The following is a 52,444-nucleotide window of genomic DNA, read 5'->3' as shown; positions in this document are numbered from 1 at the left end:
AAGTAAGATCCCTCAAAGATGATGAGGTGGATAGGTCTGGGGTGGAAGCACGGCGACGTGTGCAGCTGACAGATACTAATCGATCGAGGACTTAACCTATTTTAAGAAGCACTACTTGATGTACACAATGTCTTTTATTCAGTTTTGAGTGAACAAGCTTTACTCATCTGTCTAGTAACGATGGCGAAGAGGTCACACCCGTTCCCATACCGAACACGGAAGTTAAGCTCTTCAGCGCCGATGGTAGTCGGGGGCTTCCCCCTGTGAGAGTAGGACGTTGCTAGGCATGCGAAGCCATTCACTATGGTCATCATAGTGAGTGGCTTTTTTGTGTTCTCGAAAGATGAAGAGGAAAGTAGAAAGTTTTGATATACTAAGTAGAAGAAAAGGAGTGCGTGATAGATGAATTATGAAGATCGACCGCTTATTCAGGCGCTAGAAAACTTTCGTAAACAGCAGCCTATTTCATTCCACGTGCCTGGACATAAACATGGAGCATTGTCTGGTTTACCGCAGAATTTGCGACAGGCATTAGCCTATGACGTTACCGAACTTGCTGGTTTGGATGATCTGCATAGCCCAACAGGCGTAATTCAGCGAGCGGAAGAGAAACTGACACGTTTACATGGAAGTACTCGTAGCTTTCTCTTAGTCAACGGCTCTACTGTTGGTAATTTGGCTATGCTGTATGCAACAGTGGGGAAAGGCGATGCAGTATTGGTTCAACGAAATGCGCATAAGTCCGTGTTTCATGCGCTCGAGTTAACAGGGGCGCGGGCAGTTTTTTTATCCCCCCAGTGGGATGAAGATACGCGGACTGCAGGAGGTGTGTCGGTTGCAAATGTTAAGGAAGCGTTTAAGCAATTTTCCAACGTAAAAGCTGCCGTTTTTACAAATCCTACTTACTATGGAGTAGCAAACAGAGAGCTAGGTAAAATAATTAAAGAGTGTCATGCGTATAGAGTGCCTGTTTTAGTAGATGAAGCGCATGGTGCTCACTTCAAAGCTCATCAATCATTTCCGGAAAGTGCGCTTAGCCTAGGTGCGGATGTAGTGGTTCAATCTGCACATAAGACATTGCCGGCAATGACAATGGCTTCATTTTTACATGTACGTTCAAATTTCGTTAAAACAGAACGAGTAGCGCATTTTTTACATATGTTGCAGTCGAGTAGTCCATCCTACTTGTTGATGGCTTCATTGGATGATGCTAGGCATTATGTAGAGTCTTATAATGAAACGGATTATGCAAGCTTACAATCATACAGGCGAGAGTTACTACGAGAGCTTCAATGCATTTCCGATGTGAAAGTGGTTGAAGTAGATGATCCATTAAAGCTGCTAGTACGCGTAGAGGGTAATACAGGCTTCGCTTTGCAAGACGCACTAGAAAAACAAGGCGTTTATTCGGAACTCGCAGATCTTTATCAAGTCCTTTTAGTGTTGCCTTTAGTGAAAGCCGATCATGCAGGTATTGTGAACGATGTGGTAAAGAAATTTAGAGATGCAGTAGAGTTGCTACGTGCAACGGAAAGTGATAAGCCATCGGTTAAGCTTAAAATGCCGCACTTGCCAATAACGACAGCGGTCTATACAACAGATCGGCTACGAGAAATGAAAGCCGAGTGGATGCATATTGAGGAGGCAAAGGGTAAAATTGCTTTTGAATCAATTGTCCCTTATCCGCCTGGTATCCCATTGTTATGCGCTGGCGAGAGAGTTGCAGAAGCGCATATACGGCAACTGCTTGTGTTAGCGGAAGCAGGCTCTCGTTTTCAAGGAGCTTTTGATGTAGAGTCGAATCAAATTAAAGTGGTCAGTGAATAGATAGGAGACGTTTTTTTTGAGAGGTTTATTTATTAGTTTTGAAGGACCGGAAGGCGCAGGAAAGACGACAGTATTGCATAAGATTGCTGCAAGATTGAAGGAACAAGGGCGCGCGGTTACAATGACACGTGAACCAGGCGGAATTCCTATTGCCGAGAAAATACGTGAAGTGATTTTAGACGCAAATCATCAAGAGATGGATGGAAAGACAGAGGCCTTATTGTATGCAGCTGCACGCCGGCAGCACTTAGTTGAAAAAGTTTTGCCGGCTCTTGAAGAAGGCAGCATCGTACTCTGTGACCGCTTTATTGATAGTTCACTGGCATATCAAGGCTTTGCACGAGGTCTAGGGATGGACGATGTGTTAGCAATCAATTTATTTGCGATAGAAGACCATATGCCTGACTGTACGATCTTTTTCGATGTACCGCCGGAAGTGGGATTGGAGCGAATCTGGAAAGATACAGAACGGGAGCAAAACCGTTTAGACTTGGAAGAACTGGAATTTCATAAGCGGGTCTATAAAGGGTATCAAGAAGTGATAACGCGAGCCGAAGGACGGATACAAGTAGTGGATGCACAGAAGTCAGAGTTGCAAGTAGTCGAAAATGTATGGGAAATTGTAAATTCAGAAGTCAACTTAAAATGGAATTCGTGATATAATAGAAAGGAACCTTCTTTAGAAGTAGACACGGACCGGATGAGAGAGCCGTGTAGATATAAGAAATCGGAAAAGGGGAGAGTACATTGAAACTGATTGTAGCAGTGGTACAGGACCAAGATAGTAACCGATTATCTTCCGCGTTAACTAAAAGTGATTTTCGGAATACGAAGTTAGCTAGTACAGGCGGATTTCTTCGTGCAGGAAACACTACATTCTTAATGGGTGTGGAGGACGAGTTAGTTTCAAAAGCTTTGGATTTAATTCGTGATAATTGTCGTTCCCGGGATCAGATGGTTGCACCTGTTTCACCTATGGGAGGCAATGCGGATTCCTATATTCCGTACCCAATCGAGGTAGAAGTAGGCGGAGCCACCGTATTTGTCTTGCCAATTGAACAGTTCCACCATTTTTAATATTGAGGTGAACTCTGATGAAAGTCAATGGTGACTATCGTACAGGGATGGATAAATTACCGAAAGACCCGCTTCGTCAGTTGCAAGGAAATGCTCGTTTTGGACAAATGGTGGAGAAGCAGGAAGCACGCCTGCAAAGTGAACAGATCACCCGCCTATTTGGAGATATTACAAGTGCAGGTGATCGGCTCGCGCGGTCACGGAATTTGCGTGATATGGCAAAGTATAAAATGCTGATTAAACGCTTTCTGAAGGAGTCAGTAGAGTCCGGTATTGAATTAAAGCAATCCCATACTTGGAATCAATTTGGTGAAGGACGCCGTTTAAAGATTGTCCGAACGATTGATGAGAAACTAATTGCACTGACAGAAGCCCTATTGGATGAAGAAGAATCGTCCATTGATTTGCTAGCGAAAATCGGCGAAATCAAAGGACTTTTGATTAACTTATATACGTAATCCCGTGCTGCATTTTACTGGTAGCACGGGGTTTTTTGCAACAACTATGAAGAACTACCAAGGAGGAGATTGCATGTTGGAAAACGACAATAATCATGCATTGCAGTCTCAACAACAGGTAATCAAGCGCTTACAAACAATTCACCAACGTCAGCGTGTTGGACATGCCTATATATTCGACGGTTCTAATGGGTCAGGCAAGGAACTTATTGCAAGTTATTTTACAAAGTTACTGCTATGTATGGATCCAAAAGAAAATGTTCCATGTGAAACATGTCATTCCTGCAAAAGGATACAATCAGGCAATCATCCAAATGTTGTGACCATCAGACCGGACGGACAGGATATTAAAAAAGATCAAATGGCAGAATTAATTATGAAAATGACGAAGAAGGGTTATGAGGAAGGGCGTAAGGTATATATCATTGCCAACGCTGAGCGAATGAATAGTTCAGCCTCCAATACCCTATTAAAGTTTCTTGAAGAACCTGAAGGCAATGTGACAGCAATCTTGCTGACTGACTCTTACACATCTGTTTTACCGACCATTCAATCACGTTGTCAGCGAATACCTTTACAGCCCATGAATCGAGAGGCCATCATAGAGGCCCTTATACAGCAAGGAGTAACGACATCGTTGGCCGCAACCGTTACCATGATGACCGCCAATGCCAATGAAGCGTATGAAATGACGCAGGAAGATTCCTTTGTACAGAAACGGAAATTAGTGTTAAAATTAGTAGAGGCAATTGAACAGCGATCGCCGGGTGAGGCTTTGTTGTTCATTCAGACAGATTGGATGCCTTTAATGAAGGAAAAAAGTGATTGTGAACAAGGGATAGACTTGCTTCTCTTTGCATACCGTGATATTGTAGCGGTGAAAGCGGGACTGCAATCGACTATTGCGTATCCCGATCAACTGGAAACCTTCACTAAACATTCTGTTAAAAATGCGTATAGCAGTTTAACTGTAAAAATAGATGCCATCTTGCAGGCAAAAAAACGATTGCATCAAAATATGAATCGTACGCTTTTACTAGAACAATTGGTGCTTACTATGCAGGAGGGGTTATTGTTTGTATAAAGTCGTAGGCGTCCGTTTTAAAAAAGCGGGTAAATTATATTATTTCGATCCATTGGATATGCCGGTTGAAGTCGGTAACTATGTCATTGTAGAAACCGCAAGAGGCATAGAATACGGCAAAGTTGCTAGTCGAAGTAATGAAATAGATGATGAAGACGTAGTCTTGCCATTGAAGAAGATCATTCGCCTTGCCGATGAGAATGATCGAGAGCTTGTTAGAGAAAATCAGCAGGAAGCAGAGCAGGCATTTGATGTTTGTGCTGAAAAGATTATAGAGCATCGGTTGGATATGCGTTTAGTCGATGTTGAGTATACATTTGACCGCAATAAAATTGTCTTCTATTTTACTGCTGAAGGTCGAGTTGACTTTCGCAGCTTGGTAAAGGATCTTGCATCGATTTTTCGAACAAGAATTGAGTTGCGCCAAATTGGCGTACGCGATGAAGCCAAGATGCTAGGTGGAATCGGACCGTGTGGAAGGATGCTGTGCTGTTCCACATTTTTAGGAGATTTTGAGCCTGTATCCATTAAGATGGCTAAGGATCAAAACCTTTCGTTGAATCCATCTAAGATTTCAGGGCTTTGTGGGCGCCTTATGTGTTGTCTAAAGTATGAAAATGATGAATACGAGGAAGCAAAAGCACAAATGCCTGATATTGGCACTCAAGTGGCAACGCCAGACGGGATTGGAAAAGTGGTTGGCTTAAATTTATTGGAACGCGTGCTGCAAGTGAATATGCCAGCTTTTGAAAGGGTACTCGAATATGCGTGGAGTGAGATTGAGGATTTACAGAAGGAAATGGCTCAATTGACGAAATGACGAGGTGGAACAGTTGAAAGAAGTGAACTTTCTTGACAGGGTGATGGAGTTTGAACAACAGTTGGACTCTATGCAAAAACATTTCAGGGAACTTATTGGGTTTGTCGCAGAGATGACTGAAGAAAACCACTCGCTTCGTCTGGAAAACCATCATCTGCGAACGCGACTGGATGAAATCGATAAGATTACACAAAATATAGAAGAGACCGCGCGAGATGAACGTCCGAAGAAGCTAGATGTTGGCGAGGGTGTAGACAATTTAGCTCGGCTGTACAATGAAGGGTTTCATGTGTGCAATGTACATTATGGCAGCAGCCGTAAAGGCGAAGATTGTTTGTTTTGTCTGTCATTTTTAAATAAACAGAACGGTTGAAAGGGTCAATTCCTATTTTTAGGTATTGGCTTTTTCTTTTGATTAAGGAGTGTACGGCATGAATTTACAAGACGATGAAAGACTTGATTACTTATTAGCAGAGGATTTACGCATTATTCAAAGTCCTTCTGTTTTTTCATTTTCATTGGATGCGGTATTGTTGGCAAGGTTCGCTTATGTACCGATTCGAAGTGGGAAGGTAGTGGACTTGTGTACTGGAAATGGGGCCATTCCTTTATTTTTGAGTGCACGAACGAAAGCGAGAATTGTTGGGGTTGAGTTGCAAGAGCGGCTGGCAGATATGGCGAAAAGAAGTGTGGCTCATAACGGACTTGATGAACAGTTGTCGATTTTACAGGATAATGTGATTGGGATTGCCAAGAAGATTGGATACGATACCTATGATACTGTTACGTGCAATCCCCCTTATTTTCCCGCAAATGAGGCTAGTGCAAGAAACAAAAGCGAGCATTATACGATCGCAAGACATGAAGTTGAATTGAAGCTGGATCAAGCAGTACAATCTGCCAGTGAATTATTAAAACAAGGTGGCAAGGCAGCATTTGTTCATCGACCGGGTCGCCTGTTGGATATGATCACTTCTATGAGACAGCATCGACTAGAGCCAAAGCGCATTCGCTTTGTCTATCCAAAAGAAGGAAAAGAAGCGAATACGTTATTGATCGAAGCCATAAAGGATGGGAAACCAGATTTAAAAATCCTGCCTCCTTTATATGTATATCAGGCCAATGGAAATTATACAGAGGAAGTGAGGCACCTACTGTATGGCGACGAGTGAGCACTTTTTTTATGTGTTGGAATGTATAGATGGCTCGTATTACGCAGGATATACGAATGATTTAGAACGGCGCTTGCGTGTACATAATGAAGGAAAAGGGGCTAAGTATACGAGAGGTCGCTTGCCAGTCAGGTATGTTTACCGTGAAATGTATGAGACGAAACGAGAGGCGATGCAAGCAGAGTATCAATTCAAGACATTGAATCGTTCGCAAAAAGAGCAGTATATTCGAAAGGAGCGGACAGAATGATTGTTTCTCAAAAAAGTGCCGAAACGACAGAGGCAGGGAAGTTGTTTATTGTCGGAACCCCAATTGGAAATTTAGAAGATATGACATACCGTGCTATACGTATTTTGCAGGAAGTCGATTTTATAGCAGCAGAAGATACGCGAAACACGATCAAACTGTGTAATCATTTCGATATTCACACGCCGTTAATCAGTTATCATGAACATAATACGCGAGTTGCCGGAGAAAAAATTATAGAATACCTCAAAACTGGGAAGGATATAGCTATTGTAAGTGATGCGGGTATGCCGTGTATTTCAGATCCAGGAACGGATCTCGTCAAACTTGCGATTGAACAAGAAATTGCAGTCGTTCCAGTTCCCGGACCTAACGCGGCCGTGACAGCCCTCGTAGCTTCAGGGATTACGCCGCAACCCTTTCTATTTTGGGGATTCTTGGCCAGGCAGAAAAAAGAACAAAAGGAACAGCTGAAAAAATTGCAACGTTATGAGGAGACGTTGTTATTCTACGAAGCACCTCATCGTTTAAAGCAGACCTTGCGAAATCTGACGGAGCAATTTGGTGAGGAACGCAAAATTGTCATGGCACGAGAGCTGACGAAACGCTTTGAAGAATTATTGAGGGGTACTCTAGCAGAAGCTGTGGAATGGGCGGACACTCATGAAATCAGAGGAGAGTTTTGCTTAGTGGTAGAGGGCAATTGCAATGTGCAAGAAGAGGTAATTGAAGAATGGTGGACGGAACTGTCTATAAAAGATCATGTTGAACAGGTGATAGAGCAAAAAGAAATACGTTCAAAAGATGCAATTCGGGAAGTGGCGGAAGCAAGAGGTCTTGGGAAGCGGGATGTCTACCAGGCGTATCATGTGGATTAATTAAGTTAAGGAAAATCTTTCTGAAATAAAAAAGAATCCAGAACGAGTGAATGTCCGGGATTCTTTTTCATTAATTAATTTTACCTTCGATTTCTTGAATTAGTTGTTTAGCGCCTTCAGGACTTAAAATCAACTTACCATCAATTAGACGAAGATTGTCGTCTGAGACTTCTCCGGTGATAGAGCATGTCATATTTGGCATGTACTTCTTCAAGATAATCTTGTCATCGTCCACGTATATTTCTAACGCATCTTTTTGCTCAATACCGAGCGTGCGACGTAATTCGATTGGGATAACAACACGGCCTAACTCATCAACTTTTCTCACGATTCCAGTAGATTTCATGACAAGGATTCCTCCTACACTCTAAATTTCTATTCGTCAAAATTCGACATGATTCTCTTGTCTATTAAACATCATACCAACTCTTCCAATAATCGTCAATCATCAGAACTTAAAAAAACAATAATATTATTTATCAATTTTTTGATAGGAAAAAAATGAGAGTTTATATGTAAATCTAGTTATTTGTCATTCATGCCCTTAGAAATTGATAGATAAATACACTTAATTAGATGAGAACATGGCACTTTTGTACAACATCCGATAAAATGAAACTATACATTAATTTATTTGGAGGAATTCGTGTGGAGAATCAATCTAAAACGTTTTATATTACTACACCTATTTATTACCCGAGCGGAAAATTTCATATAGGAACGGCTTATACTACCATTGCTTCTGATGCTATGGCGCGCTATAAACGGTTGCGTGGATATGATGTCAGATTTTTAACGGGAATGGACGAGCATGGACAAAAAATACAGGAGAAAGCAGAGGAAGAAGGCCTTTCACCTCTTAAATATGTCGATGGAATTGCGGATATTGCAAAGAATCTCTGGAAACTGATGGACATCTCGTACGATGACCTGATCCGAACTACAGAAGATCGTCATAAGAAAGTCGTAGAAAAGATCTTCCAGAAGTTCCTTGATAATGGTGACATCTATAAAGGAAAGTACGAAGGATGGAAATGTGTACCGTGTGAGTCATACTTTACGGAATCGCAGCTTGAAGACGGAAATTGTCCGGACTGTGGAAGACCTGTCCAGCGCGTTGAGGAAGAATCCTATTTTTTCAATATGAAAAAGTATTCCGATCGATTGTTGGCGTACTATGAAGAAAATCCGACATTTATTGAGCCGGAATCACGTAAAAATGAAATGATCAATAACTTTATCAAGCCTGGATTAGAAGATTTGTCCGTTTCCCGTATGTCATTTGACTGGGGAATTAAAGTGCCGGGAGATCCAAAACACGTCATTTACGTTTGGGTAGACGCCTTGACGAACTATATTACCTCACTTGGCTATTTATCCGACGATGATTCGTTGTTTAAAAAATACTGGCCTGCTGATGTCCATGTCGTAGGAAAAGACATTGTTCGATTCCATACGATTTATTGGCCGATCTTTTTGATGGCACTCGATCTGCCATTGCCGAAGAAAGTATTTGCACACGGTTTCATTATGATGAAAGACGGAAAAATGTCGAAATCTAAAGGAAATGTTGTCTATCCCGAGATGTTAGTGGAACGTTACGGCTTGGATGCAACTCGTTATTTCCTACTACGAGAGCTTCCGTTCGGGCAGGACGGGGTATTTTCTCCGGAAGCATTTGTCGAGCGTATTAACTATGACTTAGCAAACGACCTAGGGAATTTACTGAACCGTACGATTTCCATGATCAATAAGTATTTCGATGGAGAAATCCTGACGGAAGGCTTGGTTTCTACGGAATACGATGAGTCGTTACGTGATATGATCCAACAAACAGTGAATAAATATGAACATTCCATGGAAAAAATGCAGTTCAGCGTTGTATTGTCGGATGTTTGGGCATTAATCTCACGAACGAACAAATATATAGACGAGACATCCCCGTGGGTATTGGCGAAATCAGAAGAAGACCGCATGAAATTGGCATCTGTCATGTATCATCTTGCACTTTCTCTTCATCACACAGCGGTATTGCTGCAGCCGTTCATGACGAATGCGCCGAAACAAATGGTCGAGCAGTTAGGTCTTGCGGAAGATTCACTGGCTTGGGATTCGTTACAAAACAATTACCAAATTCCGCATGGTACTACAGTCATCGGAAAAGGTGTACCGATCTTCCCACGTTTAGATACGGAAGTAGAAGTCGAGTATATTCGACAGCAAATGGCTATCACGGCTCCCGCTGAAGTGCAAGAAGAGGTGGAAGAAGTGACAGAAGAAACGAATGAAATTACCATTGATGATTTTATGAATGTAGAGTTGCGTGTGGCGACAGTGACGGCGTGTGAGAAAATGCCGAAAGCCGATAAGTTATTGAAATTGCAACTAGACTTAGGTTACGAGCAACGTCAAGTTGTGTCAGGCATCGCAGAACATTACGATGCTGAAGAAGTAGTCGGCATGAAAGTGATTGTCGTGGCGAACCTGAAACCAGTGAAACTGCGCGGTGAATTATCACAAGGGATGATTCTGGCAGGGAAGAAAGACGGCGTTTTGAAGCTTGCTACCGTCGATTCCTCATTGGAAAATGGAGCACAAGTGAAGTAATTTAACGAAAAAAGGATGTCCGGTTCTAATACCGGGCATCTTTTTTCGTGGAGCAAATAAATTCACTTGAAGGATAAATTATGATTTACTAGTTCAATCCGGTGGGAAAGGTATGTATATACAACCGCCTGTTTGTAACATGTTTGTAATGTGAATGAGATGTAAGACACAATTTTTGATCATAGAATAGAGAATACTGTGAGGAGAGATACGATGTTTATCGATACACATGTCCACTTGAACGCAGATCAATACGAAGATGATGTGGAAGAGGTTATTCAGCGTGCACTCGATGCGAATGTAGAAAAAATGGTTGTGGTCGGATTTGATACAAAAACGATCGAAAAGGCGATGGAATTAATTGAACGCTATCCATTTATTTACGGTGTAATTGGCTGGCATCCTGTTGACGCGATTGATTGCACAGATCGTGATTTACAATGGATCAAGGAATTGGCTGCTCATCCTAAAATCGTTGGCATTGGAGAGATGGGCCTTGACTATCACTGGGACAAGTCACCGAAGGACATACAGCAGGAACTGTTTCGTAAACAAATTCAATTAGCAAAAGAAGTGAACTTGCCAATTATTATTCATAATCGGGATGCTACGGGCGATGTAGTCCGTATATTGCAGGAAGAATCGGCGAGCGAAGTTGGTGGGATTATGCATTGTTACGGTGGAAGCGTTGAAACGGCCAAACAATGTATTGATATGAATTTCCTAATTTCTCTCGGAGGACCGGTGACATTCAAGAATGCGAGAATGCCAAAAGAGGTAGCAAAAGAGATTCCGCTAAAATATTTATTGATCGAAACGGATGCGCCATATTTAGCACCGCATCCATACAGAGGGAAACGCAATGAACCCGCATACGTACCGCTGGTTGCTGAGGAAGTTGCACGTCTCAAAGAAATATCGGTTGAACAAGTCGCAAGGCAAACTACTGAAAATGCCATACATCTTTTCGGTATACAGTGAATATAGTGGTCACTGGGTTTGCGTTTCTTGACAGACAATATAGTGATGCGGTCATCTAGTTATTTTTAATTTAAAAGATTGACAGGCAAAAACAAACACTATATACTCAGCCGAGTAATGAAGGAGGAGTTTTTTCATGTCTCAGAAACCCATGAAAAACCTGTTTACGTTTTCAACGAAGGGTAAGCGTATTGCAATTCTAGCGATTGCAATGGCTTTATTCATAACAACAACGTCACTCGTATTGATTGACGGCAAAAAGAAGACAGTCTCTTTGGCGCTTAACGGTAAGCAAACTGAATTGCGTACTGCTGCTGCCACTGTAGAAGAACTTCTAGCCGCTAACGACATACAAGTGAAGACACATGACCATCTTGAACCTTCGATGGATACACCAATTGAGCATGGCTTGGCCATCCAATGGAAACAGGCGAAAAAAGTTACTATAGATGTCGATGGCAAGACGCAAGAACTGTGGACGACGGAACAGACAGTACAGGATGTACTAAAGAAGGCAAATGTTGATGTTACCACACATGATGAAGTAGAACCTGCTCTGGCAGCGAATATTTCAGATAATCAGCCGATCACCGTCGAAAAGGCATTCCAAGTCATTGTAAAAGACGGTGGAAAAGAGAGTACACACTGGTCAACTTCGACTACGGTCGCTGACTTTTTAAGGGATCAAAATATCCGGCTCACTGAATTGGATAAAGTAGAAGGAGATTCGAAAGCAAAGTTAACAGCGTCTAATGCTACAGTAAACATTGCACGAGTAGAAAAGGTCACCGATGTAGTGGAAGAATCAGAGAACTTCAAAGTGCAAACGAAAACTGATCCTAAATTGCTGAAAGGCCGCGAAAAAGTGGTTCAAGAAGGCAAAAAAGGGAAAGTTCAGCGGAGGTTTGAAGTCACAAAGAAAAATGGAAAAGTAGTATCTCGTGAATTAGTTAGCGAGAAAGTGATTGAGAAGCCTACACATAAAGTGGTACGTGTCGGTTCAAAAGTTATGGTCGCTAGTGCTAATTCTCAGAGCGATGGCAATGTAGGTGTTTCACGTAGTGACGCACCGAGCGGAGGACGTGAGTTCTATGCTAATGCGAGTGCATATACTGCTTATTGCAACGGGTGTTCAGGAACCACGGCGACAGGTATCGACTTGCGCGCAAACCCAAATTTAAAAGTGATTGCGGTCGATCCGAGTGTCATTCCGTTAGGATCTAAAGTGTGGGTTGAAGGCTATGGTTACGCAGTTGCAGGAGATACAGGAGGCGCTATTAAAGGCAATCGTATCGATTTGCACATGCCGACCAAAGCTCAAGCTTATCAATTTGGACGCCGCCAAGTTAAGATCAAAGTAATTAACTGACTATACAACGCCGGTAAAGGAGAGTAACTCTTTCCTTTGCCGGTTTTTTCGTCTTTAGACAACGTGGCCAGTATGGTTGTGCAGCATGCGAAAAAACAGTAAAATAGAAAGAATGATATGGTAAGAAAAGAGGAATCCTGTGAATATAGAAGAAGTTGTTGTGGTGGAAGGAAAGTCAGACACCATCGCAGTCAAAAGAGCAACAGGCGCAGATACGATTGAAACGAATGGTTCTGCTGTCAATGAACAGACGATTGAGCGAATTCGTCATGCACAAAAGACACGGGGCGTCATCGTCTTTACAGATCCAGACTTTCCTGGCAGACGCATACGGGCAATTGTTGAAGAACAAGTACCCGGCGTCAAGCACGCGTTTCTTTCAAAAAAAGATACGATTGCTAAGAATGGCCGTGGATTAGGTATAGAACATGCAAGTGATGAGTCGATTCGTCATGCCTTGGCTTCTGTTTACACGGTAAGTGTGCATACAATAGAGGAGATCCCTATGGCGCGGCTGCTGGATGCCAAGCTGATCGGTCACGATGAATCTAGAAAACGTCGTGACCGGCTGAGTGAGTTACTGCAGATTGGACAGGTCAACGGGAAAGGTTTGAAAAAGCGTTTGGAGATGTTCCGAATATCTCAGGATCAGCTAGAAGAGGCAATAAAAGTTCTCGATGAGGAGGAAATGAATACTGATGTATAAAGACATCGCAACACCGATGAGGACGAAGGAAATATTACAAAAGCACGGGTTTTCATTCAAAAAGAGTTTAGGACAGAACTTCTTGGTAGACCCGAATGTATTGCATAATATCGTATCCCACGCAGCTATAACAAAAAATACAGGCGTTATTGAAGTAGGGCCAGGAATCGGTGCGCTGACAGAGCATTTGGCACGGCAAGCGGGAAAAGTAGTGGCGTTTGAAATAGATGGTCGTCTGCTTCCGGTGTTGGAAGACACCATGTCTCCGTACCTGAATGTCACGGTACTGCATCAAGATGTCCTGAAGGCCGATCTTCATCAAGTAATAGAGGAACAATTTGCCGACTACGAAGACATCGTAGTTGTTGCCAATTTGCCATATTATATAACGACTCCAATAATCATGAAATTCCTAATGGAAAAGGCACGGGTTAAACAGTTGGTCATCATGATGCAAAAGGAAGTGGCCGATCGCATCACAGCGGTCCCGAGTACGAAAGCATACGGCTCATTATCCATAGCCGTGCAATATTATATGGATGCAGAAGTGTCTATGATCGTGCCTAAAACTGTTTTTATTCCGCAACCGAATGTAGAGTCAGCAGTTTTATGTTTAACACGTAAGGAAAATGCGTACCCTGATGTAGTGGATGAAGAGTTTTTGTTTATCGTAACTCAGGGATCATTCCTTCATCGCCGTAAGACAATATGGAATAACTTACAGTCTTCGCTGCCGGAGGGCAAAGAGAAGAAGGAGCTAATTCAGAAGGCTTTCGAAGTTGCTGAAGTGGATCCCGGAAGAAGAGGAGAAACACTGTCAATTCCAGAGTTCATCAAGCTTGCGAATGCTTTATACCCGTATTTCCATACACCGAAATCATGACAAAAGTCAATCAAATTTTATTGTGAAAAATGAGGGAATTTTTCATAAAACATTTGACAAAGACATAGGATCACTGTTAAAATAAAAAATTTGGTTGACAGATCTTCCGAAAAATGTTATGCTAGTATTTAGTGAGGTGTAAGCAACATGCCAAAAACATTAGCAGACATTAAAAAGTCACTGGATGCTCATTTAGGGAAACGTCTCCACCTAAAGGCTAATGGCGGTCGAAAAAAGACGATCGAACATGCCGGAGTTTTGCGCGACACGTATCGTGCAGTTTTCGTAGTAGAGTTAGACCAGGATGACAATGCGTTTGAAAGAGTTTCTTACAGCTATGCAGATATTTTGACCGAAGCGGTTGAAATAACAATTCTTGATGGTGCGGATCAAACTGCCTTTATCATCAAATAATTACAAGATGCAATTTTTTTAATTTAATTCCTAGCAAACCTGTACAAGTAGTTCATGTACAGGTTTTTTTATTATTTTAAACAGTTTTCTAAAAGTAAGAGGTCAATGATGCACATTCATTACGTGGGTTGTTGCGCCTTAATCTCCTGGGATAAAGAGTATTTATAAAATAAACACGTGTATTTTTTTTATTTCGGCACATCCTATAGTAGTCAGCCGAAAAGGAGGAAAACCGAATGGCGAGAAAAGGCGTCATGTCAGATCAGTTGAAAGAAGAAATCGCAAAAGACCTTGGCTTTTATGATGTTGTACAGCGAGAAGGTTGGGGCGGAATTCGATCACGTGATGCGGGCAATATGGTGAAACGTGCGATTGAAATGGCAAGCAGGCAAGCGGAGGAGAAAAAATAATCCATCCTATGTCCCGGAGAATCCAAAACAGGCTGACAAAAGGAACTGCAAAAGCGAAAACGCTTGCAGTTCTTTTTTCGTTTATTCTTCCTATGTTCTATCTATTGTGTGGTAATATAATGAGCAAGAACATGCTGTGGGGAGGGAGCTTTTATCATGATTTACGAAAAGGCACCTGCGAAAATCAACTTAACTTTAGATGTGCTGCATAAACGGCCAGACGGATTCCATGAGGTAGAAATGATCATGACAACCGTTGACTTGGCTGATCGTATATGGCTTCGACTTACATCAGAGCGCTCCATTACGATTAAAGCGTCTCACCGCTTTGTCCCAAATGATCGCAAAAACTTAGCTTATCAAGCTGCTGACTTATTGCGAAAACGATATCGGGTAAATGAAGGCGTTGAAATAACGTTAGATAAGAATATTCCAATTGCTGCAGGGCTTGCAGGCGGAAGTTCGGATGCTGCAGCTACTTTGCGAGGGTTGAATCGTTTGTGGAAATTGGGCCTCTCGTTGGATGAGTTGGCAGTGCTTGGAGCAGAGATTGGTTCGGATGTTTCCTTTTGTGTCTATGGAGGGACAGCGATTGCAAATGGGCGAGGAGAGAAAATTACTCATTTATCGCCTCCGCCGAATTGCTGGGTAATCTTAGCGAAGCCGTCTATCGGCGTGTCGACTGGAAACATTTATGGTCAGCTAGATTTATCGACTGTATCACACCCGAAAACTGCGCAAATGATAGAAGCCTTAAAAGAAGGTGACTATAATAAAATGTGTTCTTCATTAGGAAACGTGCTAGAACCTGTCACGATGGGATTACATGATGAAGTGGTGGTGCTTAAGGAGCAAATGGAACGCTTCGGAGCAGATGCCGTATTGATGAGTGGCAGTGGTCCGACTGTTTTTGGCTTAGTAAGACAGGAATCACGCGTGCCTAAGATTGTGAATGCATTGAAAGGTTTTTGTCAAGATGTACATGCAGTACGGATGCTAGGAGAACGTGTCTTAGTTGATTAATACCGTATAATTATGATAATGTACTTATAATTCATTCGGATTTAGGAGTCGGTAGTATGAAGTGGAAAAGAAGTGAAAGGCTGGTCGATATGACGCGCCATCTGCTGGAAAATCCGCACACACTCATTTCTTTGACGTTTTTCTCTAACAGATATGCTGCAGCGAAATCTTCGATCAGTGAAGATCTAGGTATTCTGAAAGAAACTTTCGAAGAGAGTGGGACCGGGCGACTAGTGACCATTTCCGGTGCAGCAGGCGGTATTAAATATATTCCCTTAGCTAGTGAAGAAGAAGGGAAAGACGTGATACATTCCTTAATGGATGAGCTGAGAAAATCAGATCGTCTTCTTCCTGGCGGTTATTTGTATATGACAGACCTATTGGGTAACCCTAAATTTCTTGATCGTATTGGCAAAGTGATCGCCACTGCATTTTTCGATGCGGAAATTGATGCGATCATGACAGTTGCCACGAAGGGAATTCCAATTGCACACGCCATTGCGCGCCATCTGAATGTCCCTGTAATCGTTGTTCGTCGTGATAGCAAAGTAACAGAAGGATCCACGGTGAGCATTAATTATGTTTCGGGTTCTGCTCGAAGGATCCAAACGATGGTTCTGTCGAAAAGGAGTATGCAAAGCGGTCAAAAAGTTTTGCTGACGGATGATTTCATGAAAGTCGGCGGTACGATACAAGGTATGAAAAGCCTTTTGGAAGAGTTTAATTGTGAACTGGGTGGCGTAGCGGTATTAGTCGAAGCTGAACATCTGGAAGAAGTTTTGGTGGATGACTATCTATCGCTGATCAAACTTCATGCAGTAGATGAGAAACACAGAAAGATTGAATTAGAAGAAGGAAATTACTTTACGAGAGGTGGAAACCAAACATGGAATATGTAAAAACCGAACAAGCACCGCAGGCGATCGGCCCTTACTCACAAGCAGTAAAGGTGAATGGTGTCGTCTATACGTCTGGAGCAATCCCTTTGACAGCGGCAGGCGAACTTGTAGAAGGCGGAATTGTTGAGCAAACGAATCAAGTACTGGTCAATCTTCGTAAAATATTAGAAGAAGCAGGTACAAGTATGGAACAAGTTATCAAGACGACGGTGTTCATTCAAGACATGAACGAATTCGCCGCGTTGAACGAAGTTTACGCAGAACACTTTGGTGACCATAAACCCGCGCGTTCTACAGTAGAAGTAGCGCGTCTGCCAAAAGACGTACGAGTCGAAATTGAAGCAGTAGCAATTTGCAAATCATAATTTATGTAGGCAGGCGGTTCCATGTAATGTCTCTTAAAGGACAATGGACCGCTTATTTTAATCTTAGCGGGCTAGAATATCAGCATGGACCCTGAACGTGAACAGCTAATTTACCTTATTGTATAGATATTAAAAAAATTCATAAAAATTCTATTTTAATCTGTAGAGAAAACGAGTATTATAGAATCAACACAAATATTCTGGGTAAAAAGAGGAATTTTACCAGATGACCTAGAATAAGTACATTGTGAAGAATAGACAACAAGGGAGTGGGGAAAATGGAGATCACAGATGTAAGATTACGCAAGGTAGACACCGAAGGCAGAATGAGAGCAATTGCTTCCATAACGCTGAACGATCAGTTTGTCATCCATGATATCCGGGTCATAGAGGGGAATGACGGATTATTCGTAGCAATGCCAAGTAAACGTACGCCGGATGGAGAATTTCGTGATGTCGCGCACCCGATTAACTCGGACGCAAGAACAAAAGTACAAGAAGCGATTCTAGCGGCATATCATCAAGTAGGAGAACAACAGGGGGTACTTGAAGAAGCTGCACTATAAATTTGCCAGTTATAAGAAAGCGTTTTCATATCTATTTTAAGCAAAAGGCCATCTATTTGAGTAGATGGCCTTTTGGTTTCAATAAGAAAAGACGAGGGTATACCCAAATCACTCCTGTTAGTAAAAAGATGGTCGATAAAGTACGTTTACTATTATAACAATCTTAAAAATTCATAGTGGTTTTCTATGAATATAAAATTTGCCAAAAGATTATTAATGATAAAAGAAAGTAATGTAATTGTCAAGGGGATATGCTTGAAAAAAGCGATCATTTCCGATATAGTCAATAATGAATTAAGGATGGGGGCTGGCAGATGACAAAGACATATGCTATCGTCCTGGCTGCAGGACAAGGGACTCGAATGAAGTCCGATTTATATAAAGTGCTTCACCCAGTCTGCGGTAAACCAATGGTAGAGCATGTGATTGACCATATTCGAGATCTAGATTCAGACCGGATCGTCACCATTGTTGGTCATGGCGCGGAAACGGTAGAACAAGCATTAGGAAACAAAAGTGAATATGCGTTACAGGCAGAGCAACTTGGTACCGCACATGCTGTGCAACAAGCCGGATCGGTTCTTGGCGATCTTGACGGCACCACTCTTGTCGTTTGCGGAGACACACCGTTAATCGGCAGCGAGACAATGAAAGCGTTACTTGCCCATCATCATCAAACAGAAGCAAAAGCTACAATACTTACTGCAATCGCAGATGACCCGACCGGCTATGGACGAATCATCCGCGCAGAGAACGGCGACGTATTGCGAAACGTCGAACATAAGGATACTGATGATGAAGAGCGTAACGTGAAGGAAATTAATACAGGAACTTATTGTTTTGATAATCGGGCATTGTTTGAAACATTAAAAAAAGTAAATAACGACAATGCACAGGGTGAGTATTATCTTCCTGACGTATTAGGTATTTTGAAATCAGAAGGACAGCGCATATCGGCTTACACGACGCCAAATTTCCATGAAACATTGGGCGTCAACGATCGTGTTGCATTAGCGCAAGCCGAAAAAGAAATGCGTCGCCTCATTGCAGAGAAACATATGCGCAACGGTGTAACGATCATCAATCCGGAGCAGACTGTGATCAGTGCTGACGCAGAAATTGGCCGAGACACTGTCATCCAGCCAGGTGTAGTGATCGAAGGGTCAACAAAAATTGGTTCAAACTGTGTGATCGGCCCTAATAGTCATTTACAAAATAGTACAGTAGGCGATCAAACAACAATTCATTCATCTGTCGTTCGTGATAGCCAAGTGGGCTCGCAGACAGCAGTTGGTCCGTTTGCACATTTACGTCCGGAAACTCAATTGGGCAACCATGTGAAGATCGGCAACTTTGTAGAAGTGAAGAAATCCCAGCTTGGCGACGACAGTAAGGTATCCCATCTCAGCTATATTGGGGACGCCGAAATTGGCAAGAATGTAAATGTGGGTTGTGGCACGATTACCGTTAATTATGACGGTAAAAATAAGCATAAGACAGAGATACAGGATGACGCTTTTATTGGTTGTAACGCTAATTTAGTAGCTCCTGTCACTGTAGGAAAAAATGCTATTGTAGCTGCTGGATCCACTATTACAAAAAATGTTCCAGAAAATTCACTTGCAATTGCGCGTGTTCGCCAAGAAAATAAAGAAGGATATGTAAAAAACTAATCTTACCCAACTAACAGGAGGGCCATCATGGCAAATCATTATCCGAACGACAAACTGAAAATCTTTTCGTTAACTGCGAATGAACCACTAGCACAAGAAGTAGCGGAGCAAGTCGGACTACCTCTAGGTAAATGCTCAGTCAAACGTTTTAGTGATGGAGAAATCCAAATCAATATCGACGAAAGCATTCGAGGTTGTGAAGTGTTTGTCATCCAATCTACTTCCAACCCAGTCAACGATAACTTAATGGAACTTCTCATTATGTTAGATGCCTTGATGCGTGCTTCTGCGCGTACGATTAATGTAGTGATGCCTTATTATGGCTATGCACGGCAGGACCGTAAGGCTAGCTCACGTGAGCCAATCACAGCTAAGCTAGTAGCGAATTTATTGGAAAAAGCGGGTGCTGACCGTGTCATCGCTGTAGATTTGCATGCACCTCAGATTCAAGGCTTCTTTGATATTCCGATTGACCACTTAATCGCTGAGCCAATCTTGACTGAATACTTCCAAAGCCAAGAATTAGACGACCTTGTCATCGTATCACCTGACCATGGTGGTGTTACAAGAGCACGTAAAATGGCGGATCGAATGAAAGCACCAATCGCGATCATTGATAAACGTCGTCCGCGTCCGAATGTAGCGGAAGTGATGAATATTGTTGGGAATGTTGAGGGCAAAACAGCTATTCTTATTGACGATATCATCGATACGGCTGGAACAATTACGATTGCAGCGAGCGCCTTAATTGAAAGTGGAGCGAAAGAAGTGTATGCTTGTTGTTCACATCCAGTTTTATCCGGTCCTGCAATTGAACGGATAAACAACTCCAAGATTAAGGAATTGGTTATTACAAATTCCATCGAATTGCCGGAGTCTAAGCAATCTCCAAAAATCAAACAGCTATCAATTGCACCACTATTGGCATCTGCAATTATTCGCGTGTTTGAGAAGAAGTCCGTAAGCACTTTGTTTGATTGATGACAAGTTACCTGATGTCGTCTGATATTGAATGTTTCAAGAGGTAGAAAAAACTTTTTTAAAGGAAAGGTGACTATACAAATGAACACAATGCAGTCGAACTTAAGAGAACCTGACAAAACGACACTAAGACAATTACGAAATGACGGGTGGATTCCTTCCGTAGTCTATGGTTACGAAACAGAAAGCACGCCAATCGCGGTAAAGGAGCGTGATTTGATTGATACGCTTCGCGAGACAGGGAAAAATGGTGTAATCAAGTTGAACGTAGACGGCAAAGATGTAAATGTCGTGTTAAATGATTATCAATCTGATGTGTTAAAAGGCAATATTACACACGCTGACTTTTTATCGATCAATATGACAGAGGAACTTGAAGTTGAAGTTGTTATTAATCTGGTTGGCGAATCGCCCGGTGAAAAACAAGGCGGTACATTACAACAGCCGATCCGTGAAGTAACGATCCGTGTTAAGCCTTCTGACATTCCAGAATCCATCGATGTTGACGTTTCAGAGCTGGAAATTGGGGATACGCTACTCGTTAGCGATGTCCGCGCGAAAGCAGCATATGAGATCTTGAATGAGGATGAAGATACACTTGTACTCGTATCAGCTCCTCGTACAGAAGCAGAAATGGAAGCACTGGACGAAGCAACTGATTCTGGTGAAGGTGCGGAACCCAAAGTAATTGGCGATGAAAAAGACGAATAAATAACGAAATGGGCGCACGAGTTTGTACCGTGCGCTCCTTTTCTATGCATATAGAGAACGTTTAGAAAAGGAAGAGAAGCAAATGAAATTAATAATCGGACTCGGAAATCCGGGAGAAACGTATGAAAAAACACGTCATAATATTGGATTCCAAGTAATTGATGAGTTGGCAAAGCGCTTGCAAGCACCTGCGTTTCAGAAAAAGTTCAATGGACAATACACAACTGTACATACCGTCCAAGGTAAAGTGATCTTGCTGAAACCGATGACGTATATGAACTTGTCGGGCGAATGTGTACGCCCATTGGCTGACTTTTTCGAAGTAAATGACGAAGAGATAGTCGTCCTATACGATGATTTGGATCTGCCGGTAGGAAAAATACGTCTTCGTCAAAAAGGAAGTGCTGGCGGTCATAACGGAATGAAATCATTGATTGCTCATTTAGGAACAACTGAGTTTAATCGAATCCGTATCGGCGTCGACCGTCCTTCAGGCGGAATGAAGGTTTCCGATTATGTGTTGGCTCCTTTCAGTGCGGACGAGCAGCCTTTAATCGAAGAGGCAGTCCAAAAAAGTGCCGATGCTTGTGAGGAATGGCAAAAGACGCCATTTATTGAAGTGATGAATAAATTTAACGGTTCTTAAGCATAACGTTGCGATTCTTTGCCTATACTTTGAAAAAGGAAGGTGAAGAGTGCGTGATCCGCTATTCTTGCAATCACTGTAATACGGAAATCGGTTCTATTCCATTCGAAGCGGCAAAGGAAACACTCAGTCAAATTGAGACATTAGACGAAGGTGAGAAGAAGTCGTTCCTGTCTGTCGATCATGATGGCGGGCTACATGTACGATGTATTTGTGAACATTGCGAGCAATCGTTAAAGACGTTCCCGGATTATTACACCTTTAAGAAATGGTTACAATAGTAACAGATGCTTTGGCGCTTACAGCCAAAGCTTTTTGTGCATAATGCATGCTGCTACGAACATGAAAACTAGACTTGAGAGTGAAGTTATAATTGATATATAGAGAGGGTTAGTTAATTGGGAGTAATAGATCAGCTGTTTTTAGAAGAAAAAGAGATTCAGGGTCTGCTGGATGACTTGCAGGCTGGCCAAGGCCAGCAGTTGATAACTGGCCTTTCCGGTGGTTCTAAGGCCGTCTTCTTTAAAGTAATCCAGCAGTCACTTGAGCGGCCGGTTCTGATCGTATCGCCGAATATGCTGCAAGCGCAGCGAACTTATGATGACTTGGTCAAAATGATCGGTGATGAGCATGTGCATTTATACACAGCGGAAGAACTTGTAGCTGCCGACTTTTCATTTGCCAGTTACGAATTACGGGCAGGACGGATTGAGACATTAGATCATATGGCACGAATAGGAAGCGGCATCTATATTACGCCGGTCGCGGGCCTTAGAAAGCTTTTACCTACAAAGAAACGCTGGTTGAACCACTATGTCACTGCGCAGACAGACGAAGAGATTGACATAGAAGCGTGGCTGGAAAAGCTCGTTTCTATGGGATATATCCGTAACGACTTGGTGAGTGCGCCAGGTGAATTTGCGTTGCGTGGCGGCATATTGGATATTTATCCGTTGACTACACAAGATCCCGTTCGAATTGAGCTATTTGATACTACGATAGATTCGATTCGTACATTTTCGGCAGAAGACCAACGCTCTACGGGAAAGTTAGAAAAGATTACGTTGTTACCCGCGACAGAATTTATTTGGACTCCTGAAGAGCTACTGCAAGTGTCACGTAAAGTAGAACAAGCACTTGGCGACAGCTTAACAAAAATTAAAAGTGAAGATCTGCAACAACAATTACTGACGACGATTATGGAAGACGTCGGTCTGATGAAGGATGGCATTGTGCCGGATACGATGAAGAAATATGTCTCCTTTTCATCTGAAGCCAATTCTATGCTGACTGATTACTTCCCATCGAATGGTCTCATCGTGTTTGATGAATTGGGACGTATACAAGAGAGCGTTGCGACATTGGAAGCAGAAGAACAAGAATTTCAGTTGGCGATGCTAGAAGACGGTAAAATGCTGCATGATACAAAGCTATCTTGGAAGTACGATTACGTGCTTGGCAAAATCCAGCAATTGCGTCTCTATTTATCTTTATTCACACGTGTGGTGCCAGGGTTCACAATTAAAAAGTCCATTGCCATCTCGTGCAAACCAATGCAGCAATTCCATGGACAAATGCCGCTATTGAAAAATGAAATCGAACGTTGGAAACAAGGAAACTATAATGTATTCCTTCTAGCAGCTTCAACTGAGCGGATGAATGCGATCCAAGGTATTTTACAAGAATATGACATAGAAGCTGCGGTGAATGGCCAACCTACAAAAGAAGGCACTCTGTCAATCATTGAGGGAGACTTGTCCGTCGGATTTGAATTGCCATTTCAAAAACTAGCGGTCATTACGGATGCAGAAATGTTTACAGGGAAGCCAAAACGGAAAGCGCGCCCGCCTAAAATAACCAATGCTGAACGAATTAAAAGCTATTCGGAAATTAAACCAGGCGATTATATCGTTCATGTCCATCATGGGATCGGCAAGTACTACGGTGTCGTGACACTAGAAGTAGGTGGCCTGCAAAAAGATTATTTGGATATTCGTTATCGAAGCGATGATAAACTGTTCGTACCTGCCGACCAAATTGATTTAATCCAAAAATATGTGGCTTCAGGTGAAAAGGAGCCAAAATTGCATAAGCTTGGCGGCGCAGAATGGACGAAGACCAAGCGTAAAGTTACAGCAGCAATTCAGGATATTGCAGACGATTTGATCAAACTTTACGCCAAACGGGAAGCAGAAAAAGGTTTTGCCTTCAGTGAGGATGATGATCTGCAACGTTCCTTTGAAAATGCTTTTCCTTACGAAGAAACGCAAGACCAACTGCAATCTATTGAAGAAATCAAAAAAGACATGGAAAGAGAACGACCGATGGATCGGCTGCTATGCGGGGATGTTGGTTATGGAAAAACGGAAGTCGCCATTCGAGCTGCATTTAAAGCAGTCACAAATGGTAAGCAGGTGGCATTTTTAGTGCCGACGACAATTTTGGCTCAACAGCATTTCGAAACGATGAAGGAGCGGTTCGCCGATTATCCGGTAACTGTGTCAGTGCTTAACCGTTTCCGCACGAAAAAACAGCAAGATGAAACCATTAAAGGCTTGAAAGCCGGCACAGTCGATATTGTGGTTGGAACACATCGTTTACTCTCGAAGGACGTTGTATATCAAGATCTAGGATTGCTCGTTGTCGATGAAGAGCAGCGCTTCGGTGTGACGCATAAGGAAAAGCTTAAGCAACTGAAAACGAATGTAGACGTATTGACATTGACGGCTACACCGATACCGCGAACATTGCATATGTCGATGGTTGGTGTTCGTGATCTCTCCGTCATCGAAACCCCGCCTTCCAACCGTTTCCCGGTTCAAACATATGTCATGGAACATAACGCTGGATTAGTGCGGGAAGCGATTGAACGAGAGATGGGTCGTGGAGGGCAAGTGTTTTACTTGTATAACCGGGTTGAAGAGATGGATCGGAAAGTGGAGGAAATTCGTCAGTTGGTGCCAGAGGCGCGTATAGCATCTGCTCATGGGCGAATGGGAGAAGCTGCTCTGGAAGCAGTTATCATGAGCTTCCTGGAAGGAGAATATGATGTACTCGTCACGACGACCATTATTGAAACGGGTATTGATATACCTAATGTCAACACCCTAATCGTGCATGATGCCGATCGGATGGGGCTGTCGCAGCTCTACCAATTGCGTGGACGTGTCGGGCGTTCAAATCGTGTAGCTTATAGTTATATGTTGTACCAGCGCGATAAAGTGCTGACGGAAGTGGCGGAAAACCGCCTTCAAGCAATCAAAGAATTTACGGAACTCGGCTCGGGCTTCAAAATTGCGATGCGTGACCTATCGATCCGGGGAGCAGGGAATTTATTAGGTTCACAACAGCACGGTTTCATTGATTCCGTCGGCTTCGACCTTTATTCACAATTACTGCAGGAAGCGATTGAGGAACGACAGACAGGAATCGTAAAAGAAGAGAAGCAGGACGTCGAAATTTCACTGCCAATCAATGCTTACTTGCCTGAAACTTATATACAGGATGGCTATCAAAAGATTCAAATGTACAAACGAGTGAAGGCGATTGAAAGTAATGAGGATTACTTGGAATTGGTTGATGAGATGATTGACCGTTTCGGTGATATGCCGTTGGAAGCTGATTTGTTGTTACGGGTCGGTCGTATGAAGGCGTGGGGACGTATTGCAGGTGTGGAATCTATTAAGAAAGTGCAAGACGTTGTAGAAATCAGGCTGTCTGAGGAAGGTACGTCACGTGCGGATGGTGCTAAGCTCATGGAACATTCATTAAAATTTGGTCATGCTGTCGGTTTGACACTTGAAAATGGACAAATTATTGTGACGGTAAATGAAAAGAAGTCCAAAAAGTTTACTGAATTCGACATGATTGAAGAAATGGTGCAAACCATGCAAGAGACGGCAAAGGAAGTCCGTACTACTGATGCCGTGTAAATCCTAGATTGCATAAAATGACCATATATGATGCATACTACTTCTAGAAATACATTTCATTTCGAGAAAGTGAGGCATTATACATGAAGGCAACGGGTATTGTCCGCAGAATTGATGACTTAGGAAGAGTGGTCATCCCCAAAGAAATTAGGAGGACACTCCGAATTCGTGAAGGAGACCCTCTAGAGATATTCACCGATCGAGAAGGAGAAGTTATTTTAAAAAAATATTCACCTATTTCAGAACTTGGCGAGTTTGCAGTGGAATATGCAGAAACACTTTATGAGACACTTGGCACGCCTGCTTTGATTAGTGACCGGGATGAAATGCTGGCGGTCGCAGGTCTATCTAAAAAGGATTATATGAATCGTCAACTGTCGCCTGTTTGTGAAGAAATACTAAACGACAGGACGGTCATTACTGAAAAGCATGAAAAGTCAGTGGAGTGGGTACCAGGCCAAATTGAACAAGTGAAATCATACTGTATTGCACCCATTATCGCAAACGGTGATGCTATTGGGGCGGTATATTTATTGTCAAAAGTTCATTTTGTCGGCGAGGCCGAACAAAAAGCTGCTGAAACTGCAGCAAACTTTTTAGCTAAACAAATGGAAAGTTAATTGAATACAAAAAGTATCAAATCTTTAATGAAAACTCACAGCATCTTTCCGGTTGCTTGTGAGTTTTTTTATCTTTATTCAGCAGAAGACTCTCACCTCTATAGGTGATGAGATGGATGTGGTTTTATTTCCTGTTCAGTGGGTGTTCAAACGCTCGCTAAACAAAGATAAAGCCTCCGGCGGATGTCTCAGATTTTGAGAGGAGTTAATTGTGCAAGCACAATTCAAAATCTGGACGCAATTACGCCGAGGCGTAATTGATTGTGAATTTCATTTTCCTTTAAATTTTTCCTTCTATATAATAGTGAAATTTATCACATACTACTCATGTGATAAAATTCACATGTGAATTTATGTATAAGTGAATCTTTTCACATGCCTATACGTGAAAAATTTCACATAAGCTAAATCAAAAGTGAAGGTTTTCACATACTACGAAATAGAGCAAAAGTCAAAACTTTTTTTAAAAAAATTTAAGCCATTAGAAAACCCTTGACAAAGGCATTGTAAACGCTTACCAATTTCAAGCTTTCCGAGTTGATAGAATATTCCCCCTTGTATTTGCTTTACGTTTACGCTTATAATCACTACCAACACAGATCAACACCAATTTAACAGGATAGGGAGAGAGATATTTTATGAATAGGCGATACAAATCTTCTTTACACATGCATAAAATTCACAATGGAAAAATGGAGACAATTTCAAAAGTGCCTTTGGAAAATAAAGAGGATTTAAGCTTGGCGTATTCTCCGGGAGTAGCTGAACCATGTGTAGAAATAGCTAAAGATCCTTCACTTGCGTATGAATATACAATTAAAGGTAATTTAGTGGCGGTTATCACAGATGGAACTGCTGTACTTGGCCTGGGAGATATCGGTCCAGAAGCTGCATTGCCTGTCATGGAAGGTAAGGCATTATTGCTAAAGCAGTTTGCTGGAATTGATTCATTTCCGATTTGTCTGGATACAAAAGATACAGATGAAATTGTCAATATCGTAAAAGCGCTGAGCCCAACATTTGGTGCAATCAATTTAGAAGATATCTCTGCTCCCCGCTGTTTTGAAATTGAACAAAGATTACGCGAAGAATGCAATATTCCAATTTTCCATGATGATCAGCACGGTACTGCAATTGTAGTAGGAGCTGGATTAATCAATGCGTTAAAATTGGTCGGTAAGGAACGTAATGAGGTTAAAATTGTGTTAAATGGTGCAGGTGCAGCAGGCGTAGCCATTACAAAACTTCTGCTAAGTATGGGCTTTGAAAATATTATCATGTGTGATTCGAAAGGGATTATTTACGAAGGTCGAGAATTCTCCATGAACAGTGTAAAGCATGAAATGTCCCGTATTACAAATCGTGAAAAGCTAGAGGGTACATTGGAAGATGCCATGAAAGGTGCGGATGTTTTTGTAGGAGTTTCTGTCGCAAACTTGCTTACGAAGGAATTGATTGACTGTATGAACCCTGAGCCGATAGTCTTTGGTTTAGCAAACCCAATACCTGAGATAAAGCCTGAATTAGCTAAAGAATACGGAGTTAGAATTATTGCGACAGGGCGCTCAGACTATCCAAACCAAGTCAATAACGTCTTAGCTTTCCCGGGCATCTTCCGTGGAGCATTAGATGTGAGAGCGACGGAGATCAATGAAGAGATGAAGCTTGCGGCAACTTATGCGATTGCAGATTTAATAAAAGAAGAGGATTTACGCGAAGATTATATTATTCCAGACCCATTTGATGACCGAGTCGCTCCAATTGTGGCACATGCAGTAGGCAAGGCGGCAATGAGCACAAATGTCTCGGTTGCTAAAGAAATCGTACTACCAACCCGATAAAACTTACTATACCGACCAGTCTTTCTCCATTTAAGAGAAAGACTGGTCTTTAATATGTACGTATAACTTTTGACCCGCGCACACACGCCGCTATCCTTCTATACGTATAGTATGATAAAACCTATAGGCTGGGAGGAACGGTATGACTTGGCTACTTATCGCAGGTTTTGCAATTTCATCAAGCATTGACAATTTCGGAGTTGGGCTTTCTTATGGGGTGCAGCGAGTTCGTATCCCTGCTATTTCTAACTTGTTAATTGCTGTTATCTGTTTACTGTTTAGTTTGATCGGTATGGTGTCGGGTACGTGGCTGGCGGAATTGTTGCCAGGAAAATTTCCTGATCTCGTAGCATTTACAGTTTTAAGCATTATTGGGATACGAATCATGGTGATCGCTCTTCGGCAACAGAAAAAACGGCAAACAAGCGTTTTGGGGGAGCCGGAGAAAATGGACTTTGACGGGTCTTCGCATATTAGCATAGGGGAGGCCCTGCTGTTAGGTGTTGCCCTGTCGGCAAACGCCTTGACCAATGGAATCGGAGCCGGTCTGCTGGAGTTATCCCCGATTGCCATCGCACTATCGGCGGCAGTTGGAAGTTATTTGACGTTATGGGTTGGTGTCGTATTAGGTGCTAGATTGGCAAAGTTTCGCATTGGTAGAATGACAGTAGGGCAATTTGGAACGTTCATGAGCGGCGCCATCATTTTAATGATTGCAATTACGCGCTTATTCTAGTATTGCAAGCGAAAATGGTATACTAGAAGTCATTAATGAATGAAAGAGGCGCGTGTATGGCGTTGACAAAGTGGAATATGAAGTCGTTTATGAAAGGTGCCTCGATTTTGACGATTGCCGCCATCATCGTCAAAGTATTGAGCGCAGTTTATCGAGTGCCTTTTCAAAATCTAGTTGGAGATAAAGGGTTTTATATTTATCAGCAAGTGTACCCGTTTATCGGGATATTTATTGTTTGGACGTCCTCGGGATTTGCAGTAGCTGTTTCAAAAATGCTTGCAGAAAGTAAAGGGCCAGGTGAGTCGCGTGGAATTCTGCGTGTCTCGCTCGCTTATTTACTCATATTGTCGGCAATGATATTTCTATTGCTGCGTACAGGTTCTTCTTTTTTTGCGGATCTGATGGGCGATTCAGCTTTGGCGCCCGTATTGCAGACAGGATCCTATATTGTATTGGTGTTGCCATTTTTGGCCGTGCTGAAAGGTGTCTTTCAATCGGAAGGACAAATGATACCTGTCGCGATTTCCAATGTATCTGAGCAGTTATTTCGAGTTGTTATCGTGTTAGCAGGTACTTGGCTGGCGGTGAGAGCGGGAACTTCGCTTTACAAAATTGGGGAAATTACGATGTGGGCAGCGATAGCTGGAGAAGTGGCAGGGGTTTTCATTCTCACTTGGTTCTTTGTGCAGAGAAAACGAGCCCCTTTAGTCGCTGTGCAACCGTGGAAAGTGGTTAAGGATTTGACGAAGATCAGCGTTAGCGTAAGTGCCAGTTCATTAATATTACTGGTGTTTCAATTGGTGGACTCTTTTACGGTCTACAATGCATTAATGCAAGCAGGCTTCACGAGTGAGACAGCAATGACAATGAAGGGCATCTATGATCGAGGGCAACCGCTCGCACAGATGGGTATCCTATTGGCGTCAACGCTTGCGCTTGCGCTTGTTCCATTGATTGCACATCATGCATCCAAACAACAGGGACGTGGAGCGTTGCCGTTCATTAGTTTAACGTTTCGTACATCCATTTTATTTGGCTGGGCTGCAACGATTGGACTGGTGCTGGTCTTGCCTTTTGTCAATGAAATGCTGTTTGAAACACGGACAGGCTCCGTAGCGCTCATCATTTTCTCCATTCAGATATTGTGGTTGTCGATAATTTTGCCGTTGACGGCTATTTTGCAGGGAAGTGGTAAAGTACGAGGACCACTTTTGTTGTTGGTACTCGGTGTGCTGATTAAGTTGGCCGCGACACCACCATTGGTTCGACAGTATGGCATTGAAGGGGCGGCAGTTTCAGGTGCTTTCGCGTTCGCGGTCGTCGCTGTGTTATTGATAATATACTTCAAGCGGTTTTGGAAAATTCCGTTGGCATCAAGTCGCTTTTACATTGTACTTTTGAATGCGGCAGGTGCGATGGCAGTGATTCTTATTCCTTGGATGCTCGTATGCGATCTTTGGTTGTTTGATGGACTTCCATCACGATGGGGTGCGACTCTGACAGCGATGACGACTGTCTGTATCGGGGCGATCATATTTCTGTTCGTCGTCTTGAAATCACGTATAATGAATGAAAGAGAATGGTACTTACTGCCGTTTGGAAAGCGGTTGGCAATTGTTCAACTATGGCTAACTAAAAATAGAAGGTGAAGCATGTGAGAAAGATAACAGTCATCGGATTAGGTGCAGGCGATTTGGATCAACTGTCGCTTGGTACCTATCGATTATTGAAACAGGCCGAACGTCTGGTAATCAGGACGGAAGAACATCCTGTTGTGAGCCAGCTGCGTTCGGAAGGCTTGCAAATGGAAAGCTTCGATGCAATCTATGAAGCGAAGGATGCGTTTGAAGATGTTTATCAGACGATTGTCGAAAACTTGCTTGAAATGAGCAGGGAACAGCTGGTTACATATGCGGTGCCTGGACATCCGCTCGTGGCGGAAAGAACCGTTCAATTATTAATTGAGAAAGAGCAGGCCGGTGAAATTGAATTGTATATAGCTGGCGGCAGCAGTTTCTTGGATCCGATTTTTACTGCCTTGCGTATTGATCCAATTGAAGGATTCCAACTGCTCGACGGGACAGATTTGAAGCGGGATGATATACGGATGGACCAGCATGTATTGGTAGGGCAAGTGTACGATGCGTTCGTCGCTTCGGATGTTAAGCTATCATTGATGGAGAAGTATCCCGATGAGCATTTGGTGACAATCGTGACGGCTGCCGGATCGGCTGATGAAAAGTTGACTACGTTGCCGCTGTTCGAGCTAGATCGGGCGATGACCTTGAATAATCTTACAACGATCTATGTGCCGCCAATACTTGAACGCGATCAGCGGTTGAAAGAGTGGAGTTCATTACGTGAAATCATTGCCGCTCTGCGTGCACCAGACGGTTGTCCGTGGGATCGGGAACAAACTCACGAGACATTGAAACGTTATTTGATTGAGGAGTCGTATGAATTGATTCAAGCGATTGACGATGAAGACGACGAGGCAATCATCGAGGAGCTCGGCGATGTCTTACTGCAAGTCTTCTTGCATGCGCAAATTGGGGAAGACAACGGGTATTTCTCTATAGAAGACGTCTTGGAGTCAATTGGAGCGAAAATGATTCGTCGCCATCCTCACGTATTTGGACAAGCAGAGGCCGACACAACAGCGGAAGTGCTGACGAATTGGCAAGCAATCAAAGAGCAAGAAAAGCCGCAGCGGACCTCTCTATTGGAAGACCAGGCACGCTATGCTTCTTCGTTGCTGACATCCTTTAACTATCAGAAGTCTGCCGCTAAGGTAGGATTTGATTGGCCGAATATAGAAGGCGCCTTTAAAAAGTTTCAAGAAGAGTGGCAAGAGTTTCAGGAGGAAGTACGTAACGGAGAAAAAGACCGCCAACTGGATGAACTTGGTGATGTGCTATTTACAATTGTCAACGTAGCCAGATTCTTGAAAATCTCCCCAGAAGAAGCGATGTGGCATGCCAATGAAAAGTTCAAATCTCGCTTCCTTCATGTCGAACATTGTGTCCAGCAGGGGAATGGAGACTTCTCCGCCTACTCTCTAGACCAACTTGAGGAATTCTGGCAGGAAGCTAAACGAAAGGAAGAATCTAATGAGACTCGATAAATTTTTGAAAGTATCCCGCCTTATCAAACGCCGTACATTGGCGAAACAAGTAGCGGATCAAGGAAGAATAACCATTAACGGAAAAGTGGCAAAAGCCTCCTCCGATGTAAAACCGGGTGATGAACTGGCTATCCGTTTCGGCCAAAAGATCGTCACCGCAACTGTAAATGAATTAAAAGACTCAACTAAAAAAGATGACGCAGCTACAATGTATACCATTCTCAGCGAAGAGCGCCTTGAAAAAGTGGAACCTGAATTTGTGGATGATGAAGACTGAATAGATAAGAAGGATCGAAAAGGCAGCCGCGGCAGGCTGCCTTTTTGTATGAGCAGGCTGGTTGTTCATCATCGGAAGTTAAAGTATTTAGGAAATGTGCGGTTAGCGGCTGGTTTGGCTTGTTTTACGTTTATTTTGGCTCGTTGTAGTTTGATTAATGTTCGTTCCAGAAAGGTTTTGGTGCATTTCGGTCGCATTTTGGTTCGGTCCAACGGAATTTTGGCGCGTCTCCCTTCTGGAACGGAAATCGACAGATCACAATCTGCACATTGCATGCAGATTAGCCATTCTCAAGAAAAGTTCCTGTCATGTTTTATTAGGCCGCCGCATAAGATATGGGGAACGCACTAGAAAAGGGGGACGCATATGCAAATTCAAACAGACAGTTCTACGTATACAATTCCATCAGGAGACCATGTAGTAACCATGCGAAATCGTAAGAGAATGGACCTTACCTCTGTAAAAACGATTGATCGATTCGATCAGGAGGAATTTCTCGTTCGAACATCGCAAGGGGTACTGCAAATTCGCGGGGAGGAATTGCGTATTGTACATTTAGATGTGGACAAGGGGTTGCTAACTCTAGAAGGCTCTGTCACAACATTGCAATACGACGAAGAAGAAACAGGATCACGCAATTTTCTCCATAAATTATTCGGATGAGCCTATCCGTCCAGTTCTTCAGTTTACTAGCGATGATCGGGACAGGTATTGCCGCTGGAGTCATCATGGATTTATTCGGAAGCATTATTGCCGCGTGCGATAAAAGCTCATTTATTCGAAGACGTGCATTTTGGTTTGAATTGGCGGTCTGGATATTTATAGGGGTAGGTGCTTTTTGGATATTGGTGTTAGTAAGGGATGGGGCTTGGCGGATGTATGATCCAGTCGCACAAATCAGCGGTATGCTGCTCTATGCAGCCATCTTCCATTACCCATTTCGATTTATCGGTAGATTGCTATTACTTGTCATTATCCGGCCTATTTGGTATTTGATCAGGTTCCTGTTATTAATCGTTCAACGAATTATCCGGATTTTCGTTTCAATCCTGACATTTATTACGTCACCCATCGTCCGATTAATTAAGACCGCCGGGAAATTCCTTCAAAAAAAAGGTAGAGTACTATATAATAGAGAATAATAGTGTATACGGGGAAGAAAGGTGTGTGCGCCATGAATAAACCACAGAAGCCAACAGCTAGGAAAGTCACATCAATCGAAACTGAATATGTGCGCTCCATGCAGAAAAAAGAAAATTGGAAGCAAGCACAAAAAAAGCGTTTGCGAAATCGCCTAATCGTCTTCGCTGTTCTAATGTGTATTGTATTTGGCAGTTTATTCAACATGTATTCCGGTCAAAAGAAGTTGCTGGCCGCAAAAGAACAAGAAAAGACAGAAGCAATCGCGACACTAAAGGATTTGAAAACAGAACAAGAACAATTGAATAAGCAGCTGGCAAAGTTGGATGACGAAGAATATATCGCCAAACTCGCACGTAAAGAGTACTTCCTTTCGGAGTCCAATGAAATTATATTTTCCATTCCTGACAAGAAGAAATCGTCAGAAAAAGAGACGAGAAAAGAGTAGTCGTATTGACACTCTTTTTTTGTTGGCTATAATATAAGTAGGAGCCTGCAAATTGCAGGAAATGCCAATATGGTTGATAGGCACTTTTAAAGGCCGCTTAAAACTTAAGGAGGAGCATTTTTTTTATGTCAATTGAAGTAGGCAGCAAGTTAGAGGGTAAGGTAACCGGGATCACAAATTTTGGGGCATTTGTTGAATTGCCGAACGGATCCACAGGATTAGTCCATATTAGTGAAGTAGCTGACAATTATGTCAAAGATATAAATGACCATTTAAAAGTCGGTGATATGGTAGAAGTTAAAGTGATGAATGTGGGAGCAGACGGTAAAATCGGCCTTTCCATCCGTAAGGCAAAACCTGAGTCGGAACGTCCGCAACGTCCTCAGCGTCCTCAGCGACCTCGACAAGGCAGTAAGCCAAGTTTTGAACGACCAGAGAATTTTGAACAGAAGATGGCAAAATTCATGAAGGATAGTGAAGAACGTCTATCTACCTTGAAGAGAGCTACAGAGTCTAAACGCGGTGGCCGTGGCGCAAGAAGAGGATAACTTGCTGTCTGTTTCAATCTTGAATCAAATTTATGTTCTGCCCTATTGCGTATGCTTAACAGACTTTTGTTAAGCATACGCTTTTAATTTTAACGAAAAAACCCCCTTGCAATAAATGCAAGGGGGTTTTAATGTATAGCGGCGGAGGGGGTCGAACCCACGACCTTACGGGTATGAACCGTACGCTCTAGCCAGCTGAGCTACGCCGCCAAGACGAATAGTTGACTGCTGGAATTGTGTAATTCGAGCACAACGTCTCTTATCATACAAGGTCAAACGAGAAGTGTCAACATTTCTTTGGAAAAAAGAAAAAAAGATACGGATTACGTCGAAATCTTTTTTAGATACTCTGTCACAAACAGACAAAATCTCTTGGGTCTCCCATGTATAGTTGCAAGTAAGAGAACATAGGGGGTATGGGAAATGAAGATGATTGACAATATGGAGAGACCGTTTGGCCAGCAGTTCAGAGTCGCATGGCAAGAGCTGATCAACCGAAAAGTTTATTTTATGACAGCAATTCTTTTCTTGATCGGCTCGTTCTTTCTGTCGCAGGCAGTAGTATTCGACATGGCGGTACCGTTCTTCTTACCAATTTGGGCATTGGCCAGCATGCGCTATCGGCAGCATATGATCTACGTGTTCATTGGAGGGATGGCAGGCAGTGCATTTTTGGGGATGGGACAAGCTGTAATCCACCTGACGCAATTGTTACTGTTTCATTTGGCCATTAAATCGCCATTTGTCAAAAAATCAATTCCCCTCGCTGTGGCTAGCTGCATGATCATCCCGCAGATCATCTGGCAACTTGTAATGTATAGCGGGAATCCACCGGTAGCTGTGCAACTATCGATTGGATTGGAAGCAATGCTCGCTCTTTTTATGACAGTTTTTATGCTATTGGCTTTTCCTTCTATAGACCGATTATTATATGGACCATGGAACCCTGAGCAAGTAAGTGCAATGTGTATAGTGGGAGCGCTTGCAACGACAGGAATGGGTGGTTTGCAGATCGGCTACGTCTCAGTGGCAGGTGTGTTTTTATTCTTGGCAATTTATGTGGCCGCTATGGTAGGCGGCGTTCCGTTTGCTACGACAGTCGGTATGATTATCGCGTTAATAATAGGTGTTTCTGATTTAGCCTTTACAGGAATGATGGCATTATATGGAATGACGGGTTTATTAGCAGGCGGTTTAAAGCGGTTCGGTAAATTAGGGATTGTAACCGGGAGTTTATTTGTCTCGCTTTTTTTCCTGCTATACGATGCAACATTACCGCTGGATACAGTGCATTTTGTGACGATCGGAGTGGCGGCGGTTCTATTTTTCTTTATTCCATCACGGAAGATTAACCAAGTTCGGCAAGTGTTCTTACCAAAGCAGGAGGGGATCTCGGAAAAACGTCAGCAATGGCTGGCGGATAAATTAGATGGGCAGTTGGAGGAGTTCCAGCAATTTGCCCACTTCATGTCGACGCTCGTCAATAATCGATTTTCATCAGAAGAGGAGGTTGCTGCCACGATCCAAGTTCCGTCTATTTGTCAATCTTGTTTTCGCTATAAAAAATGTTGGGAAAGTGAGGAAGATGGAATTTCATCCTTAGTAAACGAGTGGGAGTCTACCTATTCCGCAACGAAGAAAGCAGCGCGATTACGTGTAGAAGAGAAGATGAAATTTAAATGTTTGCGTTTTAAAGGGCTAATCAATGAATTGGAGGAGCATGGGACGAATCGTTTGTTAATGGGACAGTTGCAGCATGGAAGAAAAATGCTGGCATTGCAATTACGGGATATGAGCACCCATATAGAAAAAGTAATGCGAGATGTAAAGGAGGACTTGACGACTTATAAACTGGCAGAGGAGGAGTTGGCGAATCGATTACAAGTACAAGGAGTGGAGTTTTTCCAAATCGATATTTTGTCAGAAGAAAGGGGAGCTTGTAAAGTAGTCATCTCGATTCCGGAGAAAAAGGCTGATTTTGAAACCGAGACCACCGTAGGGGAATACTTGATCTTGCCTGTCCTGGAAGAGATGTATGACGAACCAATCCATATTTCGAAATCTGCTTATCAGCCGTTTCCGTTCCCTCATGTGCAATTAACCTTCAGTTCGGCGGTTCGCTTTTCATTGGATTACGATATTGTGACGACAGCGGGTGGCGGGACATTCCAAGCGGGAGATGCGTATGAAGTCTTCAAGATTCACGATGGATTGTCTGCTGTATTGTTATCTGACGGGATGGGACAAGATGTCAACGCGTATCATGAGAGCAGAAAAGTAATTCGTCTCATGCGTGAATGTTTGGGACAGAAAATGGATCCTGAGACAGCCATTCACACTTTACATTATATGATGGCCCTGAACGGCTTAGATGATATGTACGCTACATTGGACTTAGCACTTATAGATTTACAGGATGGTAGGCTATGGTCGTGGAAAGCGGGTTCAATGAGCACCTATATTAAGAGGGGGGATGAATTTATACGTTTGGACAGCAAAACAGTACCTTTTGGGTTCTTGCCGTCTTTCTCAATAGAGGCAAAAAATGAACAATTGAAATCGGGCGATATTTTGGTGATGATGACGGATGGGATATTTAACGGGGAGTTACCATTAGAACCTCAGGAGGAAGTGATGGAAAGGACGATTGAACGGTATAAAGAGTTGGATTGCCATACAATTGCAGATCAAGTCATGGCGGAAATGGAGCGTTCGTTTGAGTCGGTGGAAGATGATCGGACGATACTCGTGATGAAAATTGACCACGTCGTACCGAAGTGGTCTAAAGTAAATAATAAATCACGAATTATTTCTCGAAAAAGAATGGTAGGATAGGGGGAGGAGGGAGATGAATCATGAAAACATTACGACAAAAAGTGTTGAACTTCATAAACCGACAAACGTTGATTCCTCCCGGCTCTCGTGTATTGGTAGCTTGTTCAGGAGGTGTCGATTCCATCGCCCTGCTGCATTTCCTGGCCACCCATAGAAAAACGCTTGGAATTGAAGTAGGCGCAGCACATGTGGATCATATGCTGCGCGGCGATGAGTCTGCAGAAGATGCATTTGTGGTAAAAGATCTATGCGAAGGATTTCATTTGCCATTCTTCTCTGAGCAAGTACCAATCCCTTCTATACTGGAAAATAACGGCGGAAATGTACAGCTGTTGTGCAGAGAAGAGCGCTATAAATGTTTAGCTGCAATTATGGCGCATCATGAATTTGATGTTCTGGCAACAGGACATCACGCAGAAGATCAATTGGAAACTGTGCTTATGCAATTAACAAAAGGTCATTCATTGAACGGCATGCCGATACAGCGTCCATTTCATCAAGGGAATGTTGTTCGTCCTTTCCTTCCCTTGCAAAAGAGAGAATTGTACGAGTATGCCGCCAATTTTGGCTTACCGTTTAGAGAGGATCCGAGTAATCAGCGGAATGATTATTTGCGCAATCGGATCCGGCATCATGTCGTGCCATTTTTGACTGAAGAAAATCCTTCTATTTCGTCGGGTGCTGTTCAGCTAACTGTCCAACGACAGGAAGATGAAGCGTTATTGAATGAACTTGCGGATAATCATTGGCAAGCGATTGTTACATATACAGATGAACAGCTTCCCTCTTTTAACCGCCAAGCCTTTCTCGCTATTCCCCAAGCTTTACAAAAGCGTGCGATTCAACTACTATTAAGGTGTCTTCCCAGCCCGGAAATTGATAAAACTGAGCGGCGTTCCGCATTAGTGGAAGAACTGTTACAGCATATTAAGGACCCGGCTGGAAATATAGCGCTTGACTTAGCGTATGGCTACCGATTTGTTAGAGAATATGATAAACTGCTAGTTACAAAAAAGTATATGAATACTGCGTCTCTTCGTTCAAAAGTACTGGAAAAAGGAACTTGGAATTCGTGGGGAAATGTTCAGATTTACTGGCAGCATGCCGACATGTGTGCAACCGAACACTTCCTATCTTCAGATGACGTGCGTTATTTTCAATTACCTGAGTTTGAGCTGCCGTTGACTGTCCGTCTTCGGGAACCTGGCGATCGTTTGCTTCTAAAAGGCATGTCCCAAGAAAAACGCGTATCGCGGCTATTAATTGATGAAAAAGTTGGAATGACGCAAAGACAGCAGCAGCCGGTTATTACAACGGCAAGCGGTATCGTATGTGCGGTGCCGGGTGTTCGATATGGTGAGATATTCTCACGCAATCAACCGGAAGGCGAGTCATACATATGGATTACGCGAGAAGGCGAAAGTAGATAAAATAGGAGGGACGAGCCGATGATCGCACAAGATATCGAGCAAGTTTTAATTTCAGAAGAAGAACTTCAAGAGAAAGTCCTAGAACTTGGAGCAACTTTAACAGAAGAATACCGAGAGAAGTTTCCTCTAGCAATTGGTGTGTTAAAGGGTGCGTTACCATTTATGAGCGACTTAATTAAACGGATTGATACGTACATTGAATTGGATTTTATGGATGTATCTAGTTATGGGAATGCGACAGTCTCATCAGGTGAGGTAAAGATTGTCAAAGATTTGAACACTAGTGTGGAAGGCCGCGACGTTTTGATTATAGAAGATATCATCGACAGCGGAAAAACATTGAATTATCTAGTGGAACTTTTTAAATATAGAAAAGCCAACTCCATCAAAATTGTAACTTTGTTGGATAAACCGACAGGCCGTAAAGTAGATCTAAAGGCAGATTACGTAGGGTTTGATGTTCCTGACGCATTCGTTGTCGGTTACGGGTTGGATTATGCTGAAAAATATCGGAATTTACCTTATATCGGTGTGTTAAAAAAAGAAATCTACTCTTTTTAACGCTTTCTGACTGAACGTATGGCATCCAGTCTGAAAGCCTTTTTCCATGAGGCATTTTCATTGTGGAGTCATGTTAATCTATGTTAAAATTTACAATAGTTTTCTGTTTAGTTTTCTGTTGAATGAGATGAGGAGGCTTGGGATGAATCGAATACTTCGATACTTTCTTTTGTATGGATTGATTTTCCTCGCGATTATGGGGATATTCAGTTCGCTAAACAATCCAAATCCGAAGATGAAACCGATTCGGTATGACGAATTTATCACGGCATTAGAGCAAGGAAAAGTCGAAAATGCTACTTTTCAGCCTTTACAGCTCGTGTATGAAGTAAAAGGGGAAATGGAAGGTTACGAAAAAGGTGAAACATTCGTAACTAACATTCCGATGAATGATATGGATGATATTGGCGAGATCGTAAAGACGACAAAGACTGAAATCGATATCTTACAGCCGCCAGAAACAAGTGCATGGGTATCCTTCTTTACAGGGCTTGTACCATTCATCATAATTATCATCCTTTTCTTCTTCCTATTGAATCAGTCACAAGGCGGCGGTGGCGGCCGAGTGATGAACTTCGGAAAGAGTAAAGCGAAACTGCAGACCGATGATCGGAAGAAAGTACGTTTCAATGACGTAGCAGGTGCAGATGAAGAAAAAGCTGAGCTCGAAGAAGTCGTAGATTTCTTGAAAGATGCTCGGAAGTTTGTGGAGCTGGGTGCACGAATTCCAAAAGGGATTTTGCTTGTTGGGCCTCCAGGTACAGGTAAAACTCTACTTGCGCGTGCAGTAGCAGGTGAAGCAGGTGTGCCGTTCTTCTCGATTTCAGGTTCTGATTTCGTGGAGATGTTTGTAGGTGTTGGTGCGTCTCGAGTACGTGATTTGTTCGAGAATGCCAAGAAAAATGCGCCATGTATTATCTTTATAGACGAGATTGACGCGGTTGGTCGTCAGCGTGGAGCCGGTTTAGGCGGCGGACACGATGAGCGTGAACAAACGTTGAACCAATTGCTAGTTGAAATGGATGGCTTTGAAGGAAACGAAGGTATTATCATCGTTGCCGCTACGAACCGTCCGGATATATTGGATCCGGCACTTCTTCGTCCGGGACGTTTTGACCGTCAAATCACGGTTGGTCGTCCAGATGTAAAAGGAAGAGAAGCTGTGTTGAAAGTGCACGCACGCAATAAGCCGCTTGATGATTCGGTCGATATGAAAGCTCTTGCTCAACGTACACCAGGATTTTCAGGTGCGGACCTTGAGAACTTATTGAATGAAGCAGCTCTTGTGGCAGCGAGAAGAAAGAAAACCAAGATCGACATGTCTGATATTGATGAGGCGACGGACCGTGTTATTGCAGGTCCTGCCAAAACAAGCCGTGTCATTTCGGAAAAAGAACGAAATATTGTGGCGTTCCATGAAGCGGGCCACGTAGTTGTTGGTTTGATGCTTGATGATGCAGAAATTGTCCATAAAGTAACGATTGTACCTCGTGGTCAAGCAGGCGGTTATGCCGTTATGCTTCCAAAAGAAGATCGCTATTTCATGACGAAACCTGAACTCCTTGATAAAATCGCCGGTCTATTAGGCGGCCGTGTAGCGGAAGAAGTAGTGCTTGGTGAAGTATCAACCGGCGCTCATAATGACTTCCAGCGAGCTACTGGCATCGCGCGATCAATGGTAACTGAATACGGTATGAGTGATAAACTCGGGCCAATGCAGTTCGGCCAGACTCAAGGCGGTCAAGTTTTCCTAGGTCGTGACTTTAATTCCGAGCAGAATTATTCTGAGTCGATTGCCTATGAAATTGATCAGGAAATGCAACGGATCATCAAAGAGCAATATAGCCGCACGAAACAAATTTTAACTGAGAAAAGGGATCTACTTGATTTAATCGCAACGACTTTATTAGAAGTCGAAACGCTTGATGCGGAACAAATCAATCACTTGAAAGACCACGGCGTTTTGCCAGACCGACCGTATGAAAATGGCAAAAATGGTGCAGAAAAGTCTGATGACACTGTGAAAGAAAACAAATTGCCGGAAGACACAACGCCAAACGCAAATCCTGATGTAACGGGTGCTCCACAAGATCCGTCTACAGGTGACTTGCCAAGTGAAGGTGGAACAGCAGACAAAACGCTTCCTTCCATTGATGAAGAACGCAGAGATTAAGCGAAACAACAGCCGACTGTGATTAGCAGTCGGCTGTTTTCTTATGGATAGGCGGGCTGTGTTTTAGAGGAATACAGAGATATACCAGTCCGGCCATTCGTCCTTCAATTGGCTCAATATAGTTTCGCGGAAGGCGTCCGTCCGCCAGGGAATCCAACGTTGTATAAAAGTCGAATATTTATGGTATGATGTGTGGGAAAAGTCAGAGCAAGAGAGGAAAGCGACTATGCTGTTAGTATTAGATACGGGCAATACAAATATTGTACTAGGTGTATATGAAGGCGATGAACTAAAGTACCATTGGCGGATGGAGACGTACCGTCACAAGACGGAAGACGAATATGCCATGCAGGTCAAAGCAATGTTCCAACACGTAGGCTTATCATTTAAAGACATCACAGGTATTATTATTTCCTCAGTGGTACCACCTGTCATGTTTCCATTGGAACAAATGTGCAAGAAATACTTCAATCAAAAACCGATGGTCGTCGGTCCCGGCGTGAAAACAGGCTTGAATATTAAATATGAAAACCCACGTGAAGTAGGAGCAGACCGAATCGTCAATGCGGTGGCAGCTATTCGCGATTACGGCAGCCCACTCATCATTGTAGATTTCGGGACTGCGACAACGTATTGCTATGTCAATGAGCATGGCGAATACATGGGAGGTGCCATCGCTCCGGGGATCAAGATTTCAATGGAGGCGTTATTTGATCGTGCGTCTAAATTACCGAGAGTTGAACTGACTCGGCCTGAACAAGTTGTCGGTAAAAATACAGTAGCTGCTATGCAATCGGGGATTGTCTTCGGTTACGTTGGACAAGTGGAAGGAATCGTCAATCGAATGAAAGAAGACAGCGCGGTAGAACCTACAGTTATCGCAACCGGGGGACTGGCCGAGTTGATTTCATCGGAAACAAAGGTTATTGATGTTGTAGATAATTTCTTAACATTAAAAGGTTTACATTTAATATATGAAAGAAATCTGTAATAGGAGTGAATAATATGTCAACTGATTACTTAGTAAAAGCGCTTGCCTTCGACGGAGTTATTCGAGCTTACGCAGTGCGTTCAACAGATACGGTGGGAGAAGTGCAACGTCGTCACCAGATGTGGCCAACTGCAACAGCTGCTCTCGGACGTACGATTTCTGCAGCTGTTATGATGGGGGCAATGTTGAAAGGTGATAACAAATTAACAGTGAAAATCCAAGGAGATGGTCCTCTAGGTCCAATCGTCGTGGATGCCAACGCAAAGGGAGAAGTTCGTGGATATGCTACACATCCGCAAACTCACGTGCCGTTGAACGAAAAAGGAAAATTGGATGTGCGAGGCGTTGTTGGAACGGAAGGAACGCTATCTGTTGTCAAAGATCTTGGGATGAAAGATTATTTCACCGGTCAAGTACCGATTATTTCCGGGGAAATAGCAGAAGACTTCACGCAGTATTTGGTTGTTTCTGAACAAGTGCCTTCTGCTGTCGCTCTTGGTGTATTAGTGAATCCTGATAACACGGTAAAAGCAGCTGGAGGCTTTATTATTCAAGTCATGCCGGGAGCTACGGATGAGACGATCTCTCTCTTGGAAGAGAAGATATCGAACATGACACCTATTTCTTCTCTGATTGATCAAGGGCTGACGCCTGAAGGAATCCTAGCTGAAGTATTAGGACAAGAAAACGTGGAGTTCCTTGATAAGATGGATGTGAAGTTTGACTGTGAGTGTTCGAAGGAACGTTTTGGCGAAGCGATTCGGGGACTTGGACGTGACGAGGTTCAAGCGATGATTGATGAAGATCACGGGGCAGAAGCACAGTGCCACTTCTGTTTGGAAACTTACCAATACTCAGAGCAAGAGTTAAAAGGATATATAGATGAGATTCAATCGAACGAATGAAACCGAGCCGACTCCAACGAAAAGGCGACTTAAGACGAAGCCGCTGATCGCTTTGTTGGGAATTCTTTTCACGATGAATGTATTCTGGCTTTTCCACTGGCTGTTTATAGATCGTTCACCCGCTGTAGATACAGAGGAAGTTGCTTCTGTAGCGGGTGAGCCGATCACCCGTGCAGAGTGGATGGCTGCTATGGAACGACAGGTCGGGCGAGAGGTGCTAGAAGACCTAGTGAATTACCGCGTCATGGAAGCCGCAGCGGATGAGTATGATATTAAAGTGGAAGATAAAGAAGTAGATCTCGAACTGGCATTAATTACCTCAATTGACGGTCAGCAACATTCGGGTCTAGATACTGAGCAAACGAGAAAGCAGATTAAAAGGGAACTGATTTTAGAGAAAGTCCTGACAAAGGATATTGTAATTAAGGAAAGCGCTATCAAAAAGTACTTTGAGAAAAATGAAACATTTTTTCATGTGTTGCCGGCTTACCGCATATCGGTAATCATCTCATCAACAAAGAAAGAAGCGGATCAAGTGGCTGGTGAGCTAAAAGACGGATCGACATTTTCTGCTTTGGCAAAGGAGCGATCGATTGATTTGTCTTCCGGAAACTTGGGAGGAGACCTTGGTTATGTAAATGAGCAAACCGAGGACGTGGGTGTAACTATTATTGAAGCGGCGGAAAAGTTGAAAAAAGATGAGGTAAGCAAGCCGATTGAACTCAAGGATGGCACTTATGCAATCGTCACTGTGTTAGAAACCATTAAGAAACGTGATTTTACATATTCAGAAGTAAAGGACCATATCAAGCGACAACTAGCCTTAGAACAACTACCTGAGTCCGTCACGCCGGAAGCTTTCTGGAAAGAATTCGATGCTGAATGGTTTTATGGTAAAAATTAATTATCGGTAAATTGATAGGATGACAAACTACAATTCTCTGAATAATTTGTTTGACAAGTGAAAAGTAAGGTAGTATGATTAACTCAACAAAACATATAAACCTACTAGGGATTAGGAGCGGATCAAATATGAGTAGAGTCGGAAATTCAATAATTGATTTAATCGGCAAAACCCCTCTTGTTAAATTAAATCGTCTGACAGGTGCAGAGGATGCGGAAGTGTATTTGAAACTGGAATTCTTCAATCCGGGTTCAAGTGTTAAAGATCGAATTGCACTCGCGATGATTGAAGCAGCGGAAAAAAACGGCAACTTAAAAGATGGCAGTACGATTATTGAACCAACAAGCGGTAACACAGGTATCGGATTGGCGATGGTTGCAGCAGCCAAAGGATACAAAGCGGTATTGGTTATGCCGGATACGATGAGCTTAGAACGACGCAACTTACTGCGTGCATACGGAGCGGAATTGGTGTTGACGCCAGGTGCTGAAGGAATGAAAGGTGCAATTGCGAAGGCAGAAGAACTTTCTAAAGAAAACGGCTGGTTCTTACCTCAGCAATTTAATAATGAAGCGAATCCAGAAGTCCACCGTTTGACGACGGGCCCTGAGATTGCAGATGCGTTAGATCGTGTGGATGCATTTATCTCGGGAATCGGTACGGGCGGTACGATTACAGGAGCCGGCGAGGTACTGAAAGAACGATTCCCGGAAATCAAAATCGTCGCTGTGGAACCAGAAGACTCAGCGGTATTGTCTGGGGGAAAACCAGGACCGCATAAGATTCAAGGGATTGGCGCAGGTTTCGTTCCAAAGGTATTGGATACAGACATTTACGATGAAATCATTCAAGTCTCCAATGACGATGCATACGCAATTGCACGCCGTGCAGCTCGCGAAGAAGGAATTCTGGGCGGAGTATCATCAGGGGCTGCGATTTCAGCCGCTTTACAGGTTGCAAAAAAACTTGGCAAGGGCAAAAAAGTTGTAGCAATTCTCCCTTCCAATGGGGAGCGATACTTAAGTACTCCGCTTTACCAATTTGATGAAGAATAAGCTAGAGAGCGCCCATTCGCGCTCTCTTTTTTATTAATTATGATTGCAATGAAATCTCTAAGCTTTTACCGGGCTACAATACTCTGTATAATTAAAATGAAACATTATTGGAGTATTACATAGAAAGTGAACCATATAGGAGGCCAACTGTGAAGAAATGGAGTATGTTGATTTCACTCGCGATCATTATTAGTATGGTAACGATTATTATACTAACCAACCGAGAGTTTAAAAAAGAGGCCGGTGAGATGGATGGTTATTCTAGTGCGATGATAGAGGATCTGCCGAATGATGAGGTCAAACGGATACCGGAGGACTGGAAAGAGGAAACTACCTCAGAAGATACAGCTTCCGAAGAGACTGGGCTAGGCCGCGGTGATCTCGCGCCTGATTTTGAATTAACCACACTCACTGGTGAAACGGTCAAATTATCCGATTATCGTGGAAAGAAGATCATGCTGAATTTTTGGGCGTCGTGGTGTCCGCCATGCCGATCCGAAATGCCGTATATGGAAACATATTATGACGAGTACAAGGGCTCTGCGAATATGGAGATACTTGCAGTGAACATGACAAAAACGGAGAAAGATAAAGAAGATAGTGCCAAAGCATTTGTCAAGGAGTATGGGTTGACATTCCCGGTTTTATTGGACTTAGAAGGTGAAGTTATGAAAACGTACCGAGTGAAAGCCTATCCAACGACGTATATCCTTAACACGGAAGGTGTCATAACGGACATAGTGGTATCTGCTATAGACGATAAATTTCTAAAGAAACTCATAGATGAAAGCAATTAAAATTGGACGACAGATTCAGGAGGAACCATCATGGAAACAGTAGCTTATCAGACAGCCTCAATGACGAGAGACGAGTTCTTCTACGCCTATAAACAGCTTGCAGAACAAACAGATCGCCATATTTTATTGGAAAGTGGTAGAGACGGTGAAATGTGCATCGCGGGATTGAATCCGCTCGTGACCGTACAGGCGAATGAAGAGGGTTTACAATTAGATTGGCGGGATGGTACGAGAGAAATTCTTGCAGGCGAAGATCCTCTAACCTTGCTGAATGAGTTCCTGTCACGGTATGAGCTGAGACGAGATGACAACTTACCCGCATTCCAGGGCGGGGCGATTGGTATGATCAGCTATGATTATGTCAGAAGCTATGAAACACTGCCTAGTCTAGCGGAGAATGATTTGGCAACGCCTGACGTTTTCTTTTATGTCTTTGACCGATGGGCAGTTTTAGACGTAGTGCATGAAACAGTTTATTTTATGTCGCTGCCTAATGTTCAAACTTCATTGACGGTCATGGAAAATGAGTGGGTGGATGCCGTTAAACATGGACTTGCTGGTCGACGTTTTTCACAAGGGCAAGCAGTGGACGTGGAAGTAACTCAAGATAATTTGGAAGTTTCCGTAACGGGCGAGCGGTTTGAAGGAATGGTAAGGGATGTTCAGAAGTTCATTGCACAAGGCGATGTCGTGCAAGTAAATCTCTCCGTCCGTCAATCAAAACCACTGGATGTTCCGTCTTTATCTATGTATGAAGCGCTACGTTCCTTCAATCCTTCACCTTATATGGCTTACATGATGTCACCTGAATTTGAGGTCGTGTCCGGATCACCCGAGCTGTTGTTGAAGAAACGAGGAAATGAATTGAGCACACGTCCAATCGGAGGGACCCGAAAGCGCGGTGCTACAGAGAGGGAAGACGCGGCCTTACAGCAGGAATTGGTCTCTGACACAAAAGAAAAAGGCGAGCATAAAATGTTGGTAGATCTTGAATGCAAAGATTTTGAGAGAATTTGTAAGCCGGGAACGGTTGAAGTAGATGAATTCATGGTTGTAGAAAAGTATTCCCACGTAATGCATCTCGTATCGAATGTTCGAGGGACTGCTGCGACGCAAGGTGCCGCGGCAATCATTCGCGGTGTTTTCCCGGGTGGTTCGATAACGGGAGATCCGAAGCTGCGAACAATGGAGATCATCGAAGAATTAGAACCGACGCGAAGAGGACTTTATACAGGTTCAATGGGCTGGATAAGTTTCAATGGAGATATAGAGCTGAATATTACGATCCGAACCGCATTTATCCAAGATGGCATCGTTCATATCCAGGCGGGGGCCGGACTTGTACCGGAATCAATTCCTGCCGCCGAATATCAAGAGTCGCTCAATAAAGCGAAGGCGTTATGGCAGGCAAAAGAAATGGCAGAACAAGCGGTAAGAGAAGAAAGTTGGCGTTCTCATTGATCTGCTGGGCGAATGGGGAACAACAGAGTGCTGATGATTTGCGAATTTCACCTTATGACCACGGCTTTCTCTATGGACTTGGATTTTTTGAGACCTTTCGTACATATGAGGGGAAAGTATTTCTCTTCGATGCACATATGGATAGATTAAGGTCAGCGCTATCTGAATACAGGATCAAAATGCAGTACACGGATGAAGAACTTCGACAGGCCATTCATTCGTTGTTTGTAGAGAATGGAAGCGAGGATGGATATTTTCGGTTGAATGTGTCAGCGGGAGTCCATGATATCGGATTAGCACCTACTAGCTATGAGCGACCAAATGTATTCATTCTCCAAAAGACGTTGGTTTTGCCTCCTGTCCATACGGAAAAAGAAGGTGTGTGGTTACAGACAAAGCGGAATGAACCGGAAAGTGCGGTTCGTCATAAATCGCATCAGTACGCGAACAATGTATTAGGGCGGCTGGAATTACCTTCTTTGCGAGAGGTAGAAGGCTTTTTCGTTAATTCGGAAGGGTTCGTGGCGGAAGGTATAACGTCTAACATCTTTTGGGTGAAGCAAGGTATCCTGTACACTCCTTCATTGAAAACAGGTATTTTACCAGGGACTACGCGAGCATTCGTATTACGGTTAGTTGACGAACTTGGGGTATCGGTTAGAGAGGGATTGTTTTCGCCGACTGAGCTAGAGGCGGCGGAAGAGGTCTTCATTACAAACGCCATTCAGGAACTGGTACCCATTCGCAATGTTGGGACAACCGAGTTTTTAGGAAGTAAAGGTTCTATCTATCGACAATTACATAGCGGCTATCAACGAGCCGTCAACCGTATGAAAGTGAGTGACCAGTAATGGAGTTAGCGAAAGCTCGTGCATCTTATCAGTTTGGTAAGACGACGATTGATTTTACAGAAGAAACGATTATCATGGGTATTTTGAATGTCACGCCCGATTCTTTTTCAGATGGCGGAAAGTTTGGCCAATTGGATCGAGCGCTTGAACATGCTCGACAAATGCTGGCAGACGGGGCGAAAATTATTGATGTCGGCGGCGAATCGACACGGCCTGGACATGCGCCTGTATCATTGGAAGAAGAATTGGAACGTGTCGTGCCGATTGTCGAATTACTGACGAAGGAATTGGGATGTGTCATCTCTGTAGATACATATAAAGCAGCTGTGGCGGAAGCGGCGGTTCAAGCAGGTGCAAGTATCATCAATGATGTGTGGGGTGCAAAGCGTGAACCCGCAATCGTGGAAGTGGCGGCGCGCTATAAAGTGCCGATTATCCTGATGCATAACCGAGATAATACAGACTATCAGCTGCCATTCATGGAAGCGGTAGTACAAGATTTACAGGAGAGTATCGAGATTGCGAGACGGGCGGGTGTTAGCGAAGAGTTGATTTGGCTTGATCCTGGGATTGGTTTCGCGAAAAATACAGAACAGAATATTTTAGCTATGCAAGGGTTGCCGGCCATTGCGGACCTTGGTTATCCTGTATTGCTCGGTACGTCTCGAAAGCGCATGATTGGAAATGTGCTGGACGTGCCAGTGGGAGAACGGATGGAGGGAACCGGTGCGACCGTATGTTATGGTATCGAGCATGGATGCCATATTATGCGTGTTCATGACGTGAAGGAAATTGCACGGATGGTCAAGATGATGGATGTGCTGACGAAAAAGACGGCATTTACTGGATAAGCGATAAAGTGGGGGGATTTCATGGATTATATTCATTTGAATGATATGGAGTTTTACGGTTATCATGGGGCATTGCCTGAAGAAAACAAGCTTGGCCAGCGTTTTCGGCTGACAGTTTCATTGGCGACTGACTTGGCGGAAGCCGGTCAGACGGATGATCTGTCGAAGACGGTGAATTATGCAGAAGTGTATGAGATGTGTAAGCGCATTGTCGAAGGCGAAGCGGTACGGCTGATTGAAACGGTTGCTGAAACAATAGCCGGAACTATAATGACGGATTTTGCTGAAAAGGTGATCGGCGTACGAGTTGTATTGGTGAAGCCGGATCCTCCGATTCACGGACATTACGCATCCGTTGCAGTAGAAATCAAAAGGGGGCGCTTTTCTTGAATTTCGCCTATTTATCGATGGGTTCCAACATCGGTAACCGGTTGGAACATCTAACGCATGCAGTTCAACTGCTGAATGAACATCCCGCTATTACCGTTGAAAAGGTGTCTTCTGTCTATGAAACAGAGCCACTTGGATTGACTGAACAAGCAAAATTTTTGAATATTGCAGTTGGTCTGGAGACTTCATTGGAAGCATCGGAGTTGCTGAGTGCTTGCCAATCCATTGAAAACAAGCTCGGAAGAATGAGGAAAATCCGTTGGGGTCCCCGGACGGTAGACCTTGATATTTTGCTCTATAATCACGACACTATCCAATCAGAGAATTTGATTATCCCACATTTACGTATGCAGGAGCGTGCGTTTGTACTCGTTCCTCTCATTGAAATTGATTCAGAAGTAAAGAATCCGGTAACAGGGACACTTTACCGTAATGAGCCAGCGATGCAGGATGATGGAATGACCCTTTGGAAGAAAGTCCAGAATGTCGAGGAGTTCTTACAGCAAGGCTGATAATATAACGGCGGATACTGATTCTAACGCTGTCTAAAAAAGAAACTGCTCTATTAGTAGGGCAGTTTTTTCTATGGGATGAGTACCGCGCGACCATTTGGACTTTTGTTAGGCAGGTAATTTGTGTACAATAGTTGCAGACGGCCTATACTGAGTAGAAGGTAGGTCAAAGTATGAAGGAGTGAAAGGGAATGTCCCATTTAGATGAAATGAATGATCAGCTTTTGGTGAGACGCCAGAAGATGAATGATATACGCGAAGGTGGTTTGGATCCATTCGGTCAACGTTTTGAACGCACCCATCTGACAAATGAGATTCGATCAGCCTATGAAGAGTTATCAAAAGAAGAATTAGAAGAAACTGAGCATGAGGTGACGATTGCAGGTCGAATCATGACAAAACGAGGGAAGGGCAAGGCGGGTTTTGCGCATATTCAAGATCTTGGCGGTCAGATTCAGATCTACGTACGTCAAGATGCTATTGGTGAAGACGCATATAAACTATTTACACTGGCAGACTTAGGGGATATTGTGGGCGTTCAAGGGGTTATCTTCAAAACAAAAGTAGGAGAGCTTTCCATTAAAGCGACAAAGTTTACGTTCCTTACGAAGTCATTGCGTCCGCTACCCGAGAAATTCCACGGTTTGCAGGATATTGAACAACGCTACCGTCAGCGTTACCTTGATTTGATCTCAACAGAAGGCAGTAAAGAAACATTCATTATGCGTAGCCGAATCATTCAATCAATGCGCCATTATTTAGATAAACAGGGCTTCCTCGAAGTCGAAACACCAATGCTGCACTCTATCGCAGGGGGAGCAGCGGCTCGTCCGTTTGTTACACATCACAATACATTAGATATGACGTTATATATGCGGATTGCGATCGAACTTCATTTGAAACGCCTCATTGTAGGTGGCTTAGAGAAAGTATATGAGATCGGACGCGTATTCCGTAATGAAGGGATGTCCACGCGCCATAACCCGGAATTTACGATGATCGAGTTATATGAAGCGTATGCGGATTACAATGATATTATGGAACTCACTGAAAATCTAGTGGCTCACATTGCACAAGAAGTACTCGGTACGACAACGATTCAATACGGTGAAGACCAAATTGATTTAGCACCGCGCTGGAAACGACTTCATATGGCGGATGCTGTAAAAGAATATACAGGCGTAGACTTTTGGCAGCAGCTTACTAAAGAACAGGCTCATGAATTAGCAAAGGAACATAATGTTCAAGTGACTTCTTCTATGGAAGCAGGTCATGTGCTGAATGAATTCTTTGAGCAAAAGGTTGAAGAACAACTTGTACAACCAACATTCATTTACGGCCATCCTGTAGAAGTTTCACCGCTTGCCAAGAAAAACCCGGAGGACCCACGTTATACGGATCGTTTCGAATTATTCATCGTCCGTCGTGAGCATGCCAATGCCTTTACGGAGTTGAATGATCCTATTGATCAACGTGCTCGCTTTGAAGCTCAGTTAGTAGAGAAAGAGCAAGGGAACGACGAGGCGCATGAAATGGATGAAGACTTTATAGAAGCACTTGAATATGGATTGCCGCCGACTGGTGGATTAGGTATAGGTATTGATCGTCTTGTTATGCTATTGACGAATGCTCAATCAATCCGCGATGTTCTCCTATTTCCTCAGATGCGTTCTAAAGATTGATACAACAGCCCTGGCTTTCATAGTCAGGGCTTTTTTCTTTTAAGTCATATAAAGTCTTAAAAGAAAATCAAAAAGAATTTCAAAAAACAGTTGCACTTTCGAAAAGCAGGTGGTATATTAGATAACGTTGCTTGCGAGGTTAGCAAGTTAGCGAAAAAACACTTTAAAACTTTTTAAGAAAAAGTGTTGACAACAAAACAGTGATTTGGTATTATAAGAAAGTTGCCTCTTACGAAAGAGCAACCATATGAACCTTGAAAACTGAACAGCAAAACGTTAACGAATTATACGTTTATGCATCGGCTCTGCCGGTGACATAAACAAAATGAGTATCTTAAATGATGCCAGCAAGAAATCGAGCTAACTCGAATTTCTCTTTTATGGAGAGTTTGATCCTGGCTCAGGACGAACGCTGGCGGCGTGCCTAATACATGCAAGTCGAGCGAATCTTTGGGAGCTTGCTCCTAAAGATTAGCGGCGGACGGGTGAGTAACACGTGGGCAACCTACCTTACAGATGGGGATAACTCCGGGAAACCGGGGCTAATACCGAATAATCCATTTCTTCGCATGAAGAGATGTTG

Annotated in this window: 53 protein-coding genes, 1 tRNA gene and 3 rRNA genes; 55 read left to right on the top strand and 2 right to left on the bottom strand. The window is 43.1% G+C overall.

Annotated features, from left to right (window positions below):
- From B5D59_RS17795 to rsmI, 12 genes are all read left to right on the top strand, one after another.
- A 23S ribosomal RNA gene (locus B5D59_RS17795) occupies positions 1-99 on the top strand; the annotation flags it as partial.
- A gap of 71 nt (positions 100-170) precedes the next feature.
- A 5S ribosomal RNA gene (rrf, locus tag B5D59_RS17790) occupies positions 171-286 on the top strand.
- A gap of 116 nt (positions 287-402) precedes the next feature.
- Positions 403-1,827 carry an aminotransferase class I/II-fold pyridoxal phosphate-dependent enzyme gene (locus B5D59_RS17785; protein ID WP_078818848.1) on the top strand — a complete coding sequence of 475 codons (1,425 nt, stop codon included), beginning with the start codon at positions 403-405 and terminating at the stop codon, positions 1,825-1,827.
- Between the two features lie 16 nt (positions 1,828-1,843).
- On the top strand, positions 1,844-2,485 hold the full coding sequence (gene tmk / locus B5D59_RS17780; RefSeq protein ID WP_078818847.1) for a dTMP kinase: 642 nt from the start codon (positions 1,844-1,846) through the stop codon (positions 2,483-2,485).
- 89 nt (positions 2,486-2,574) lie between these two features.
- Positions 2,575-2,904 (top strand): cyclic-di-AMP receptor, encoded by a 330-nt coding sequence (locus B5D59_RS17775; RefSeq protein ID WP_009499399.1) that lies wholly within the window; start codon positions 2,575-2,577, stop codon positions 2,902-2,904.
- 17 nt (positions 2,905-2,921) lie between these two features.
- Positions 2,922-3,362 carry a YaaR family protein gene (locus B5D59_RS17770; protein ID WP_078818846.1) on the top strand — a complete coding sequence of 147 codons (441 nt, stop codon included), beginning with the start codon at positions 2,922-2,924 and terminating at the stop codon, positions 3,360-3,362.
- Positions 3,363-3,435: 73 nt separating this feature from the next.
- Positions 3,436-4,446 (top strand): DNA polymerase III subunit delta', encoded by a 1,011-nt coding sequence (gene holB, locus B5D59_RS17765; protein ID WP_139366049.1) that lies wholly within the window; start codon positions 3,436-3,438, stop codon positions 4,444-4,446.
- Positions 4,439-5,266 (top strand): PSP1 domain-containing protein, encoded by an 828-nt coding sequence (locus tag B5D59_RS17760; RefSeq protein ID WP_078818844.1) that lies wholly within the window; start codon positions 4,439-4,441, stop codon positions 5,264-5,266. Before holB ends, B5D59_RS17760 begins: the two co-directional genes overlap by 8 nt.
- Before the next feature lie 13 nt (positions 5,267-5,279).
- Positions 5,280-5,639 carry a DNA replication initiation control protein YabA gene (yabA, locus tag B5D59_RS17755; RefSeq protein WP_078818843.1) on the top strand — a complete coding sequence of 120 codons (360 nt, stop codon included), beginning with the start codon at positions 5,280-5,282 and terminating at the stop codon, positions 5,637-5,639.
- A gap of 58 nt (positions 5,640-5,697) precedes the next feature.
- Positions 5,698-6,438: a tRNA1(Val) (adenine(37)-N6)-methyltransferase gene (locus tag B5D59_RS17750; protein WP_009499404.1), complete on the top strand. Its 741-nt coding sequence runs from the start codon at positions 5,698-5,700 to the stop codon at positions 6,436-6,438.
- Positions 6,425-6,688, top strand: coding sequence for a GIY-YIG nuclease family protein (locus B5D59_RS17745; protein WP_009499405.1), 264 nt, complete (start codon positions 6,425-6,427; stop codon positions 6,686-6,688). The genes B5D59_RS17750 and B5D59_RS17745 overlap by 14 nt, the downstream gene beginning before the upstream one ends.
- A complete protein-coding gene (rsmI, locus tag B5D59_RS17740; protein ID WP_009499406.1) occupies positions 6,685-7,563 on the top strand; it encodes a 16S rRNA (cytidine(1402)-2'-O)-methyltransferase in 879 nt (292 codons plus the stop codon). The genes B5D59_RS17745 and rsmI overlap by 4 nt, the downstream gene beginning before the upstream one ends.
- 70 nt (positions 7,564-7,633) lie before the next feature.
- Here the strand turns inward: rsmI and B5D59_RS17735 are convergent, their stop codons facing one another.
- Positions 7,634-7,909, bottom strand: a complete 276-nt coding sequence (locus tag B5D59_RS17735) for a transition state genes transcriptional regulator AbrB (RefSeq protein ID WP_009499407.1) — start codon at positions 7,907-7,909, stop codon at positions 7,634-7,636.
- Positions 7,910-8,175: 266 nt separating this feature from the next.
- Between B5D59_RS17735 and metG the strand changes: the two genes are divergently transcribed.
- From metG to B5D59_RS17600, 27 genes are all read left to right on the top strand, one after another.
- Complete coding sequence (gene metG, locus B5D59_RS17730; RefSeq protein ID WP_078818842.1) at positions 8,176-10,170, top strand: methionine--tRNA ligase; 1,995 nt, start codon at positions 8,176-8,178, stop codon at positions 10,168-10,170.
- A gap of 213 nt (positions 10,171-10,383) precedes the next feature.
- Positions 10,384-11,151, top strand: a complete 768-nt coding sequence (locus B5D59_RS17725) for a TatD family hydrolase (protein ID WP_078818841.1) — start codon at positions 10,384-10,386, stop codon at positions 11,149-11,151.
- 136 nt (positions 11,152-11,287) lie between these two features.
- Entirely contained in the window at positions 11,288-12,520 is a 1,233-nt protein-coding gene (locus B5D59_RS17720) for a G5 and 3D domain-containing protein (RefSeq protein WP_078818840.1), read from the top strand.
- Positions 12,521-12,659: 139 nt separating this feature from the next.
- Complete coding sequence (rnmV, locus tag B5D59_RS17715; RefSeq protein ID WP_009499411.1) at positions 12,660-13,226, top strand: ribonuclease M5; 567 nt, start codon at positions 12,660-12,662, stop codon at positions 13,224-13,226.
- Positions 13,219-14,109 (top strand): 16S rRNA (adenine(1518)-N(6)/adenine(1519)-N(6))-dimethyltransferase RsmA, encoded by an 891-nt coding sequence (gene rsmA / locus B5D59_RS17710; RefSeq protein ID WP_078818839.1) that lies wholly within the window; start codon positions 13,219-13,221, stop codon positions 14,107-14,109. The genes rnmV and rsmA overlap by 8 nt, the downstream gene beginning before the upstream one ends.
- A gap of 147 nt (positions 14,110-14,256) precedes the next feature.
- Positions 14,257-14,523: a biofilm formation stimulator Veg gene (gene veg / locus B5D59_RS17705; RefSeq protein WP_009499413.1), complete on the top strand. Its 267-nt coding sequence runs from the start codon at positions 14,257-14,259 to the stop codon at positions 14,521-14,523.
- A gap of 236 nt (positions 14,524-14,759) precedes the next feature.
- Positions 14,760-14,933, top strand: a complete 174-nt coding sequence (locus B5D59_RS17700) for a small, acid-soluble spore protein, alpha/beta type (protein ID WP_009499414.1) — start codon at positions 14,760-14,762, stop codon at positions 14,931-14,933.
- Between the two features lie 156 nt (positions 14,934-15,089).
- Positions 15,090-15,956, top strand: a complete 867-nt coding sequence (gene ispE / locus B5D59_RS17695; RefSeq protein WP_078818838.1) for a 4-(cytidine 5'-diphospho)-2-C-methyl-D-erythritol kinase — start codon at positions 15,090-15,092, stop codon at positions 15,954-15,956.
- 56 nt (positions 15,957-16,012) lie between these two features.
- Complete coding sequence (purR, locus tag B5D59_RS17690) at positions 16,013-16,855, top strand: pur operon repressor (RefSeq protein WP_009499416.1); 843 nt, start codon at positions 16,013-16,015, stop codon at positions 16,853-16,855.
- The gene (locus tag B5D59_RS17685; RefSeq protein WP_009499417.1) at positions 16,843-17,220 is read left to right on the top strand and encodes a RidA family protein; all 378 of its coding nucleotides are present in this window, start codon (positions 16,843-16,845) and stop codon (positions 17,218-17,220) included. The genes purR and B5D59_RS17685 overlap by 13 nt, the downstream gene beginning before the upstream one ends.
- 278 nt (positions 17,221-17,498) lie before the next feature.
- Positions 17,499-17,786 carry a septation regulator SpoVG gene (spoVG, locus tag B5D59_RS17680; RefSeq protein ID WP_078818837.1) on the top strand — a complete coding sequence of 96 codons (288 nt, stop codon included), beginning with the start codon at positions 17,499-17,501 and terminating at the stop codon, positions 17,784-17,786.
- A 314-nt stretch (positions 17,787-18,100) separates the two neighbouring features.
- Positions 18,101-19,459: a bifunctional UDP-N-acetylglucosamine diphosphorylase/glucosamine-1-phosphate N-acetyltransferase GlmU gene (gene glmU / locus B5D59_RS17675; protein WP_078818836.1), complete on the top strand. Its 1,359-nt coding sequence runs from the start codon at positions 18,101-18,103 to the stop codon at positions 19,457-19,459.
- Positions 19,460-19,486: 27 nt separating this feature from the next.
- Positions 19,487-20,440 (top strand): ribose-phosphate diphosphokinase, encoded by a 954-nt coding sequence (locus tag B5D59_RS17670; RefSeq protein ID WP_009499423.1) that lies wholly within the window; start codon positions 19,487-19,489, stop codon positions 20,438-20,440.
- An 81-nt stretch (positions 20,441-20,521) separates the two neighbouring features.
- Positions 20,522-21,151: a 50S ribosomal protein L25/general stress protein Ctc gene (locus tag B5D59_RS17665; RefSeq protein ID WP_040760054.1), complete on the top strand. Its 630-nt coding sequence runs from the start codon at positions 20,522-20,524 to the stop codon at positions 21,149-21,151.
- An 82-nt stretch (positions 21,152-21,233) separates the two neighbouring features.
- The gene (gene pth, locus B5D59_RS17660; protein ID WP_078818835.1) at positions 21,234-21,797 is read left to right on the top strand and encodes an aminoacyl-tRNA hydrolase; all 564 of its coding nucleotides are present in this window, start codon (positions 21,234-21,236) and stop codon (positions 21,795-21,797) included.
- Between the two features lie 53 nt (positions 21,798-21,850).
- Entirely contained in the window at positions 21,851-22,078 is a 228-nt protein-coding gene (locus tag B5D59_RS17655; protein ID WP_009499428.1) for an anti-sigma-F factor Fin, read from the top strand.
- Between the two features lie 117 nt (positions 22,079-22,195).
- A complete protein-coding gene (mfd, locus tag B5D59_RS17650; RefSeq protein WP_009499429.1) occupies positions 22,196-25,729 on the top strand; it encodes a transcription-repair coupling factor in 3,534 nt (1,177 codons plus the stop codon).
- Positions 25,730-25,812: 83 nt separating this feature from the next.
- Positions 25,813-26,349, top strand: coding sequence for a stage V sporulation protein T (gene spoVT / locus B5D59_RS17645; RefSeq protein WP_009499430.1), 537 nt, complete (start codon positions 25,813-25,815; stop codon positions 26,347-26,349).
- A 638-nt stretch (positions 26,350-26,987) separates the two neighbouring features.
- Positions 26,988-28,190, top strand: coding sequence for an NAD(P)-dependent malic enzyme (locus tag B5D59_RS17640; RefSeq protein ID WP_009499431.1), 1,203 nt, complete (start codon positions 26,988-26,990; stop codon positions 28,188-28,190).
- 142 nt (positions 28,191-28,332) lie between these two features.
- Complete coding sequence (ytaF, locus tag B5D59_RS17635; protein WP_078818834.1) at positions 28,333-28,926, top strand: sporulation membrane protein YtaF; 594 nt, start codon at positions 28,333-28,335, stop codon at positions 28,924-28,926.
- Between the two features lie 56 nt (positions 28,927-28,982).
- Complete coding sequence (locus B5D59_RS17630) at positions 28,983-30,575, top strand: putative polysaccharide biosynthesis protein (protein WP_245799564.1); 1,593 nt, start codon at positions 28,983-28,985, stop codon at positions 30,573-30,575.
- Between the two features lie 5 nt (positions 30,576-30,580).
- Positions 30,581-32,050 (top strand): bifunctional methyltransferase/pyrophosphohydrolase YabN, encoded by a 1,470-nt coding sequence (gene yabN / locus B5D59_RS17625; RefSeq protein ID WP_078818832.1) that lies wholly within the window; start codon positions 30,581-30,583, stop codon positions 32,048-32,050.
- Positions 32,037-32,327, top strand: coding sequence for an RNA-binding S4 domain-containing protein (locus B5D59_RS17620; protein WP_078818831.1), 291 nt, complete (start codon positions 32,037-32,039; stop codon positions 32,325-32,327). The genes yabN and B5D59_RS17620 overlap by 14 nt, the downstream gene beginning before the upstream one ends.
- Before the next feature lie 366 nt (positions 32,328-32,693).
- A complete protein-coding gene (gene yabP / locus B5D59_RS17615; protein WP_009499437.1) occupies positions 32,694-32,990 on the top strand; it encodes a sporulation protein YabP in 297 nt (98 codons plus the stop codon).
- Positions 32,987-33,469, top strand: coding sequence for a spore cortex biosynthesis protein YabQ (gene yabQ / locus B5D59_RS17610; RefSeq protein WP_078818830.1), 483 nt, complete (start codon positions 32,987-32,989; stop codon positions 33,467-33,469). Before yabP ends, yabQ begins: the two co-directional genes overlap by 4 nt.
- Before the next feature lie 32 nt (positions 33,470-33,501).
- Complete coding sequence (locus tag B5D59_RS17605) at positions 33,502-33,915, top strand: FtsB family cell division protein (protein WP_078818829.1); 414 nt, start codon at positions 33,502-33,504, stop codon at positions 33,913-33,915.
- 125 nt (positions 33,916-34,040) lie between these two features.
- Complete coding sequence (locus B5D59_RS17600) at positions 34,041-34,463, top strand: S1 domain-containing RNA-binding protein (protein WP_009499440.1); 423 nt, start codon at positions 34,041-34,043, stop codon at positions 34,461-34,463.
- A 136-nt stretch (positions 34,464-34,599) separates the two neighbouring features.
- On the opposite strand, the gene B5D59_RS17595 is transcribed toward B5D59_RS17600, so the two are convergent.
- A tRNA-Met gene (locus B5D59_RS17595) sits at positions 34,600-34,673 on the bottom strand.
- A 213-nt stretch (positions 34,674-34,886) separates the two neighbouring features.
- Here B5D59_RS17595 and B5D59_RS17590 point away from each other — a divergent pair.
- The 16 genes from B5D59_RS17590 to B5D59_RS17515 all read left to right on the top strand — a co-directional run.
- Positions 34,887-37,298, top strand: a complete 2,412-nt coding sequence (locus B5D59_RS17590; RefSeq protein ID WP_078818828.1) for a SpoIIE family protein phosphatase — start codon at positions 34,887-34,889, stop codon at positions 37,296-37,298.
- Between the two features lie 20 nt (positions 37,299-37,318).
- Positions 37,319-38,728 (top strand): tRNA lysidine(34) synthetase TilS, encoded by a 1,410-nt coding sequence (tilS, locus tag B5D59_RS17585; protein ID WP_078818827.1) that lies wholly within the window; start codon positions 37,319-37,321, stop codon positions 38,726-38,728.
- A gap of 18 nt (positions 38,729-38,746) precedes the next feature.
- Positions 38,747-39,289, top strand: coding sequence for a hypoxanthine phosphoribosyltransferase (hpt, locus tag B5D59_RS17580; RefSeq protein WP_009499443.1), 543 nt, complete (start codon positions 38,747-38,749; stop codon positions 39,287-39,289).
- Between the two features lie 142 nt (positions 39,290-39,431).
- Positions 39,432-41,462, top strand: a complete 2,031-nt coding sequence (ftsH, locus tag B5D59_RS17575) for an ATP-dependent zinc metalloprotease FtsH (protein WP_078818826.1) — start codon at positions 39,432-39,434, stop codon at positions 41,460-41,462.
- 226 nt (positions 41,463-41,688) lie between these two features.
- Positions 41,689-42,453: a type III pantothenate kinase gene (locus B5D59_RS17570; RefSeq protein ID WP_078818825.1), complete on the top strand. Its 765-nt coding sequence runs from the start codon at positions 41,689-41,691 to the stop codon at positions 42,451-42,453.
- Positions 42,454-42,467: 14 nt separating this feature from the next.
- Entirely contained in the window at positions 42,468-43,358 is an 891-nt protein-coding gene (hslO, locus tag B5D59_RS17565; RefSeq protein WP_078818824.1) for an Hsp33 family molecular chaperone HslO, read from the top strand.
- Positions 43,336-44,262 carry a peptidyl-prolyl cis-trans isomerase gene (locus B5D59_RS17560; RefSeq protein ID WP_078818823.1) on the top strand — a complete coding sequence of 309 codons (927 nt, stop codon included), beginning with the start codon at positions 43,336-43,338 and terminating at the stop codon, positions 44,260-44,262. Before hslO ends, B5D59_RS17560 begins: the two co-directional genes overlap by 23 nt.
- 128 nt (positions 44,263-44,390) lie before the next feature.
- A complete protein-coding gene (cysK, locus tag B5D59_RS17555) occupies positions 44,391-45,317 on the top strand; it encodes a cysteine synthase A (protein WP_040760066.1) in 927 nt (308 codons plus the stop codon).
- Between the two features lie 149 nt (positions 45,318-45,466).
- Complete coding sequence (locus B5D59_RS17550) at positions 45,467-46,114, top strand: peroxiredoxin family protein (protein WP_009499449.1); 648 nt, start codon at positions 45,467-45,469, stop codon at positions 46,112-46,114.
- Positions 46,115-46,144: 30 nt separating this feature from the next.
- The gene (locus B5D59_RS17545) at positions 46,145-47,575 is read left to right on the top strand and encodes an anthranilate synthase component I family protein (RefSeq protein ID WP_078818822.1); all 1,431 of its coding nucleotides are present in this window, start codon (positions 46,145-46,147) and stop codon (positions 47,573-47,575) included.
- Positions 47,572-48,426, top strand: coding sequence for an aminodeoxychorismate lyase (gene pabC / locus B5D59_RS17540; protein ID WP_078818849.1), 855 nt, complete (start codon positions 47,572-47,574; stop codon positions 48,424-48,426). Before B5D59_RS17545 ends, pabC begins: the two co-directional genes overlap by 4 nt.
- On the top strand, positions 48,426-49,277 hold the full coding sequence (gene folP / locus B5D59_RS17535; protein WP_078818821.1) for a dihydropteroate synthase: 852 nt from the start codon (positions 48,426-48,428) through the stop codon (positions 49,275-49,277). The genes pabC and folP overlap by 1 nt, the downstream gene beginning before the upstream one ends.
- Before the next feature lie 21 nt (positions 49,278-49,298).
- Positions 49,299-49,667, top strand: coding sequence for a dihydroneopterin aldolase (gene folB / locus B5D59_RS17530; RefSeq protein ID WP_078818820.1), 369 nt, complete (start codon positions 49,299-49,301; stop codon positions 49,665-49,667).
- 17 nt (positions 49,668-49,684) lie between these two features.
- Positions 49,685-50,179: a 2-amino-4-hydroxy-6-hydroxymethyldihydropteridine diphosphokinase gene (folK, locus tag B5D59_RS17525; RefSeq protein ID WP_009499454.1), complete on the top strand. Its 495-nt coding sequence runs from the start codon at positions 49,685-49,687 to the stop codon at positions 50,177-50,179.
- A 191-nt stretch (positions 50,180-50,370) separates the two neighbouring features.
- Entirely contained in the window at positions 50,371-51,861 is a 1,491-nt protein-coding gene (gene lysS / locus B5D59_RS17520) for a lysine--tRNA ligase (RefSeq protein WP_009499455.1), read from the top strand.
- A gap of 377 nt (positions 51,862-52,238) precedes the next feature.
- Positions 52,239-52,444: ribosomal RNA gene (locus tag B5D59_RS17515) — 16S ribosomal RNA — on the top strand; the annotation flags it as partial.

Origin of the sequence: Sporosarcina newyorkensis (assembly GCF_900167515.1) — a bacterium.
GTDB lineage: Bacteria > Bacillota > Bacilli > Bacillales_A > Planococcaceae > Sporosarcina > Sporosarcina newyorkensis.
This window is presented reverse-complemented; position numbering and strand designations above follow the sequence as displayed.

Bases quoted from the DNA above. Each gene is read 5' to 3' on its own strand.
- B5D59_RS17785 (WP_078818848.1), top strand. From the start codon at position 403: ATGAATTATGAAGATCGACCGCTTATTCAGGCGCTAGAAAACTTTCGT.
- B5D59_RS17770 (WP_078818846.1), top strand. From the start codon at position 2,922: ATGAAAGTCAATGGTGACTATCGTACAGGGATGGATAAATTACCGAAA.
- holB (WP_139366049.1), top strand. From the start codon at position 3,436: ATGTTGGAAAACGACAATAATCATGCATTGCAGTCTCAACAACAGGTA.
- B5D59_RS17750 (WP_009499404.1), top strand. From the start codon at position 5,698: ATGAATTTACAAGACGATGAAAGACTTGATTACTTATTAGCAGAGGAT.
- B5D59_RS17745 (WP_009499405.1), top strand. From the start codon at position 6,425: ATGGCGACGAGTGAGCACTTTTTTTATGTGTTGGAATGTATAGATGGC.
- rsmI (WP_009499406.1), top strand. From the start codon at position 6,685: ATGATTGTTTCTCAAAAAAGTGCCGAAACGACAGAGGCAGGGAAGTTG.
- B5D59_RS17735 (WP_009499407.1), bottom strand. From the start codon at position 7,909: ATGAAATCTACTGGAATCGTGAGAAAAGTTGATGAGTTAGGCCGTGTT.
- metG (WP_078818842.1), top strand. From the start codon at position 8,176: ATGAAACTATACATTAATTTATTTGGAGGAATTCGTGTGGAGAATCAA.
- B5D59_RS17725 (WP_078818841.1), top strand. From the start codon at position 10,384: ATGTTTATCGATACACATGTCCACTTGAACGCAGATCAATACGAAGAT.
- B5D59_RS17720 (WP_078818840.1), top strand. From the start codon at position 11,288: ATGTCTCAGAAACCCATGAAAAACCTGTTTACGTTTTCAACGAAGGGT.
- rsmA (WP_078818839.1), top strand. From the start codon at position 13,219: ATGTATAAAGACATCGCAACACCGATGAGGACGAAGGAAATATTACAA.
- veg (WP_009499413.1), top strand. From the start codon at position 14,257: ATGCCAAAAACATTAGCAGACATTAAAAAGTCACTGGATGCTCATTTA.
- B5D59_RS17700 (WP_009499414.1), top strand. From the start codon at position 14,760: ATGGCGAGAAAAGGCGTCATGTCAGATCAGTTGAAAGAAGAAATCGCA.
- ispE (WP_078818838.1), top strand. From the start codon at position 15,090: ATGATTTACGAAAAGGCACCTGCGAAAATCAACTTAACTTTAGATGTG.
- purR (WP_009499416.1), top strand. From the start codon at position 16,013: ATGAAGTGGAAAAGAAGTGAAAGGCTGGTCGATATGACGCGCCATCTG.
- B5D59_RS17685 (WP_009499417.1), top strand. From the start codon at position 16,843: ATGGAATATGTAAAAACCGAACAAGCACCGCAGGCGATCGGCCCTTAC.
- spoVG (WP_078818837.1), top strand. From the start codon at position 17,499: ATGGAGATCACAGATGTAAGATTACGCAAGGTAGACACCGAAGGCAGA.
- glmU (WP_078818836.1), top strand. From the start codon at position 18,101: ATGACAAAGACATATGCTATCGTCCTGGCTGCAGGACAAGGGACTCGA.
- B5D59_RS17670 (WP_009499423.1), top strand. From the start codon at position 19,487: ATGGCAAATCATTATCCGAACGACAAACTGAAAATCTTTTCGTTAACT.
- B5D59_RS17665 (WP_040760054.1), top strand. From the start codon at position 20,522: ATGAACACAATGCAGTCGAACTTAAGAGAACCTGACAAAACGACACTA.
- pth (WP_078818835.1), top strand. From the start codon at position 21,234: ATGAAATTAATAATCGGACTCGGAAATCCGGGAGAAACGTATGAAAAA.
- spoVT (WP_009499430.1), top strand. From the start codon at position 25,813: ATGAAGGCAACGGGTATTGTCCGCAGAATTGATGACTTAGGAAGAGTG.
- B5D59_RS17640 (WP_009499431.1), top strand. From the start codon at position 26,988: ATGAATAGGCGATACAAATCTTCTTTACACATGCATAAAATTCACAAT.
- ytaF (WP_078818834.1), top strand. From the start codon at position 28,333: ATGACTTGGCTACTTATCGCAGGTTTTGCAATTTCATCAAGCATTGAC.
- B5D59_RS17630 (WP_245799564.1), top strand. From the start codon at position 28,983: ATGGCGTTGACAAAGTGGAATATGAAGTCGTTTATGAAAGGTGCCTCG.
- B5D59_RS17620 (WP_078818831.1), top strand. From the start codon at position 32,037: ATGAGACTCGATAAATTTTTGAAAGTATCCCGCCTTATCAAACGCCGT.
- yabP (WP_009499437.1), top strand. From the start codon at position 32,694: ATGCAAATTCAAACAGACAGTTCTACGTATACAATTCCATCAGGAGAC.
- yabQ (WP_078818830.1), top strand. From the start codon at position 32,987: ATGAGCCTATCCGTCCAGTTCTTCAGTTTACTAGCGATGATCGGGACA.
- B5D59_RS17605 (WP_078818829.1), top strand. From the start codon at position 33,502: ATGAATAAACCACAGAAGCCAACAGCTAGGAAAGTCACATCAATCGAA.
- B5D59_RS17600 (WP_009499440.1), top strand. From the start codon at position 34,041: ATGTCAATTGAAGTAGGCAGCAAGTTAGAGGGTAAGGTAACCGGGATC.
- B5D59_RS17590 (WP_078818828.1), top strand. From the start codon at position 34,887: ATGAAGATGATTGACAATATGGAGAGACCGTTTGGCCAGCAGTTCAGA.
- tilS (WP_078818827.1), top strand. From the start codon at position 37,319: ATGAAAACATTACGACAAAAAGTGTTGAACTTCATAAACCGACAAACG.
- hpt (WP_009499443.1), top strand. From the start codon at position 38,747: ATGATCGCACAAGATATCGAGCAAGTTTTAATTTCAGAAGAAGAACTT.
- ftsH (WP_078818826.1), top strand. From the start codon at position 39,432: ATGAATCGAATACTTCGATACTTTCTTTTGTATGGATTGATTTTCCTC.
- B5D59_RS17570 (WP_078818825.1), top strand. From the start codon at position 41,689: ATGCTGTTAGTATTAGATACGGGCAATACAAATATTGTACTAGGTGTA.
- hslO (WP_078818824.1), top strand. From the start codon at position 42,468: ATGTCAACTGATTACTTAGTAAAAGCGCTTGCCTTCGACGGAGTTATT.
- B5D59_RS17560 (WP_078818823.1), top strand. From the start codon at position 43,336: ATGAGATTCAATCGAACGAATGAAACCGAGCCGACTCCAACGAAAAGG.
- cysK (WP_040760066.1), top strand. From the start codon at position 44,391: ATGAGTAGAGTCGGAAATTCAATAATTGATTTAATCGGCAAAACCCCT.
- B5D59_RS17545 (WP_078818822.1), top strand. From the start codon at position 46,145: ATGGAAACAGTAGCTTATCAGACAGCCTCAATGACGAGAGACGAGTTC.
- folP (WP_078818821.1), top strand. From the start codon at position 48,426: ATGGAGTTAGCGAAAGCTCGTGCATCTTATCAGTTTGGTAAGACGACG.
- folB (WP_078818820.1), top strand. From the start codon at position 49,299: ATGGATTATATTCATTTGAATGATATGGAGTTTTACGGTTATCATGGG.
- folK (WP_009499454.1), top strand. From the start codon at position 49,685: ATGGGTTCCAACATCGGTAACCGGTTGGAACATCTAACGCATGCAGTT.
- lysS (WP_009499455.1), top strand. From the start codon at position 50,371: ATGTCCCATTTAGATGAAATGAATGATCAGCTTTTGGTGAGACGCCAG.